Source organism: Streptomyces sp. NPDC029122 (assembly GCF_055569445.1).
Genome location: NZ_JBVHWK010000009.1, coordinates 45438 through 100568, shown reverse-complemented (window position 1 = coordinate 100568; position 55131 = coordinate 45438). Strand labels below are relative to the sequence as shown.

Here is a 55131-nt window from a genome sequence, read left to right as displayed (position 1 = left end):
GCCGGTCGCCGCCGTCGCGGAGAAGGCCGGCACGTTCATCAACTGGGAGGGCCGGGTCCGCCCGTTCGAGGCGGCCCTCAAGCCCGACCAGATGACCCGCCGCCTCGCCCCCGCCGACGCCCGCGTGCTGCACATGCTGGCCGACGCCGCCGACCGGCCCCTCGCGCTGCCCGACGTACACGCCGTACGGCGGGAGCTGGAGCGGCTCGGCCCCTGGGAGGGGGAGCCCGCGTCCGAGCGGTCCACCGACCCCGAGCCGCTGCCCCGCCCCGGCACGGGCGAGGCCGTCCTCGCCGGCCACCGGCTGCTGCTGGACCTCGGCCGGCTCCAGGAGGGCGACGAGGCCCTGGCCGGGACCCGGCACGAGGCCTGCGCCCGGCTCTCGGCCGACACCGCCGCCGAGACCGGCGTCAAGGACGGTGACGTCCTCGCCGTCACCGGCCCGGCGGGCGTGGTGGAACTCCCGCTGCGGATCACCGAGATGCCCTACCGGGTGGTGTGGCTCCCGCTGAACTCCACCGGCTCCGGTGTCCTCGCCGACACCGGCGCCCGCCCCGGAACCCTCGTACGGATCGGCCCGGCCGGGGCCGGACCTGCGGCCGACGCGGAGGTACGACCGTGACCCACCTCGCCCAGTTCGCGGCGCAGTCGCCGCACGTCCTGGCCGCCGAGGACCTGACCCTGTTCGGCAGGGACGTCTGGTGGCTGGTCCTCATCAAGGCGGTGTTCTGCTTCGCCTTCCTGATGGTGACGGTGCTCTTCTCCATCGTGTGGGAGCGCAAGGTCGTCGCCTGGATGCAGCTGCGCATCGGCCCCAACCGGCACGGCCCCTGGGGCATGCTCCAGTCGCTCGCCGACGGCGTGAAGCTGATGCTCAAGGAAGACGTCATCGTCAAGCGGGCCGACAAGGTCGTCTACGTCCTCGCGCCGATCATCGCGGCGATCCCGGCGTTCATGGCCATCGCGGTGATCCCCTTCGGCCCCTCGGGCAACGAGGTGTCCATCTTCGGCCAGCGCACCACGATGCAGCTGACCGACCTGCCGATCGCGATGCTCTACGTCCTCGCGGTCGCCTCGGTCGGCATCTACGGCATCGTCCTCGCCGGCTGGTCCTCCGGCTCCACCTACCCGCTGCTCGGCGGCCTGCGCTCCTGCGCGCAGATGATCTCGTACGAGATCGCGATGGGCGCCGCCTTCGCCTCGGTGTTCCTCTACTCCGGGTCGATGTCGACCTCGGCGATCGTGGAGGCGCAGGCGGACCGCTGGTACATCGTGCTGCTGCCGGTGTCCTTCATCATCTACGTCGTCACGATGGTCGGCGAGACGAACCGCGCCCCCTTCGACATGCCGGAGTCCGAGGGCGACCTGGTCGGCGGCTTCAACACCGAGTACTCCTCCATCAAGTTCGCGCTGTTCATGCTGGCCGAGTACGTCAACATGGTCACCGTCTCGGCGGTGTCGGTCACCCTCTTCCTGGGCGGCTGGCGGGCACCGGCGCCGATCTCCACGTACTGGGAGGGCGCGAACCACGGCTGGTGGCCGATGCTCTGGTTCGTCCTCAAGGTCCAGCTGCTGCTGTTCTTCTTCATCTGGCTGCGCGGCACGCTCCCGCGCGTGCGCTACGACCAGCTGATGAAGCTCGGCTGGAAGGTCCTGATCCCGGTCTCGGTGGCCTGGCTGATGCTGGTCGCCACCGTCCGGGCGCTGCGCAACGAGCGCTACGACTTCAGCGAGATCGTCCTGTACGTCGGGGGCGCGGTCCTCGCGGTCCTGCTCATCTCCTCCGTCGCGGACCACTTCCGGGACCGGCGCGAGAAGGCCGCCGCCGCCGAAGCCGGGAAGGCCGCCGCGGCCGAGCCCTTCGATCCGATGGCGGGCGGGTTCCCCGTACCGCCCAAGCCGGGCCAGCACCTGGCACCCGTACCGCGCCGACGTCCCCGCGGCGAGCGGGAGCTGATTGTCAGTGGCGGGGCGAATACTGACAGTGACCGAGAGGAGGGTGCTGACCATGTCTGACGCGGACCGGAGCGAGCAGTGGCAGAACCCGGTGGCCGGCTTCGGCGTGACCTTCAAGGCCATGTTCAAGAAGCGGCTCACCGAGCAGTACCCGGAGCAGCAGAAGACCACCGCCCCGCGCTTCCACGGACGGCACCAGCTCAACCGCCACCCCGACGGCCTGGAGAAGTGCATCGGGTGCGAGCTGTGCGCCTGGGCCTGCCCCGCCGACGCGATCTACGTCGAGGGTGCGGACAACACCGAGGAGGAGCGCTACTCCCCGGGGGAGCGGTACGGGCGGGTCTACCAGATCAACTACGCCCGCTGCATCCTGTGCGGGCTGTGCATCGAGGCGTGCCCGACGCGCGCGCTGACGATGACGAACGAGTTCGAACTGGCCGACTCCAGCCGCGAGTCGCTGATCTACACCAAGGAGCAGCTCCTCGCCGGGCTGACCGAGGGCATGGTCGAGGCCCCGCACTCGGTCTTCCCGGGCACCGACGAGCAGGACTACTACCGCGGACTGGTGACGGGCGCCGCCCCGGGCACCGTCCGGCAGGTGGCGGTGTCCAAGGGCGAGACGGCCGAAGCCGACGCCGGGGCCGGAGCCCAGGCCGGCAAGACCGAGGAGGTCGGGGCATGAGCGCCCTCGCCGCGGCCGCCGGCGCGGCCTCCACCGGGGAGGCCGTGCAGTTCTGGGTCCTCGGGACCGTCGCCGTCATCGGCGCGCTGTGCACGATCCTGATGAAGAAGGCCGTGCACAGCGCCCTGTGCCTGGCCGGGACGATGATCATCCTGGCGGTCTTCTACCTCGCCAACGGGGCGTACTTCCTGGGCGTGGTCCAGGTCGTCGTCTACACCGGCGCCATCATGATGCTCTTCCTCTTCGTGGTCATGCTCGTCGGCGTCACGGCGGCGGACTCGCTGAAGGAGACCCTCAAGGGGCAGCGCTGGATGGCCGCCCTGTGCGGGCTCGGCTTCGGCATCCTGCTGATCGCCGGCCTCGGCAACGCCGGTCTCACCCACTTCAACGGGCTCGGCCGGGTCAACTCCGCCGGGCACGTCGAGGGCCTCGCCGAACTGATCTTCACCCGCTACATCTTCGCCTTCGAGCTCACCGGCGCCCTGCTGATCACGGCGGCCGTCGGCGCGATGGTGCTCACCCACCGCGAGCGCACCGAGCGGGCCGCCACCCAGCGCGAGCTCGCCGAGAAGCGCGTACGCGAGGGCGTGCAGCTCCCGCCGCTGCCGGCGCCCGGCGTCTACGCCCGGCACAACGCGGTGGACATCCCCGGCTTGCTGCCGGACGGCACCCCCTCCGAGCTGACCGTCAACAAGACGCTCCGCGCCCGCGGCCAGATCCGCGACGTGTCCGGCCAGGCCCTGGACGACCTCAAGGCGCTGGAGCAGAGCTCCGCGGAGCGCCTCGGCCGAGAGGAGGCCTCGAAGTGAACCCGGTCAACTACCTGTACCTGGCCGCCCTGCTGTTCACCATCGGCGCGGCCGGCGTACTCATCCGGAAGAACGCCATCGTGCTGTTCATGTGCGTCGAGCTCATGCTCAACGCCTGCAACCTCGCCTTCGTGGCCTTCTCCCGGATGCACGGCAACCTCGACGGCCAGATCATCGCGTTCTTCACGATGGTCGTCGCCGCCGCGGAGGTCGTGGTGGGCCTCGCGATCATCGTGTCGCTGTTCCGTACCCGCCACTCGGCCTCGGTCGACGACGCCAGCCTGATGAAGCTGTAAGGGGCGTTCACAGTGGAGAATCTGATTGCGCTGCTGGTGGCGGCGCCCCTGCTCGGAGCGGTGGTGCTGCTGTGCGGCGGCCGGCGCCTCGACAAGGCCGGCCACTGGATCGGCACCCTGCTCGCGGCCGTCTCCTTCGGGATCGGCGCCGTCCTGTTCGCCGGCATGCTGGGGCGCGGCGCCGAGGACCGGGCCCTGCACCAGCGGCTGTTCAGCTGGGTGCCGGTGGAGGGCTTCCAGGCGGACATCGCCTTCCAGCTGGACCAGCTGTCGATGACCTTCGTCCTGCTGATCTCAGGGGTGGGCACGCTCATCCACGTGTACTCGATCGGGTACATGGAGCACGACGAGCGCCGCCGCCGCTTCTTCGGCTACCTCAACCTGTTCGTCGCGGCGATGCTGCTGCTCGTCCTCGCCGACAACTACCTGCTGCTGTACTTCGGCTGGGAGGGCGTCGGCCTCGCCTCGTACCTCCTGATCGGCTTCTGGCAGCACAAGCCCAGCGCGGCCACCGCCGCGAAGAAGGCCTTCCTGGTCAACCGCGTCGGCGACATCGGCCTGTCGATCGCCATCATGCTGATGTTCACCACCTTCGGGACCTTCGCCTTCGGGCCGGTGTTCGCCTCCGCCGGTGACGCCTCTGAGGGCATGCTGACGGCGATCGGCCTGATGCTGCTGCTCGCCGCCTGCGGCAAGTCGGCTCAGGTGCCGCTGCAGTCCTGGCTCGGCGACGCGATGGAGGGCCCGACCCCGGTCTCGGCCCTGATCCACGCCGCCACCATGGTCACCGCCGGCGTCTACCTGATCGTCCGCTCGGCCGCGGTCTTCAACGGGGCGCCGGACGCACAGCTCGCCGTCACCGTCGTCGGCGCGGTCACGCTCCTCTTCGGTGCGATCGTCGGTTGCGCGAAGGACGACATCAAGAAGGCCCTCGCCGGGTCGACGATGTCGCAGATCGGCTACATGATCCTCGCCGCCGGCCTCGGCCCGGTCGGCTACGTCTTCGCGATCATGCACCTGGTGACGCACGGCTTCTTCAAGGCCGGCCTCTTCCTCGGCGCGGGTTCCGTGATGCACGGGATGAACGACGAGGTCGACATGCGCAAGTACGGCGGCCTGCGGAAGTACATGCCGGTCACCTTCGCCACCTTCGGCCTCGGCTACCTCGCCATCATCGGCTTCCCGGGTCTGTCCGGCTTCTTCTCCAAGGACAGGATCATCGAGGCGGCCTTCGCGAAGGGCGGCACCGAGGGCTGGATCCTCGGCGGAGTGGCCCTGCTGGGCGCCGCCATCACCGCCTTCTACATGACCCGCGTCATGCTCCTCACCTTCTTCGGTGAGAAGCGCTGGCAGCCCGCCCCCGACGCCGACCAGGTGCCGAGCGCCGAGCCGGCCGCCGAGCACCACGCGGGACAGCTGCCCCACCCGCACGAGTCCCCGAAGTCCATGACCGTCCCCATGATCGTGCTGGCCTTCGGCTCGGTCTTCGCGGGCGGCTTCTTCGGGATCGGCGACCGCTTCCTGAACTGGCTGGAGCCGGTCACCGGGCACGAGCACGGGCACCCGCCCGTCAGCGCCCTGACGGTCACCCTCGCCACGATGGTGGTCCTCGCCGTCGGAGTCGCCACCGCCTGGGCCATGTACGGCCGCAGGCCCGTCCCCGTGGTCGCGCCCCGGGGCAGCTGGCTCACCCGGGCGGCCCGCCGCGACCTCCTCCAGGACGACTTCAACCACGTGGTCCTGGTCCGCGGCGGAGAGCACCTGACCCGCTCCCTCGTGTACCTCGACCACAGCGTGGTCGACGGAGTGGTCAACGGGACGGCCGCCTCGGTCGGCGGACTCTCGGGCCGGCTGCGCAAGCTCCAGAACGGCTACGCCCGCAGCTACGCGGTCTCGATGTTCGGGGGCACGGCGATCCTGATCGCCGCGACCCTGCTGATGAGGGCGGTGTGAAATGAATGTCCCGCTTCTGACGGTGACGGCCGCGGTCCCCGCGGCCGGCGCGATCCTGACGGCGGCCGTCCCGGCCGCCCGCAGGACCGTCGCCAAGTGGCTCGCGCTGCTCTTCTCGCTGGCCACGCTGGCCCTGGCCGTCATGGTCGCGGTCCGCTTCGAGCCCGGTGGCGACCGCTACCAGCTCACCGAGTCCCACGCCTGGGTCGCCGACTTCGGCGTCCGCTACGAACTGGGCGTCGACGGCATCGGCGTGGCGCTCATCGCGCTCACCGCCGTTCTGATGCCGTTCATCATTCTGGCCGGGTGGCACGACGCCGACCCGTTGGAGACCAAGAGTCAGCGCTGGCGGCCGACCCAGGGCTTCTTCGCGCTGATCCTGCTGGTCGAGGCGATGGTGATCATCTCCTTCGAGGCCACCGACGTCTTCCTCTTCTACATCTTCTTCGAAGCCATGCTCATCCCGATGTACTTCCTCATCGGCGGCTTCGGGGACCGGGCCACTTCCTCTCGATCAGCCGCCGCCGCGGCGGGCGGGTCCGAGGAGAACGCGGCCGCGCAGCGCTCGTACGCGGCGGTCAAGTTCCTCCTCTACAACCTGGCCGGCGGCCTGATCATGCTGGCCGCCGTCATCGGGCTGTACGTGGTCGCCGGCAGCTTCTCCCTCCCGGAGATCGCCGCCGCCCGCGCCGCGGGCACCCTCGAGATGGCGACCAACACCGAACGGCTGCTCTTCCTCGGCTTCTTCCTCGCCTTCGCCGTGAAGGCCCCGCTGTGGCCGCTGCACACCTGGCTGCCCAACGCGATGGGCGAGGCCACCGCCCCGGTCGCCGTCCTCATCACCGCGATCGTCGACAAGGTCGGCACCTTCGCGATGCTCCGCTTCTGCCTCGGGCTCTTCCCCGAGGCCAGCAAGTGGGCCACCCCGGTGATCCTCGTCCTGGCCCTCGTCAGCATCGTCTACGGGGCGCTGCTCGCGGTGGGCCAGCGGGACATCAAGCGGCTGATCGCCTACGCCTCGATCTCCCACTTCGGTTTCATCGTCCTGGGGATCTTCGCGATGACCTCCCAGGGCCAGTCGGGCGCCACGCTCTACATGGTCAACCACGGGATCTCCACGGCGGCGCTGATGCTGGTCGCCGGATTCCTGATCTCCCGGAGGGGCTCGCGGCTCATCGCCGACTACGGCGGAGTGCAGAAGGTGGCCCCGGTCCTCGCCGGAACCTTCCTGATCGGCGGCCTCGCCACCCTGTCCCTGCCGGGCCTCGCACCCTTCGTCAGCGAGTTCCTCGTCCTCGTCGGCACCTTCGCCCGGTACCCCGTCGTCGGCGTCATCGCCACCGCCGGGATCGTGCTGGCCGCGCTGTACACGCTGGTGCTCTACCAGCGCACCATGACCGGACCCGTCAAGGAGGAGGTCCGCACCATGCCGGACCTGCGCGCACGGGAACTGCTCGTCATCGCCCCGCTGATCGCGCTGCTGATCGGACTGGGCGTCTACCCGAAGGTGCTGACGGACATCGTCAACCCGGCGGTGGAGCACACCATGTCGGACGTGAAGCTGACGGACCCGAAGCCCGAGCTGTCCATCCAGAACGTGGAGGCGGCCAAGTGATCGCTGCCCAGAGCCTGCTGACGCTGGCGGCCGACGGACCGGCCGACCGGATCCCGGCCCCGCACATCGAGTACGCACAGCTCGCGCCCACGCTGATCGTGGTGGGCGCGGCCGTCCTCGGAGTCCTCGTCGAGGCCTTCGTCCCGCGCAAGTCCCGCTACTACGTCCAGGTGTTCCTCGCCGTCGCCGCTCTCGCCTCGGCCTTCGCGGCGGTCGTCGGCCTCGCGGCCGGCGGGTACGGCGGCACCAAGGCGCAGATCGCGGCCATGGGCGCCATCGCCGTCGACGGCCCGGCGCTCTTCCTCCAGGGCACCATCCTGCTGGCCTCGATCGTGGCCGTGTTCACCTTCGCCGAGCGCCGGCTCGACCCGAAGGCGCACGGCAAGCGGGTGGACTCCTTCGCCGCCCAGGGCGCGTCCGTCCCGGGCAGCGACAGCGAGAAGGCCGCCGTCAAGGCGGGCTTCACCACCACCGAGGTCTTCCCGCTGGCCCTGTTCGCGGTCTCCGGCATGCTGATCTTCCCCGCCGCGAACGACCTGCTGACGCTGTTCATCGCGCTGGAGGTCTTCTCCCTCCCGCTGTACCTGCTCTGCGCCCTCGCCCGCCGCCAGCGGCTGATGTCGCAGGAGGCGGCGGTCAAGTACTTCCTCCTCGGCGCCTTCTCCTCGGCCTTCCTCCTCTTCGGCATCGCGCTGCTCTACGGGTACGCGGGCTCGGTCTCCTACGCGGTGATCGCCGACGTGGTGGACGGCACCGTCGCCCGGATCGACCCGGCCCTGGCCTCCACCATGGGCAATGACGCGCTGCTGCTCATCGGCGGCGCGCTGATCCTGATGGGCCTGCTCTTCAAGGTCGGCGCGGTCCCCTTCCACATGTGGACCCCGGACGTCTACCAGGGCGCCCCGACCCCGGTCACCGGTTTCATGGCGGCGGCGACCAAGGTGGCCGCCTTCGGCGCGCTGCTGCGGCTGCTGTACGTGGTCCTGCCCGGCCTGCGGTGGGACTGGCGGCCGGTGATGTGGGGCGTGGCCATCGTCACGATGCTCGCGGGCGCGGTGATCGCCGTGACCCAGACCGATGTGAAGCGGCTGCTGGCGTACTCCTCGATCGCGCACGCCGGGTTCATCCTGGCCGGCGTGATCGCCACGTCGGAGGAGGGCGTCAAGTCCGTCCTGTTCTACCTGGCCGCCTACTCCTTCGTGACCATCGGCGCCTTCGCGGTGGTCACCCTGGTCCGCGACGCGGGCGGCGAGGCGACGCACCTGTCGAAGTGGGCGGGCCTGGGGCGGCGTTCGCCGCTGACGGCGGCCGTCTTCGCGGTGTTCCTGCTGGCCTTCGCCGGTATCCCGCTGACCTCAGGCTTCGCCGGGAAGTTCGCGGTGTTCAAGGCGGCGGCGGAGGGCGGCGCCGGGGCGCTGGTGGTCGTCGGAGTGGTCTCGTCGGCGATCGCCGCGTTCTTCTACATCCGGGTCATCGTGCTGATGTTCTTCAGCGAGCCGAAGGCCGACGGCCCGACGGTGGCCGTCCCCTCGCCGCTGACGATGACCACCATCGCGGTGGGCGTCGCGGTCACCCTGGTCCTGGGCCTGGCCCCGCAGTACTTCCTCGACCTCGCGGGACAGGCGAGCACCTTCGTACGCTGACCCGGTACCGCGGACAGCAGGGCCCGGCCCCTCGGGGGCCGGGCCCTTCGCCGTTCCGGTGCCGAGTGCCTAGTGCCCGTGCCCGTGACCGGGGGCCGGCGGGGTGGTTCCCGCGGCGGGCTTCTTCGGGGGGCAGCTGAGGCCGGGGTTCCAGTTGTGGAAGCGGCCGGCGGGGTTCTTCTCGTACGCCCACATGTGGAGGTCGTAGTGCTTGGGCATGCCCGGCCAGTGGCCGGGCATGGGGCCGTCGAAGGGCAGCCCGAACATGCGGGGCCGGTCGTCGGTGGTCTTGAGGTCCTGGTCCCGGTCGGTGGACATCCACTCCACCGTCTGGAGCTTGCGGCGTCCGTGCCGGTCCTTCTCGGTGCTGTAGAGGAGCGCGGTCGGCCTGGCGGGGTCCGTGGAGCCCCAGTTGGCCTGCTTGACGTAGTGGTAGCCCATGGTGCCGACGCCGAACGGGTTGGTCATGCATTCCTGGCCGTGCGGGACGTAGCCGTCCCTGAGGGCCGCCCGCTCGTCCACGTACTTCGCGGTCGCCGCGATCGCCGTGGCCATGTCGCGCATCGCCCGCTGGTCGCGGGGGTCGGGCGCGGGCCCTTCGACCGCCTGGGCCGGGGGGAGGGCGGCGAGGAACAGAGACGCCGCGGCGGCGGAGGCGGCGAACAGGGCCTTGGCGCTGCGCGGTACGGGCATGGGAGCTCCTGGTGGTCGGGGGTCCCGGAGGGCTTTCGTCCACCATCGCGGGGAGGCGGGGGTCCCGCACGCGGCGGGCCCCCGAACGGGGGGCGGCGCGGAGCTGGGGGGCGCCGGGCGGGCCGGGCCCGGCCCTGATCCGCCGGACACCCCCTAAGGGGTGACGGCGGGTACGGCGGGGCGCGGCCGGGTGGTGCCGGGCCGGCAGACGACCGACGGGTTGAAGGGCTCGAACCGCCCCGAGGGGTTCTTCTTCCACAGCCACAGGTGCAGCGAGTAGTGGACCTTCTGGCCCGCGTACCGGGCGGGCAGCGGGCCGCGGAAGGGCTGCCCGAACAGGGTGGGGCGGTCGTCGTCGGTGTCCATGCGGCCGTCGCGGTCCACGACCATCCATTCGAGGCCGGCGAGCCGCCAGTGCCCCGCGCCGTCGCCCTCGTAGAGCAGGGCCGTGGGCTTCCCGGGGTCGGTGGAGCCGTCGTAGGCGTGGTTGAAGTGCGGGTAGCCGAGGGCCCCGCCGCCCTCACCCGGGTTGACGACGCAGTACCGGTCGGGGACGTAGCCGGCGGCGACGGCCTGCCGGTGATCGTGGTACCTGGCGGTGGCCCGGTAGGTCGCGGCCAGTTGGGCGTTGGGCGTCGCCGTGGGGGCGGCGGGGGCGGCGCCGAGCGTGAGGGAGGCGGTGGCCGCGAGGGCCAGGGGGGCGAGCTTTGCGGTACGAGAGGCCATGCGAGCAGCGTCACCGCGGCTCCCGGCCCCCGCCACCCGGGCGGTGCGGCCGGAGTAGGCGCGGCCGGTGCGGTACGCCCGACCGGCGGTGGTGGCGGTGGTGGCGGTGGTGGCGGTGGGGCGGCGGGGGAGGCCCGCCGCCCCTCGTGCGTCCTACCGGGCGGCGGTGATGCGGCCGGTGACCTCGCCGAGGCCGACGCGGGTGCCGTCGGCGCCGGGGGCCCACGCCGTGAGGGTGACGGTGTCGCCGTCCTCCAGGAAGGTGCGCTTGCCTTCGGCGAGTTCGACGGCGTCGCGACCGTTCCAGGTGAGCTCCAGCAGGGAGCCCCGCTGGTCGGGCTCCGGGCCGCTGACCGTGCCGGAGCCGTACACGTCGCCGGTGCGCAGCGAGGCGCCGTTGACGGTCATGTGGGCCAGCTGCTGGGCGGCCGTCCAGTACATCGAGGCGAACGGCGGCCGGGCGACCTCCTGCCCGTTGATGGAGACGCTGATGCGCAGGTCGAAGCCGCCGGGACGGTCGACGGCGGCGTCGTCGAGGTAGGGCAGGAGCGGGAAGTCGCGGGCGGGCGGGGCGACCCGGGCCGCGTCCAGGGCCTCCAGGGGGGTCACCCAGGCGGAGACGGAGGTGGCGAACGACTTGCCGAGGAAGGGGCCGAGCGGCACGTACTCCCAGGCCTGGATGTCGCGCGCGGACCAGTCGTTGAGGAGGAACAGCCCGAAGACGTGCTCCTCGAAGTCGCCGAGCGCGACCGGACGGCCCATGTCCGAGGGCGTGCCGACGACGAAGCCGACCTCGGCCTCGATGTCGAGCTTCACGGACGGCCCGAAGACCGGAGCCGGGTCGGCGGGCGCCTTGCGCTGCCCCGACGGCCGCACCACATCGGTGCCGGAGACCACGATCGTGCCCGACCGGCCGTGGTAACCGATGGGCAGGTGCTTCCAGTTGGGGGTGAGCGCGTCCCCGTCCGGGCGGAAGATCCGCCCGACGTTGGTGGCGTGGTGCTCGCTCGCGTAGAAGTCGACGTAGTCCGCGACCTCGTACGGCAGGTGCAGGGTGACCGCGTCCAGCGGCAGCAGGTGCGGCTCGACCGTCTCGCGGTGCCCGGGGTCGGTGACCCACGCGGTCAGCGCGCGTCGCACGTCGCGCCAGGAGGTGCGGCCGGCGGCCAGCAGCGGGTTGAGCGAACCCTGGGCGAGCAGCCCGGCGTACGGGGACCCGAGGGCGACGGCCACCGCCCCCGCGTCGAGCACGTACCCGCCGAGGCGCACGCCGACGCGGCGGCGCTCCGGCTCCGCCGGGGTGGAGAACACGCCGTAGGGGAGGTTGTGCGGCCCGAACGGGTCGCCCTCGGGGACGTCGAGGGGGCTCTGCTGGGGCATGGGGTGCTGCCTCGCTTTCGAGGGGGGCCGGGGGTGTCCCGGTAGACACGGTGCGGGACACGCTACCCAGGATCCCGAGTGAAAGCTCGGGTGCTCGACCGGAGATGAAACACACGTGGGAAGACGAAAACGGGCAAACGTTGTTGCTTAAGGTCACATCGCGTCATTTCGCACGGGTTGGCGGCTGCGGGTCGTACGGAGTCGAACGGCTTCACATCCGGCACTGGGTGTGCGACTGCGGCGCCACTCACGACAGGGACGGCAACGCCGAGATCAACCTCCGCGCCGAAGGGCGCCAACTCCTCGCGGCCGGGCGGGCCGAGAGGTAAAACGCCTGTGGAATCCGTGTAAGACCCGGCAAGCCGGGCTATGGGTGATGAAGCAGGAACCACCCGAAGGCCGCCGCTCAATAAGGGGGGTCAGGCGGGAATCCTCCACCTTCAGGTGGCGAAGACGCCAATTGTAGGACTTGTCCATGGGGGTCCGTATCCTTGGCGGCGTGACTTCCGCCCTCCCCTATGCCTTGATCGCCACTGACCTGGACGGGACTCTGCTGCGCGCCGGTGACACCGTCTCCGCCCGCTCCTGCACGGCGCTCGCGACGGCGCGCGCGGCCGGTGCCCGGCACATCGTCGTCACCGGCCGCCCCGTCCCACAGATCCGGCACGTCCTGGACGACCTCGGCTATACGGGGCTCGCGGTGTGCGGGCAGGGTGCGCAGGTGTACGACGCGGCGCGCGGAATCCTGCTGCACTCCGTCGCGATGGACCGGGGTCTGGCCGAGGTGGCCCTCGGCAAGATCGAGGCGGAGATCGGCGAGGTGTACGTGGCCGTCAACCAGGAGGGGCTGGACGCGGAGATGCTGGTGGGGCCGGGCTACCGGATGCCGCACCCGCACCTCCCGATGGTGCGGGTCCGCGGGCGGGGCGAGCTGTGGTCGTCGCCGATCAACAAGGTGCTGCTCCAGCACCCCCGGCTGGACGACGACGAACTGACGCGGGTGGCGCGGTCGGTGGTCGGTGACCTGGTGAACGTCACGATGGCGGGGGAGCACACGGTGGAACTCCAGCCGCCGGGCGTCGACAAGGCCAGCGGGCTCGCGCGGGCGGCGTCGGTGCTGGAGGCCGCGGCGGAGTCGACGATCGCCTTCGGCGACATGCCGAACGACATCCCGATGTTCGCGTGGGCCGCGCACGGGGTGGCGATGGCGAACGCCCACCGGGAGCTGGTGGCCGTCGCCGACGAGGTGACCCTGTCGAACGAGGCGGACGGCATCGCGGTGGTGCTGGAGCGGCTGTTCCGCTCGTGACGCGGCCCTCCGCGCGCGCCCCCCCGGCCCCCCGCGCCGTTCAGCGCGCGCGTGCGCCTCGGGGCCGTCGCGGGGGGCAAGGGGCCCGCTCAGCCCGCCGCGCGCGGCAGGCGGCGCTCCCACGTGCGGTGGAAGACGACCTCCTCGCCCTCACGGCAGACGATCTCGTCCGACGTGATGAAGCCGCCCTCGTCGCACGAGATCTCCGACCGGGTCTCCACCCGCGCGTCCCACCCGTCCTCCGGGCGGTGCAACCGGATCCGCCAGTCCGAGCGGGTGCGGGCGGACAGCGCGTCGGCCTGCTGGATCTCGTACGCCTCCGTCGCGTCCTCCTCGTACTCCAGCCCGTCCGGGTACACCCGCGTCCCCCCGTGCCGGGGATCCACCTCCAGCCGCCACACCCCGCGCGCGACGTCGCGTACGACCACCCGCTCCGGGCGCGGCGCGTCCAGCGTCTCCGGGTGGACCACCCCCAGCGGCTCGGCCTGTTCCGGCGGCTCGAAGGCGATGCCCGCGTCCAGGGAGGAGGCGGCGCGGACCGGGAGTTCCAGCGTGCTGCCCGCGGGGTCCAGGGTCCAGCCCGCCTCCGAGCCGGCCCGCGGCCAGATCCACGGCCAGTACGCGGAGGACACCGCGAGCCGGATCCGGTGCCCGGGCGGGAAGGAGTGGCCGATGCCGTTGAGCTCGAAGGTGACGTCCTCGTACGCGCCCGCCCGCCACGGCGCCGCCCGGTCCGGCCCGTACCGCGCCGACAGGTTCAGCGCCCCCCGAGTGACGAGCGTCGACGCCCCGTCCGGGGCGACGTCGCACAGCCGCGCCACGACCTGCCCGTACGGGACGTCCATCCGCAGCCGCAGCGTCACCGACGGCCGCCCCAGGACCTCCACCGGCTCGCCCGCGTCCACGGGCACCGGGAACTCGAAGCAGGCCGACTTCGCGTCCTCCTCCCGCTGGTCCGGCGGCAGGTCGGCGTCGCCGCCGACGGGGCGGAAGCGTCCGGCGTCGAGCCCGGTGTGCTGCGGCGAGGCCACCGTCACCGGCGGGCCCTGGAGCCCGTACGAGACGGGCACGACCGAGGGCGACGGCCACGCCTTCTCGCCGGCCCAGCGGCCCGGCAGCCGGTCGTACACGGTGGCCGGCGGGTGCGAGCCGCTGATCCACGCGCGCAGCAGCGGCTCGTCCATCACCCCGTTGTCGGCGCCCTTGAGCCAGTGGTCCCACCAGCGCAGGGTCTCCTGGAGGAAGCCGATGGCCGGTCCCGGCGGCAGCTCCCGGTCCGGGTACTGGTGCGACCAGGGCCCGATCAGGCCCCGGACCCGGGAGGCGGGCAGGTGGGAGACCAGCCGCAGCACCGCGTCCCGGTGGGGGTCGTGCCAGCCGCCCACGGCGAGGACCGCCGCGCCGATCGCCGCGTAGTCCTCGCGGACGCCGCCGTGGCGCCAGTAGGCGTCGCGGGTCTGGTGCGAGAGCCAGGTGTGGACCGGCGGTTCCACACCCTCCAGCCGGTCCAGCCACTGCTCCCGCCAGCCCTCGCCGGCGTAGCGCGGGTCGGGCGGGCGGGCGGCGAGGGCCAGCGCCATGGCGGACCGGGCGTGCATGTCCACGGCCAGTACCGACCCGCCCGTGTAGTGGGCGTCGTTGTCGTAGGGGTCGTCCGTCGAGCAGACGGTGACGACGGCCTTCAGCGCCTCCGGCGCCAGGGCGGCGATCCGCAGGCCGTCGCGGCCGCCCCGGGAGATGCCGGACATCCCCACCGCTCCCGTGCACCACGGCTGCGCGGCCAGCCACTCCACCACCGCGACCCCGTCGGCGATGTCGAGCGCGTCGTGCGCGCCGCCGGGGCGGCCCCCGCTGCACCCGTGGCCGCGCACGTCCACCCGTACGGAGGCGTAGCCGTGCCCGGCGTACCAGGGGTGGCGCTGGCGGTCGCGCGGCGCGGTGCAGTCGGTCAGCCGGTCCGGGAGGTACTCCAGCAGGGCGGGCACGGGTTCGTCCGTCACGGGGCGCCAGACGCGGGCGTGGAGCTCGACCCCGTCCGGCATCGGGATCCGGACATCCTCGTGGGCGGTGGCGTACGGGAAGTCGGTACGGATGATCATGGGGTTTCCCTCACCGGCCCCTCGGCGGACGGGGTCGAACGGCCCGTCGTCAACCGGCCGATATGCGCCAGGGGGGTGGCGGGCGCGGCGGAAGCGCGGCACCCGCCGGCGACCCGCCGGGCGGCCGTGGCCGACGGGTCGGCGAAGGCGCCGGTGCTTCCGGCCCCGGGCCCGCCCCTATCGGTGACAGTTCTGGACAAAACGCGTTCTCCGGTCGTTTCGGCTCTCACCGAACATACCGGGATGGATCGGACCGCGCGTGTGCGGCAACCGGACAGGCCCTCTCGGTGATCGAAAACAGACCGGATACGCTGGCTTGAGTGATGGCAGCGACACATCGACAATCCAGGTGATCGTCAGCGTGATCGTCAGCAGACAGGAGTACCCCTCGTGACCGTCGTCGGGCCGTTCGGACTGAGCGTGCGGGACCAGGCTCTTGAGACCGATGTCCAGGCCGGACTGGCCGCCGTCGAGGCGGGTCTGCTGGAGGCCACCAAGAGCGAAGTCCCCTTCATCACCGAGGCCGCGCAGCATCTGGTGCGCGCCGGGGGCAAGCGGTTCAGGCCGCTGCTGGTGATGCTGGCCTCCCGCTTCGGCGACCCCTACGCGCCCGGCATCGTGCCGTCCGCCGTGGTCGTGGAGCTCACCCACCTGGCGACGCTCTACCACGACGACGTCATGGACGAGGCGGACGTACGCCGTGGGGTGGAGAGCGCCAACGCCCGCTGGGGCAACTCCGTCGCGGTCCTGACGGGTGACTTCCTCTTCGCCCGCGCCTCGCACATCCTCGCGGACCTCGGGCCGGAGGCCGTGCGCGTCCAGGCCGAGGCCTTCGAGCGGCTCGTCACGGGCCAGATCCTGGAGACGGCCGGTCCGCGCGACGGCCGCGACCCCGTCGCGCACTACCTGGACGTCATCGCCGGCAAGACCGGCTCGCTGATCGCCGTCTCCGGCCGCTTCGGCGCGCTCATGTCCGGCGCCGACGAGTCCGTCGTCGACATCCTGACCCAGTACGGCGAGCGTCTCGGCACCGCCTTCCAGCTCGCGGACGACGTCCTCGACATCGCCTCCGACTCGCACGAGTCCGGCAAGACCCCGGGCACCGACCTGCGCGAGGGCATCCCGACCCTGCCCGTGCTGCGGCTGCGCGAGACGGCCGCGCGGGACCGGCGCCCCGAGGACCTGGAGCTCGTGGCCCTGCTGGACGGGGACCTCACGGACGACGCCCGGCACGCCGAGGTCCTCTCCCGGCTGCGGGTGCACCCCGCGCTGGAGCAGGCCCGCCGCGACACCGTCCAGTACGCGGAGGACGCGCGCGCCACGCTCGCCCCGCTGCCGGAGTGCTTCGCGAAGTCGGCGCTGGAGGAGCTGTGCGACGCGGTGGTCCACCGCGCCGGCTGACCTCCGCCCCCTCCGCGGCGGAAGGGCCCCCGCGCCCCGCGACCCCTACGGGTCCGGGGAGCGGGGGCCCTTCCCGTGTCATCCCACGGTCGTACACGGAGTTGATTCCGGGGACTGACGCCCCGAGTCCGCCGATTTGGTCAGATGGAGACATCGAATCCCACCGGAACGGGTGAGTGCGGCGCCACGGGGGCCGCCGCCGTAGACACAGAGGGCAGGGCACTCAGATGGCAGCGAACACGAAGACCTCGCGCAAGGCCGCCCGGTACGCCGTACCGGTCGCCGTGGCGGGTGTCGCGGCGGCAACCGTCGCGATGGTCCCGGCCTTCGCCAACGCCGGGGGTCCCGACCTGCCCAAGGTGACGGCGCAGCAGCTGATCGAGAAGGTCGCGGCCTCCGACGCGCAGCAGCTCTCCGGCACCGCGAAGATCTCCACCGACCTCGGCCTTCCCCAGCTCGCCTCCGGCCTGCTGGGCGGCGGCGGGATCGCGGGCGGCTCGGCCGACCCCGAGGCCAAGATCGCGCAGCTGGCCAACGGCACGCACACCTTCCGCGTCGCGGCCGACGGCCCCGACCGCCAGAAGCTGACCTTCCTGGACGGCAAGGACGAGTACACCCTCGTCCACAACGGCAAGGACGTCTGGGGGTACGACTCCAAGTCCAACGAGGTCTTCCACGACACGGACGGCCAGGACGCCGGCCCGGGCCACGGCAAGACCGCCGACCGCCTCCCGGCCTCGCCGCAGGAGCTGGCCCAGGAGGTCCTCAAGGCCGCCGGCCCCACCACCGACATCGGCGTGGGCGAGACCGCGCAGGTCGCCGGGCGCGACGCCTACCAGCTGGTCCTCACGCCCAAGCAGAGCGGCTCCACCGTCGGTTCGGTACGGATCGCGGTCGACGCCCGCAACGGCGTGCCGCTGCGCATCCAGCTGCTGTCCAGCCAGGGCGGCAAGCCGATCGTGGACGCGGGCTTCACCCAGGTGGACTTCGCCAGGCCGGCCGCGGACGCCTTCGCCTTCACCCCGCCGAAGGGCGCCAAGGTGACGGAGGGCGGCGAGCACGGCAAGGGGCAGAAGGAGGACAAGCCGCTCAAGGCGCTGGAATCCTTCCCCGGCCTCGGTGACCTGGCCTCCGGGGCGGACGGCAAGGGCGAGGTGAAGGTCCTCGGCGAGGGCTGGTCCACGGTGGCGCGGATCGACACGGGCGCCGGCCGGTCCCTCAAGGACCTGGAGAACGACAAGAACGCGCCGAAGGAGGCCAAGCAGTTCCTGAACTCCCTCGGCGACAAGGTCTCCGGGAAGTTCGGCGAGGGCCGGGTCTTCTCCACCCGCCTGGTCAACGCGCTGATCACGGACGACGGCAAGGTCTACGTCGGCGCGGTCACCAAGGAGCAGCTCGTCAGGACGGCCGACTCCGCCAAGTAGCCGCAGCACCGCCGGGGTGGCCGGGGACCTGTGTCCCCGGCCACCCTTGTGCCGTTCCCCTCCTCCGTACAGCGCTGCCGCTGTACCGTGATGGACATGTCGAGACACGTCACCATCCGCCTGGACGAAGAGTTCCACGAACGCCTCAAGGCGCGCGCGGCGGCGCTGGGGACGACGGTCACCGCGCTCATCACCGAGGTCACGGAACGCGAACTCGACGAGGACCGCAAGACGTTCCTCTCCGGCATAGAGGAGTTCGCCGACCACTGGGGCTACTTCCAGGAGCGGTTCGGCAATTGAAGATCACCATGGAGTGGGCCTGGACCGCGCTGGCCCACCATCTGCCGTCGGACCCCGCCGTGTGGGACCCCTCCGGGGTGGCCGCCGCCGTCGCCCGGCACCAGAACGACCTGGTCATGGTCCCCGAGCAGCCCGCCCCCGACACCGCCTGGCGGGCCGCGGCCTTCCTGCACACGCTCGCCGTCTGCCCCGCGCTGGAATCCCCGATGAACGAGTTCTACGCGGCCGCCGCGACCCGCTCGTACCTGCGGGTGGCCGGTGCGAAGCAGCTGCCCACGCCCGAGGAGCTCGGCGACCTGGTGGAGGCCGCGAAGCTGGGCCGCGCGGACGTGACCGCGGTCGCCCAGGAGCTGCGCGCCCGCATCCAGGAGCCCCTGCCCGCCTCGCTGCGCCCGGCGTCGGAGGACGCGTAGCGCCGGCGGCGTCCCGTCGCGGCGACGGGCCCCGGCGCGATCGCGTCGGATCACGCCGGGGCCCGGAGGTCCGGTCCGGGAGCGGGTGCCGTCAGAAGGTGATCTTCCAGCTGTTGATGTAGCCCACGTCCTGCGCGGCCACGTCCTTGACCTGGAGCTTCCACACGCCGTTGGCGACCTCGGCGGAGGCGTTCACCGTGTAGCTGGCGACCAGGTTGTCGGCGGAGTCCGAGCTGGAGTTCTTCAGCCGGTACGCCGTGCCGTCCGGGGCGATCAGGTCGATCACCAGGTCACCGCGGTAGGTGTGGACGATGTTCACGTCGACCTTGGTGGTGGCCGGCGCGTTGCCCGCCACGCCCGAGACCGTGATCGGCGAGGTCACCGCGGCGGCGGGGGAGTCCGGGATGGTCACGTCGGCGGTGTTCTCGAAGGACGGGCCCGGCGGGACCGGGGTGGCCGCCCCGAGGTTCCAGATCGCGTAGGCGATGGCGTCGGAGTTGCGGTCCAGGGCGGTGTCGTTGATGTTCGCCGTGGTGTCGCAGGACGAGTGGTAGCAGCGGTCGAAGGCCTGGCCGGCGGTGCCGCCCCACTTCTGGGCCTGGGCCGAGGACTTGGTGTTGCTGGCGCCCGTGAACAGGCCGCCGACGGGTATCCCCACGTTCTTGAAGGACGCGTGGTCGGAGCGGCCGTCGCCCTCGGTCTCGATCTCGGTGGGGACGCCGAGGCCCGTGAAGTAGTTCTTGAAGGTCTGCTCGATCGTCGGGTCGTCGTCGTAGACGAAGTAGCCCGGGTTCGGCGAGCCGATCATGTCGAAGTTCAGGTAGCCGGAGAACTTCGCCCGCTCCGTGGCCGGCAGGCTGTTGACGTAGTACTTCGAGCCGACCAGGCCCAGTTCCTCCGCGCCCCACCAGCCGAAGCGCAGGTGCTTCGTCGGCTGGAGGTTCGCGCGGGACACCGCGAGCGCGGCCTCCAGGACGGCCGCCGAGCCGGAGCCGTTGTCGTTGATGCCTGCGCCCGAACTCACCGAGTCGAGGTGCGAGCCGGCCATGAGGACCGAGTTGGGGTCACCGCCCGGCCAGTCGGCGATCAGGTTGTAGCCGGTGGCGCCGCTGGAGGTGAAGGTCTGCAGGGTGGTGGTGAAGCCCGCCGCGTCCAGCTTGGCCTTCACGTAGTCGATCGAGGCCTTGTACCCGGCCCGGCCGTGGGCGCGGTTGCCGCCGTTGTTGGTGGCGATGGTCTGGAGCTGCGTCAGGTGCGCCTTGACGTTGGCCAGCGGGATGTCGGGCGGCGTCGGCGCCGCGGTGACGGCCGTGGGCGCGGCGAGCGCGGCGGGAGAGGTGGCGGCCAGCAGCCCCGCGACCGCGAGGGCGGTCGCGGCGGCAAGACGCCGGGAGACGGACAGGCTCATGTGGGGGCTCCGGGATTCCGTTGGGATGATCCGTTGGGGATGAGACGGAACGTGCGGGAATCGTGCAGGTGAGCATTGGTGCGTCAGTGCGAGCCTGATGTTCAGTGAGAGCGTGACTATCCGTCAAGACCACAATCCGGTCAGGGTAGTTCGGAAAACGGACGATCCCCGGTACGGATGTTCCGTACCGGGGATCGTGTGGTGTATCGGGGTGCGTGCATCGGGTGCGCGCACCCGTGCGCGGTTACGCGGGATCGCGGCTCGGAGCCGGTTCCGTTCCGGGCGCGACCGGAACCGGTCCGGCACCCCCTTCGGCCACGGCCGCGGCGACGGCTCCGGCCGCCGCCGCGACGGAGACTTCGGCGAGCAGGGCCCGCGAGCGCCGGGCGGTCCGCAGTGCGTCCCAGGTCAGCAGCACCAGCGCGCCCCAGACCAGGGAGAAGCCGGCCCACCGCTCCGGCGGCATCGCCTCGTGGAAGTAGAGGACGCCGAGCCCGAACTGGAACACCGGCGCCAGGTACTGGAGCAGCCCCAGCGTGGAGAGCGGCACCCGGATCGCGGCCGCCCCGAAGCAGACCAGCGGGATCGCCGTGACCAGCCCCGTCGCGGCGAGCAGCGCCGAATGTCCGAGCCCGTGTGAGGTGAAGGTGGACTGCCCCTGGACGCCCAGCCACAGCAGGTAGCCCAGGGCCGGCAGGAACTGCAGGGCCGTCTCGGCGGCCAGCGACTCCAGTCCGCCCATGTCGAGCTTCTTCTTGATCAGCCCGTAGGCGGCGAAGGAGAAGGCCAGCGTGAGCGAGATCCACGGCAGCCGGCCGTAGCCGACGGACAGCACCAGCACGGCGGCGAAGCCGATCCCCACGGCCGCCCACTGGGCCCGGCGCAGCCGCTCGCCCAGCACCAGGACGCCGATGGCGATGGTGACCAGCGGGTTGATGAAGTAGCCGAGGCTGGCCTCGACGACCTGGCCGTTGTTGACCGCCCAGATGTACAGGCCCCAGTTGACGCTGATCACGGCCGCCGCGAGGGCCGTCAGCCCGAGCTTGCGCGGTTGGCGGACGATCTCGGCGATCCACCCCCAGCGGCGCAGGACGAGGAGCGCGATGCCGACCGCGGCCAGCGACCAGACCATGCGGTGGGCGAGGATCTCGATCGCCCCGGAAGGCTTGAGGAGGGGCCAGAAGAGGGGGACGAGCCCCCACATTCCGTATGCGCCGAATCCGTAGAGCAAACCCGTGCGCTGCTCGTTCTCCGCCTTCACGGGGCCTCCAGTGCAACTTCCAGCCAATCTCACAACCCCACGACGGTAGCGCCGTAGGGCGCTGCTGTCATGCCCGTTCCCGCGAGATACTCATGACATCCCTCATGGCGCCCCCGGGCCGGACGGCCGGTGATCGGGCCGGGCGCGGGGCCGGGCGGCCGGTGATCAGGCCAGGGCGGTGGCGATCGCGGCGGCCACCGGCGTCGTCGGCCGCCCGATCAGGCGCGACAGATCGCCGCTCGTCCCGGCCAGCCGGCCGCGCGAGATCGCCGCGTCCACGTCCACGAGGATCGCCGCGAAGGGCTCGGGCACCCCGGCGCCGGTCAGCACGGTCAGGTGCGCGTCGGCGGGCACGGCGGTGTACGAGACCTCGCGGCCGGACTGCCGCGCCACCTCGCCGGCGTACTCGGCCAGGCTCCAGGCGGTGTCGCCCGACAGCTCGTAGACCTGGTTCAGGTGGCCCTCGCCGGTCAGCACCGCCGCCGCGGCGGCCGCGTAGTCCGCCCGCGCCGCGGAGGCGATCCGGCCCTCGCCCGCGCTGGCGACGACCGCGCCGTGCTCCAGGACGGCGGGGAGCTGGGCGGTGTAGTTCTCGTGGTACCAGCCGTTGCGCAGGAAGGTGTACGGCAGCCCGGAGTCGAGGATCGCCTGCTCCGTGGCCTGGTGCTCGGCCGCCAGGTCGAAGTCGGCCTCGGGGCCGCCGAGGATGCCGGTGTAGGCCAGCTGGGCCACCCCGGCCGCCTTCGCGGCCGCGATCACGGCTTGGTGCTGCGGGATCCGCCGCCCGACCTCGCTGCCCGAGATCAGCAGGACCCGGTCGCCGGCCCGGAAGGCGCCGGCCAGCGCGGCCGGGTCGTCGTAGTCGGCGATCCGTACGTCGATGCCGCGCGCGGCCAGGTCGGCGGCCTTCTCCGCGCTGCGCACGACCACGGCCAGCTCGCCGGCGGGCACCCGCTCCAGCAGTTCTCCGACGACGAGGCGGCCGAGGGCTCCGGTGGCTCCGGTGACGACGATGCTCATGATGCGCTCCTGGTGCGGTGGGTTCCCCGCGTTCGTTCGCGAGGACAGAACCAGCGTATGGAAAGCGCTAACTATTAGTAAGTACCCACTTCAAAGTAAGGTACTGGCATGGACGTAAGTGTGCAGCCCGTGACCGTGAAGGCCCCGATGTGCCCGTCGCGGGGGATCCTGGAGCATGTGACCAGCCGCTGGGGCGTACTGGTCCTGGCCGCCCTGGTGGAGCGCTCCTACCGGTTCAGCGAGCTCCGCCGTGAGGTGGGAGGGGTCAGCGAGAAGATGCTCGCCCAGACCCTCCAGACGCTGGAGCGGGACGGTTTCGTACTGCGCCACGCGCACCCCGTGATCCCGCCGCACGTGGACTACTCCCTGACCGACCTCGGCCGGGAGGCCGCCGAGCAGGTGTGGGCCCTGGCCCGCTGGACGGAACGCCGTACCGGCGAGGTGCAGGCGGCCCGGGCCGCGTACGACGAAGCCCGGACCCCGTAGCGGGATCCGGGCTGCCGGAGCGCCGCCCGTGCGCCGTGCGCCGGGCCCGTGTGCCCTAGCCGACCACGGTCCAGGTGTCGGAGCCGGCGAGCAGGGCCGCCAGGTCACCCTTGCCGCGCTGGTCGACGGCGGTGTCGAGCTGCTCGGCCATGAGGGTGTCGTAGACGGGGCGCTCGATGCTGCGGAAGACGCCGACGGGGGTGTGGTGGAGGGTGTCGGGGTCGGCGAGGCGGGAGAGGGCGAAGGCGGTGGTGGGAGAGGTGGCGTGGGCGTCGTGGATCAGGACCCGCGACTCGTTCTCCGAGGTGACGGTGACGACCTGGAGGTCACCGGTGGCCGGATCGCGGACCACGCCCTTGGTGTCGTCGGTGCCGAAGCGGATGGGCCGGCCGTGTTCGAGGCGGATGACGGCCTCGCGGGCGTGTTCTTGGTCTTTGAGGGTGTCGAAGGCGCCGTCGTTGAAGATGTTGCAGTTCTGGTAGATCTCGACGAGGGCGGTGCCCGGGTGGTCGGCGGCCTGGCGCAGGACCTCGGTGAGGTGTTTGCGGTCGGAGTCGATGGTGCGGGCGACGAAGGAGGCTTCGGCTCCGAGGGCGAGGGAGACGGGGTTGAAGGGGGCGTCGAGTGAGCCCATGGGGGTGGATTTGGTGATTTTGCCGAGTTCTGAGGTGGGGGAGTACTGGCCTTTGGTGAGTCCGTAGATCCGGTTGTTGAAGAGGAGGATCTTGAGGTTCACGTTGCGGCGCAGGGCGTGGATGAGGTGGTTGCCGCCGATGGAGAGGGCGTCGCCGTCGCCGGTGACGACCCAGACGGAGAGGTCGCGGCGGGAGGTGGCCAGGCCGGTGGCGATGGCGGGGGCGCGGCCGTGGATGGAGTGCATCCCGTAGGTGTTCATGTAGTACGGGAAGCGGGAGGAGCAGCCGATGCCGGAGACGAAGACGATGTTCTCCCTGGCGAGGCCGAGCTCGGGCATGAAGCCCTGCACGGCGGCCAGGACCGCGTAGTCACCGCAGCCCGGACACCAGCGGACCTCCTGATCCGACTTGAAGTCCTTCATCGACTGCTTGCCCTCGGCCTTGGGAACCAGGGACAGCAGGGTGGGGGCGTCGGTCACCTCAGTCATTGATGGCCTCCTCGAGAACCTTCGCGAGCTGCTCCGCCTTGAAGGGCATTCCGTTGACCTGGTTGTACGACTGGGCGTCGACCAAGTACCTCGCCCGGATCAGGGTGGCCAGCTGCCCGAGGTTCATCTCCGGCACCACTACCTTGTCGTAACGCTTCAGGACCCCTCCGAGATTTCCCGGGAAGGGGTTGAGGTGGCGCAGGTGGGCCTGCGCGATGGGGACTCCCTGGGCGCGCAGGCGGCGGACGGCGGCGGTGATGGGGCCGTAGGTGGAGCCCCAGCCCAGGACGAGGGTGCGGGCGCCGTCCGGGTCGTCGACCTCCAGGTCGGGGACCTCGATGCCGTCGATCTTGGCCTGGCGGGTGCGGACCATGAAGTCGTGGTTGGCCGGGTCGTAGCTGATGTTGCCGGTGCCGTCCTGCTTCTCGATCCCGCCGATCCGGTGCTCCAGGCCGGGCGTGCCCGGAACCGCCCAGGGGCGGGCCAGGGTCCGCGGGTCCCGCTTGTAGGGCCAGAACACCTCGGTGCCGTCCGCGAGGGTGTGGTTGGGGCCGGTCGCGAAGCGGGTGCGCAGGTCGGGGAGGTCGGCCGGGTCGGGGATCCGCCAGGGCTCGGAGCCGTTGGCGAGGTAGCCGTCGGAGAGCAGGAAGACCGGGGTGCGGTAGGTGAGGGCGATCCGGGCGGCGTCCAGCGCGGCGTCGAAGCAGTCCGCCGGGGTGCGCGGGGCGACGACGGGGACGGGGGCCTCGCCGTTGCGGCCGTACATGGCCTGGAGGAGGTCCGCCTGCTCGGTCTTGGTGGGCAGTCCGGTCGACGGGCCGCCGCGCTGGATGTCCACGATCAGCAGCGGCAGCTCCAGCGAGACGGCGAGGCCGATGGTCTCCGACTTCAGGGCGACGCCCGGGCCGGAGGTGGTGGTGACGGCCAGCGAGCCGCCGAAGGCCGCGCCGAGAGCCGCCCCGATACCGGCGATCTCGTCCTCGGCCTGGAAGGTCCGCACGCCGAAGTTCTTGTGCTTCGACAGCTCGTGCAGGATGTCCGAGGCCGGGGTGATCGGGTAGGAACCCAGGTAGAGCGGCAGGTCGGCCTGCTGGGCGGCGGCGATCAGCCCGTAGGAGAGGGCCAGGTTCCCCGAGATGTTGCGGTAGGTGCCGGCCGGGAAGGCGCTGGTCGCGGGGGCGACCTCGTAGGAGACGGCGAAGTCCTCGGTCGTCTCGCCGAAGTTCCAGCCCGCCCGGAAGGCGACGATGTTCGCCTCGGCGATGTCGGGCTTCCTCGCGAACTTCTGCCGCAGGAAGCTCTCCGTGCCCTCGGTCGGCCGGTGGTACATCCACGACAGCAGCCCCAGCGCGAACATGTTCTTGCTGCGCTCGGCCTCCTTGCGGGAGAGCCCGAAGTCCTTCAGCGCCTCCACCGTCAGGGTGGTCAGCGGCACCGGGTGGATGTTGTACGCGGAGAGGGAGCCGTCCTCCAGCGGGGACGTCTCGTAGCCGACCTTGGCCATGGGCCGCTTGGTGAACTCGTCCGTATTGATGATGATCTCCGCGCCGCGCGGCACGTCGCCGATGTTGGCCTTCAGCGCCGCCGGGTTCATCGCGACCAGCACGTTCGGCGCGTCACCCGGCGTGAGGATGTCGTGGTCCGCGAAATGCAGCTGGAACGAGGACACCCCCGGCAGGGTCCCGGCAGGTGCCCGGATCTCGGCCGGGAAGTTCGGCAGCGTCGAGAGGTCGTTGCCGAAGGACGCCGTCTCCGAGGTGAAACGGTCACCCGTCAGCTGCATACCGTCACCCGAGTCACCCGCGAAACGGATGATCACCCGGTCGACACGGCGGATTTCCTTGCCGGCTCCATGGGGCACAGCCGTGGTGCGCTGCTCTCCAATGGACCCGCCGGCCCCGTCGGCCTGATCGGCCGGGCTACTGACCTGGCTGGTCACTGAACTGGACCTCCTTCGAGGCGTGGGCGCTCGTCCCCAAAACCAACCCTACGTCCGTGAGGTCGTCCGGCCCTGGGTCGCCCGCATTCTGGACCGCCCCTCGCGGGGCAGTCTGTCCGACAGACGTCGTGCACAACTCGAAATATTCCAAATCAACCGGCGGTCGCCGTGACGCTCCGGAACGAGCGGCGCGCCTTACCTGACAGATTGTCAGTTAATCAAGACCTCAGGTAGGTGAGGACCGCCAGTACACGCCGGTGATCCCCGTCACTCGGGGACAGCCCCAGCTTCAGGAAGATATTGCTGACGTGCTTCTCCACGGCCCCGTCGCTCACCACGAGCTGCTTGGCCACAGCGGAATTCGTGCGTCCTTCAGCCATCAGGCCCAGTACCTCGCGTTCGCGCGGGGTCAGACCGGCGAGCACGTCCTGCTTCCGGCTGCGGCCGAGCAGCTGGGCCACCACTTCGGGGTCCAGGGCCGTTCCGCCCCGGGCGACGCGCACCACGGCGTCGAGGAATTCGCGCACCTCGGCGACGCGGTCCTTGAGCAGGTAGCCGACCCCCGTGCTGGAACCGGCCAGCAGTTCGGTGGCGTACTGCTCCTCCACGTACTGCGAGAGGACGAGCACCCCGATGCCGGGGTAGTCGCGGCGCAGCCGTACGGCGGCCCGTACGCCCTCGTCAGTGTGCGTCGGCGGCATCCGCACGTCCGCCACCACCACGTCCGGCAGCGCGCCCTCGGCGGCCAGGTCCGCCACCGTCTTGATCAGGGCTTCCGCGTCCCCGACGCCGGCCACGACGTCATGCCCCCGGTCGGTCAGCAGCCGGGTCAGGCCCTCACGGAGCAGCACTGAGTCCTCGGCGATGACCACTCGCACCCTGTCTTCCACGTTCTCGCAGCTCCCGCGTCCACTCGTCGACCCACTTGGCAGAGCCAAGCATCCCAGCCGGACCCCGGGCCGGGGGCGGATCCCGGCCAATGGGGGAAGACATGGCCGAAAGCGCCACCTGGCGGGGGCGTACGGGGGCGTACGGGGGGCCGCGCGGGTCGAGCCGAGGGGCGCGGGCGGGTGGGGCGCGGGGGCCGAGCCGAGGGGCGCGGGCGGGTGGGGCGCGGGGGCCGAGCCGAGGGGCGCGGGCGGGCGGGGCGCGGGGGCCGAGCCGAGGGCGCGGGCGGGTGGGGCGTGCGGGGCCTCAGTTTCCCGTGGAACGCCACGGCAGCTCCGCCGTGACCACCGTCCCCTCCCCGACGGGCGAATCCACCACGAAGACCCCGTCCACCGCGTCCAGCCGCTCGGCGAGCCCCGCCAGCCCGCTCCCGCCGGAGGCCTCCGCCCCGCCACGCCCGTCATCGGCGACCCGGATCAGCAGCCGCGTCCCCGACTTCCACACCTCGACGCTCGCGCCGCGCGCCCCCGCGTGCTTGCTGACGTTCTGCAGCAGCTCGGACACCGTGAAGTACGCGATCCCCTCGATCGCCGCCGCCGGCCGGGCCGGCAGGTCCACCTCCACCCGCACCGGCACCGCGCACCGCGAGGCCACCGACGACAGCGCCGCGTCGAGCCCCCGGTCCGTCAGTACCGCCGGGTGGATGCCCCGGGCCAGGTCCCGGAGCTCCTGGAGGGCGATCTTCACCTCGCCGTGGGCCTCGTCCACCATCCGGGCGGCGGCCTGCGGATCCTCGGTCAGCTTCTCCTTGGCCAGGCCCAGGTCCATGGCCAGGGCCACCAGCCGGGCCTGCGCCCCGTCGTGCAGGTCGCGTTCGATGCGCCGCAGGTCGGCGGCGGCGGTGTCCACGACCGCCCCGCGGTCCGACTCCAGCTCGCTGAGCCGGTCGTCGAGACGGGACCGGCCGAGCAGCCCGCTGACCAGTACCCGGTCGGCGGTGGTCAGGGCCCGCACCACCCACGGGGTGGCCAGAGTGAGGACCAGCCCGACGGCGGCGGTCGCGGCGATCGCCACGGGGGAGTCGAGGTAGAAGACGTACGTCTCGTTCTGGAACACCGACAACCCCGGCTGGTCGGTGAAGGCGGGGAAGACCCAGAACCACAGCGGGTACAGCAGCATGCTCCAGCCGGTGCTCCACAGCACGAGCGCCGTCGTGAAGGCGAACACCGCCCACGGCAGGTGGATCACCGAGTACAGCACGTGCCGCCAGGCGCTGCCGCTCTTGAGCAGCGCCCCCATCCCGGCCAGCGGGCCGCTCCCGCCCGCCAGGACCGGCGCCGGATCGGCGAGCGGCACGCGCAGCATCCCGCGCACCCGGGCCCGCTCGACCTGCCCGAAGCCCCGGCACATGGCCAGCACCCCGGCCAGCACCGGGATCCCGACGAACGTCACGAGCAGCCCGGCCCCGAGGGCCACTCCGGTGACGGCGAGCGTGAAGTACACGGTGCTGAGCGGCAGGCCGACGACCAGGTACGCGAGCTCGCGCCAGGTCTGCGCCGCCACCGGAGCCCGCAGTACCGCCCGGCCGCTGTCCTTGCCGTTGCCCATGATCCCGACCCGCCCTTCGACTCGTCCCTTGACCTCCCCCACCCTGCCGCCCGCCCCTCTGCCCGAACCATGCGGCGGGTCGGCGTCTCCCGAGGGGGGTTAACCCCACCCCCACGGCCCGGTCCCACGGCCCGGTCCCACGGCCCGGCTCCACGGCCCCCGGTGCGGCGCCCGGGACGGAGGAAGGCCGGGCGGGGGACACCCGGCCCGGCCCGTCGCGGCGGCCCCGCCCCGGGAGGAACTACCCGCGGTCCCGCCACGGCAGCTCCGCCGTGACCACCGTCCCCTCCCCTTCGGGCGAGTCCACCGTGAACACCCCGTCCACCGCCCGCAGCCGCTCGGCGAGCCCCGCCAGCCCGCTCCCGCCGGAGGCCCGGGCTCCGCCGCGCCCGTCGTCCGAGACCCGGATCAGCAGCCGTGCCCCCGCCCGCCACACCTCGACGCTCGCGCCGCGCGCCCCCGCGTGCTTGCTGACGTTCTGCAGCAGCTCGGACACGGTGAAGTAGGCGATGCCCTCGATGGCCTCCGCCGGGCGCGTCGGCAGGTCCACGATCACCTTCACCGGCACCAGGCACCGAGAGGCCACCGAAGACAGCGCCGCGTCCAGCCCCCGGTCCGTCAGCACCGCCGGGTGGATGCCCCGCGCGAGGTCCCGCAGCTCCTGGAGCGCCAGCTTCACCTCGCCGTGCGCCTCGTCGACCATCGCCGCCGCGCCCTCCGGGTCCTCCAGCAGCTTCTCCTTGGCCAGGCCCAGACCCATCGCGAGGGCCACCAGCCGCGCTTGCGCCCCGTCGTGCAGGTCGCGTTCGATGCGCCGCAGGTCGGCGGCGGCGGTGTCCACGACCACCCCGCGCCCCGATTCCAGCTCGGCGATGCGCCGCTCCAGCTCGTCGGAGGGCGACAGCAGGCCCCGTACCATCGCGCGGTCCACATTGGCCAGGCCGCGCACCAGGTACGGCAGTACCGGCCACAGCACGAACAGCCCCGTCAGCGCGATACTGAAGGTCAGTACTCCCCACGGCAGCCGGACCAGTTCGTACAGCACGGTCCGCCAGCCCACCGGGTCCTTGATCCCGGCCCACAGCCAGGCGAAGAACCCGCCGGCCCGCGCCGGCCCCGGCAGCGGTGTCGGCTCGTCCACCCGTACGCCCAGCAGGGCCCGCGCCCTGACGCGTTCGAGCTTTCCGAACTGCCGCGACCCGAGGAGACCGCATGCGAGCAACGGCAGCCCGATCGCGGTCACGGTCAGCCCGCCCGCCGTCGTCATCATGAAAACCGTGTAAACAAAACCGATCAACGCCACCGGCAGGTTGCTCAGCAGGTAGGCGATCTCCTTCCACGTGGCCGCGTCGAAGGCGGGGCGTACGGGAGGGGGAGCGGAAGCTTGATCGTTCGCGGTCATGCGGCTCAGCCTGCCAACTGGGCCCCGCCCGCGCCATGGGGCAGCCATGCGCCAGTGAACGGGGGGTAACCCCACCCCGTGCGGCCCAGGCCCTAGACTCCCTGCCGTACCAGATCAACCTGATCGTCGACAGTGGCCGAGGAGCGAGGAACGGACGTGCCCGACCCAACGGTATCGACAGCAGCCGTGATCGCAGCGGACTACTTCCGGAGTTATTCGGTCGTCGGCCTGCTCGCGGTCCTCGGCGTGCTCTTCGTCGCCGTGGCCTTCGGCGCCGGCCGCCTGCTGCGGCCCGTGGTCCCGACCCCCGAGAAGCTGCTGACGTACGAATGCGGAGTGGACCCCGTGGGGGAGGGCTGGGCGCACACCCAGGTCCGCTACTACGTCTACGCCTTCCTCTACGTCGTCTTCGCCGTCGACTCGATCTTCCTCTTCCCGTGGGCGACGGTGTTCGCCGCCGCCGGTTACGGCGCCACGACCCTGGTCGAGATGTTCATCTTCCTGGGCTTCCTGGCCGTCGGCCTGCTCTACGCGTACAAGAAGGGCGTCCTCGAATGGACGTGACACCGGCCGTCACCCCGGAGCCCCAGCCGCTTCCGGAACCGAAGAGGCTGGGAGTGCTCTCCCGCCTCGCCCCGGAGCCCATGAAGGTGGTCCTGAACTGGGGCCGCCGCTACAGCCTGTGGGTCTTCAACTTCGGCCTCGCCTGCTGCGCCATCGAGTTCATCGCCGCGTCGATGGCCCGGCACGACTTCATCCGCCTGGGTGTCATCCCGTTCGCGCCCGGCCCGCGCCAGGCCGACCTGATGATCGTGTCGGGCACGGTGACGGACAAGATGGCCCCGGCCGTCAGGCGCCTGTACGAGCAGATGCCCGAGCCGAAGTACGTCATCTCCTTCGGCGCCTGCTCCAACTGCGGAGGCCCCTACTGGGACTCGTACTCCGTCACCAAGGGCGTGGACCAGATCATTCCGGTCGACGTGTACGTGCCGGGCTGCCCTCCGCGCCCCGAGGCCCTCCTCCAGGGCATCCTCAAGCTCCAGGAGAAGATCGCCCGGGAGTCCCTCGCGGACCGTTACGCGGCAGCGCCCTCCGTCGCCCAGCTCACCAGCGGCCTCGTCACGGCGCCGCCCGCACCGGGAGCCGGCGCGTGAACCTCTACGACTCCCTCCCCGAAGCGGCCGGTACGGTCTTCGGTGCCGAGGCCGTCGCCTCGTCCGCGTACGAGCTCCTCACCGTCGACGTCCCCGTCGGCTCCTGGATCTCCTCGCTGGAGATCGCCCGCGACAAGCTCGGCTGCACCTACTTCGACTGGCTGAGCGCGGTCGACGAGCCCGGTACGGGCTTCCGCGTCTGCGCGCACGTCGTCTCCCTGGAGAACCACCGGGTACGCCGCCTGCTGCTGCGGACGACCGTTCCGCACGCGGCGCCCTCCCTGCCCTCGGCGGTCGCGGTGTACGCGGGCGCGGCCTGGCACGAGCGGGAGACCTTCGAGATGTTCGGGGTCACCTTCACGGACCACCCCAACCTCGTCCACCTCCTGCTCCCCGAGAACTTCGAGGGGCACCCGCTGCGCAAGGACTTCGTCCTGGCGGCGCGCGTCGCCAAGGCGTGGCCCGGGGCCAAGGAGCCGGGCGAGGCCCACGACCCGGACGCGCCCAAGCGCCGCCAGATGCTGCCGCCCGGCGTGCCGGACCCCAACGACTGGGGCCCCCTCAAGGGCCAGCTGCCGCCGGCCCCCGCCCGGCCCGCCCGCACCCCCCGCGCCGCCGGAGCCGGCCCCGCGCGCACCCCGCGCGAGGGCGCCCCGGTGCGCCGCACCCGCTCGGTGGCGGAGGGCTCGGCCACCCAGGCCGAGGCGCCCGACACCCCGGAGACCCCGCGCCCGGTGCGGCGTACCCGCTCGGTGGCGGACGGCTCCGCCAGCCAGGCCACCCCGCCGCCGGGGCCCGAGGGACCCGACACCCCGGAGACCCCGCGCCCGGCCACCCCGCCGGCGGCGAAACCCGGCTCGGACGCGCCCTGGCACAACCCGAAGCCCGCCTTCGAGGAGCTCCCGGCCGCCACCCCGCCGCGGCCGGACCCCGAACCCGGGCCCGAGACCAAGAACGAACCCGACACCAACGGAGGCGACGCGTGAACGACGTCCTCGACGTCGCCCTGCGACTGATCGTCGTCTTCGCCGTCTTCCTCGTGCTCCCGCTCGTCATCGGGCAGACCGAGCACAAGGTCATGGCGCACATGCAGGGCCGCCTCGGCCCCATGTACGCCGGCGGCTTCCACGGCTGGGCCCAGCTCGTCGCCGACGGCGTGAAATTCGCGCAGAAGGAGGACATCGTCCCGGCCAACGCCGACCGGCGGATCTTCCAGCTCGCCCCCGCCGTCGCGCTGCTGCCGTACCTCCTCGTCCTGATCGCCATCCCCATCGGCCCGTGCAGCGGCGGGATCGGCCAGGTCATCGACGCCGGCCTCTTCTACGTGCTCGCCGTCATGGGCGTCGGCGTACTCGGCAGCCTCATGGGCGGCTGGGCCTCCGCCAACAAGTTCTCCCTGCTCGGAGGCCTGCGCACCGCGGCCCAGCTGCTCGCGTACGAACTGCCGATGCTGCTCGCCGCCGCCTCGGTCGCCATGGCCGCCGGGACCGTGTCCCTGCCCGGCATCGTCGGCGCCTTCGAGTGGTGGTGGCTGCCCTGGCAGATCGTCGGCGCGGTCGTCTTCTTCACCGCCGGCCTCGCCGAGCTCCAGCGGCCCCCGTTCGACATGCCCGTCGCCGACTCCGAGATCATCTTCGGCGCGTACACGGAGTACACCGGCCTGCGCTTCGCGCTGTTCCTGCTCGCCGAGTACGCCGGCATCGTCGTCCTGTGCGCCCTCACCACCGTCCTCTTCCTCGGTGGCTGGCACGGCCCCTTCGGCGGTGACGGCCTCGGCTGGTTCTGGACCCTGCTCAAGACCGCCGTCCTCGCCTTCGTCGTCATCTGGCTCCGGGTGAGCTACCCCCGCCTGCGCGAGGACCAGCTCCAGAAGCTCGCCTGGACCGTACTCATCCCCCTCGCGCTCGCCCAGATCGCGCTCACCGGCATCGTGAAGGTGGCGATCCAGTAATGCCCCCGATTCCCGGATCCGGCCTCGCCAAGGGCCTGGCCGTCACCCTGCGCACGATGACCAAGCGCGCGCACACCGCCCAGTACCCCGACGTGCAGCCCGAGCTCCCGCCCCGCAGCCGCGGGGTCATCGGCCTGTTCGAGGAGAACTGCACGGTCTGCATGCTGTGCGCCCGGGAGTGCCCCGACTGGTGCATCTACATCGACTCCCACAAGGAGACGGTGCCGGCCGCCGCCCCCGGCGGCCGCGAGCGCAGCCGCAACGTCCTCGACCGCTTCGCCATCGACTTCTCCCTCTGCATGTACTGCGGCATCTGCATCGAGGTGTGCCCCTTCGACGCCCTCTTCTGGTCGCCGGAGTTCGAGTACGCGGAGACCGACATCCACGAGCTCACCCACGAGCGCGACAAGCTGCGCGAGTGGATGTGGACCGTGCCGGCCCCGCCCGCCCTGGACCCGGCGGCGGAGGAGCCCAAGGAGATCGCCGCCGCCCGCAAGGCCGTCGAGAAGGCCGAAGCCACCGCGGCGGCGGCCGCCGCCGCTGCCCGGGCCGCAGCGGCCCCGCCGGCCGACGGCACCCCCGACACCCCTGCGGGAGGCACCGCCTGATGTACCCCGCCCACCTCGCCGCGGCCGCGGCCGCCGCCCCCGTGCCCGGCCCCGGCTTCCTCTCGCCGACCGGCGTCGAGATCGCCTTCCTCCTCGTCGGCCTCGCCACCCTCGGCGCGGCCGTCATCACGGTCACCACCAAGCAGCTCGTGCACGCCGCCCTCTGGCTGGTCGTCGCGCTCGGCGGGATCGCCGTCGAGTACCTGCTGCTGACCGCCGAGTTCATCGCCTGGGTCCAGGTCCTGATCTACCTCGGCTCCGTGGTCGTCCTCCTCCTCTTCGGGCTGATGCTCACCAAGGCCCCCATCGGCCGCTCCCCGGACGCCGACTCCGGCAACCGCTGGGTCGCGCTCGGCGTCGCCGGCACCGCCGGGGCCGCGCTCGTCTGGGTGGTCGTCGACGCCTTCCGCACCACCTGGATCAACCTCGACGGACCCGCCCAGGGCTCCACCAAGGTCTCCGGAGAGATCCTCTTCCAGCACTGGGTGCTGCCCTTCGAGGCGCTCTCCGTCCTCCTCCTCGCCGCCCTGATCGGTGCCATCGTGCTCTCCCGGCGCACCACGCCCGCCGAGGACGCCGCCGATGCCGCCGACGCCGCCGCCCGCGCGGGCGGACAGGAGGAACAGCGCTGATGCACCTCGCCTACCCCGCGGTCCTCGCCACCCTGCTCTTCGCCACCGGCCTCTACGGAGTCCTCGCCCGCCGCAACGCCATCCTCGTCCTGATGTCCGTCGAGCTGATGCTCAACGCCGTCAACCTCAACCTGGTGGCCTTCGACGTGTGGCTGCGCGACACCCTCCACGCCGGCCAGGCCCTCACCCTCTTCACGATCGCCATCGCCGCCGCCGAGATCGGCATCGGACTCGCCATCGTGCTGATGGTGTACCGCAACCGGGGCACCTCGGACGTCGACAGACTGCGCGACACCGCCGAGGGCCACGAGCCCGGCCGACCCGATGACACCGCTGCCATCACTGCCCGGCCGGAGGTCGCCGCGTGAGCACCACGACCCTCGCGGTCCTCGTCCCCCTGCTCCCCTTCCTCGGCGCGGTCGCCGGCCTGCTACTGGGCCGCACCGCACCCGGCTTCGTCAAGCCGCTCGCCGTCCTGCCGGCACTGGCCGCCGCCGTCCTCGCCGTCCTCGTCGCAGTCCGCCACGGAGGCGGCCCGGCCATCGACGCCGCGACCGAGCTCACCCCGACCGGCTCCGTGCCGATCGAGCTGTCGCTCCACCTGGACGGCTTCGCCGTACTGGTCGCCGCCCTCGTCGGCGTCGTCGCCACCTGCGTACAGCTCTACTCGACGGCGTACCTCCGCGAGGACCCGCGCTATCCCTCCTACGCCGCTCTGGTCTCCCTGTTCACCTCCGCCATGCTGCTCGTCGTCTACTCCGGCGACCTGATGGTGCTGCTGGTCGGCTGGGAGATCATGGGCATCTGCTCGTACTTCCTCGTCGGCCACTACTGGGAGACCGAGGCGGCCCGCTCCGCCTCCCTCAAGGCCTTCCTCGTCACCAAGCTCGGCGACGTCCCCTTCCTCATCGGCCTGTTCGCGCTCGCCGCCGACGCCGGCTCCTTCCGGATCACCAAGATCCTCGGCACCGTCGCCGCGGGCGGGCTCGACCACCCGACGCTCATCGCGCTGCTCCTGCTCGCGGGCGTGGCCGGCAAGTCCGCGCAGTTCCCGCTGCACACCTGGCTCCCCGACGCCATGGCCGGCCCCACCCCGGTCTCCGCGCTGATCCACGCCGCGACGATGGTCGCCGCCGGTGTCTACTTCATCGCCCGCCTCCTGCCGGTCTTCGCGGCCTCCCGGGCCGCACTGGTGGTCATGGCCGTCATGGCCGCCGTCACGATGGTCGGCTCCGCCCTCGCCGCCCTCGCCCAGGACGACATCAAGCGCGTACTCGCCTACTCCACGGTCGGCCAGCTCGGCTACATGACCGGCGCCCTGGCCGTGGGCGACCGCGGCGCCGCCGTCTTCCACCTCCTGTCCCACGGCGCCTTCAAGGCGCTCCTCTTCCTCGGCGCGGGCGTCATCATCCACGCCGCCGGGACGAACTCCCTGGCCGCCATGTCCCGTACGGACGGCCTGGCCAAGCGCATCCCCGACGCCTTCTGGACGATGACGATCGCGCTGCTCGCGCTCGCCGCCATCCCGCCCTTCGCCGGCTTCTTCTCCAAGGAAGCCGTCCTCGTCGCCGCCGAGCACACCGCCGGCGGACACTCCGACCTCGCTCCCGGCGCGGCCGGCTGGATCGTCCTCGTCGCGGGCGTACTGACCGCCCTGCTCACCGCCGCCTACGCCACCCGGCTGTGGCTGATGGCCTTCCGCGGCCGTGGCACGGCCGTCCCCGACCACGGCAGGGAACCCGTCGCCATGACCGGCGTGCTGTGGCTGCTGGCCGTCCCCTCGGTCGCCTTCGGCCTCGCCGCCGGCCCCCTCGCGGACTGGTTCGACGGCGTGGAACTCACCCCGTCCGTCACCACCTCGGTCCTCGGTACGGGCGCCGCCCTCATCGGCGTGGTGCTCACCTACGGCCTCTGGCAGCGCGCCGTCGCCCGCGCCGCCGCCGGGATCCGCAACGGAGCCGCCGTTCCCGCGTCCGTCGCCGCCGCCGAATCCGCCGCCGAGACCCCCGAGGTGGCCGAGGTGGCCCACGACCACCCCACCGTGCCGGCCGCCCCCGCCGCCGACCCCGGACGGGCCCTACTCGGCCCGCTGCACCGCCACGCCGCCGACGGCTTCCACCTCGACGCCGTCTACGACCGGCTCTTCGTCCGCCCCACCCGGGCGGCCGCGGGCCTGGTCCGCTTCCTGGACCGCGAGGTCGTCGACACGTACGTCCGCGGCGCGGGCACCGGCCCCCGGCTGCTCGGCAGCCTCGTACGCCGGGCCCAGACCGGCAACGTACAGAGCTACCTGAGCGCCCTGCTCGCCGGCGCCGTGGTCCTGGCCATCGCCACCGCCGTCCTCGCCAACGTCAACGCCGGATCGTGAGCCGAGAGTCAGCCGTGATCGATATCAGCCCGTCCGTGATGCAGTTCCTTCTGGCGTTCATCGTGGCCGCACCGCTCCTCGGCGCGGTCGCGGCCCTCCTGCCGGCCCCGCCCGGACTCAAGGGCAGGAGCCCCGGACAAGCCGTGCTCCGCCACGGCGTCACCGTCACCGGAGTCATCCTCGCCGCGGCCGTCGCCCTCACCCTGGGCTTCGACCACGACGACCCGTCCCGCTTCCAGGCGACGACGGACATCAGCTGGATCCAGGCGCTGAACATCCGGATCCACCTCGGCATCGACGGCATCTCGCTCCCCCTCCTCCTGATGACCGCGCTGCTGTTCTTCCTCTGCGCGGTGTACAGCTACTTCAAGCTCCCCGAAGGCCCCTCCCCGAAGGCCTTCGTCGCACTGCTCCTCGTACTCGAGTCCGGCACCCTCGCGACCTTCGCCGTACTCGACCTGATGCTCTTCTTCCTCGCCTTCGAGATGGTCCTCATCCCGATGTACTTCCTCATCGCCCGCTGGGGCGGTGCTCAGCGGCAGGCCGCCGCCTGGAAGTTCATCCTCTACACCCTCCTCGGCTCCGTGGTCATGCTGCTCGGGCTGCTGCTGATCGGCCTGAACAGCGGCACTTTCGACATGGTGGCACTCGCCTCTGACAACGGGCGCGGACTGAGCCGCACCACCCAGCTCCTGGCCGTACTCGCCATCGGCACCGGCCTCGCGGTGAAGACCCCGATGTGGCCGCTGCACTCCTGGCTGCCCGACGCCCACACCGCCGCCCCCACCGTCGGCTCCGTGCTGCTCGCCGGCGTCATGCTGAAGATGGGCACCTACGGGTTCGTCCGCATCCTGCTGCCCGTCACCCCCGACGGAATGCACACCTTCGCGCCCTACCTCGGCGCCTTCGCCGCCGTCGGCATCGTCTACGGATCCCTCGCCTGCCTCGCGCTGACCCGCAAGAACGGCAAGGGCGACCTCAAGCGCCTCATCGCGTACTCCTCCGTCGGACACATGGGCTTCGTCCTCCTCGGCATCGCGACCATGACCCCCACCGGAGTCAACGGCGCGCTCTTCGCCAACATCGCCCACGGCCTGATCACCGGCCTCCTCTTCTTCCTCGTCGGCGCCCTCAAGGACCGCTACGGCAGCAGCGACCTCGACACCCTCGCCGGAGCCACCGGCGCCGCCCTCTACGGCCGCGCCCCCCGCCTCGGCGCGCTCCTCGCCTTCGCCGCCGTCGCCTCCCTCGGCCTGCCCGGCCTGGCCGGCTTCTGGGGCGAGATGCTGGCCCTCTTCGGCGCCTTCGACCCGGCCGAAGGCCTCTCCCGCCCGGCCTTCCTCACCTACACGGCCGTCGGCGCGTTCGGCACCCTGCTCACCGCCGCCTACCTGCTGATCGTCGTACGACGCGTCTGCATGGGCGACCCGAAGACCGCCCCCGGAACCACCCTCGCCGACGTACAGCGCTACGAGTTCGCGGCCTGGACCCCGCTCGTCGCCCTCACCGTCCTCGCCGGCCTGTGGCCGGCCCTCCTCCTCGGCCTCACCGACCCGGCCGTACAGAAGCTCCTCGCAGGAGGCAACGCATGACGGCCACGACGGTCCTCGCCGCCGACACCCCCAGCCTCGTCCAGTCCGTCGACTGGCTCGCGATCTCGCCCGTGGTCATCGCCGCCACGGTCGCCGTGCTCGTCCTGGTCGCCGACCTCTTCGTGCCGGAGGCCCGCAAGCCGGTCCTCGGCTGGATCTCCGTGGCCGGCCTGGCCGCCGCGACCGCCGTCCTGCTCCCGCTGCGCGCCGGTGACCGCAGCACCTTCTGCCTCACCACCGACCCGGCCGCGTGCAGCTACACCGCCGACCACTTCACGCTCGTCGTGCAGTTCCTGGTGCTGGCCGGGGCCCTGGTCACCGCGCTGATGTCGGTCACCGCCGTCCGCGAGGCACGCACCCCGGCCGGCGAGTACTGGTTCCTGCTGCTGTCGTCCGCCGCCGGCGCCGCCCTGCTGCCCGCCTCCCGCGACCTCGCCACCCTGATCGTCGCCCTCGAAGTGGCCTCCCTGCCCGCGTTCGCCCTCGTCGGCATGCGCCGCGGCGACCGGCTCTCCTCCGAGGCCGCCCTCAAGTTCTTCCTGTCCTCGGTCACCGCCACCGCCGTCTCCCTGATGGGCGTCAGCTTCGTCTACGCCGCCACCGGCTCCCTGCACCTCTCGCAGGTCGCGGGCCGGCTCGAAGAGGTGCCCGGGCAGCTCGACACCCTCGCCATGGCGGGCGTCGCGCTCACCCTCGTCGGCTTCGCCTTCAAGACCGCCGCCGTCCCCTTCCACTTCTGGGTCCCCGACACCTACGTCGGCGCCCCGCTGCCCGTCGCCGCGTACCTCTCGGTGATCGGCAAGGCCGTCGGCTTCACCGGCCTCATCCTCGTCACGGTGATCGCCTTCCCCGCGTACTCCGACATCTGGGGTCCGGCGCTGGCCGTCCTCGCCGCGCTCACCATGACCCTCGGCAACGCCGCGGCCCTGCGCCAGTCCGCCGACCGCGCCCACAGCGCCGTACGCCTCCTCGCCTGGTCCTCCGTCGGCCAGGCCGGCTACCTGCTGGTCCCGATCGCCGCGGCCGCGTACACCGACCGCGACCAGATCGGCTCCACCGTCGCCTACGCGCTGATGTACGCGGCCGTGAACCTCGGCGCCTTCGCCGTGGCCGCCCTGGTGGCCCGGACGAAGCCGCTGCACCGGATCAGCGACTACCGCGGCCTGTACGCGGAGCGGCCCGCCGCCGCCCTCTCGATGGCCTTCTTCCTGCTCTGCCTGGCCGGCCTGCCGCCGGGCATCATCGGCCTCTTCGCCAAGGTCGCCGTCTTCCGGTCGGCCGTGGACGCCGGCCTGGGCTGGCTGGCCGTGGTCATGGCGGTCAACGTCGTCGTCGCCCTGTACTACTACCTGCGCTGGACCGCGCTCCTGTTCCGCACCGCCGAGCCCGCCGAGGGCGCACCCCCCGCCCGTACGAAGGCCCCCTGGCCCGTCGCGGCCGCGATCGCCCTCACCGCCGCCACCGCCCTGGTCCTCTCGGGCGCCCCGCAGCTCGTCCTGCGCTTCGCCTCCGGCACCCTCTTCCCGCTGTAGCCCGCCCGGACGCGCCCTGACGTACGCGCTCACCCGTACGGAGCAACGCCCGCCGCCGCCCCCCGGCCCGTGCCGCCGGGGCGGCGGCCCCGTCGCGCCCTGGGAACCACACGCCGCCACCTCGCGTTGACCAGGAAGGGAGGGTCCACTGGACCGAAGTCCCGCAGATCCACGACGGGCTCCCCTGCCGCACCACTTGGAGGGCGTACCGTGCACCGCCGACACAACGGGCTGAAGACCGCCGTACTCCTCGGTGGGCTGTCCGCGCTCATCATCCTCATCGGAAGCCTCTTCGGGCGGGGCGGCCTGATCATCGCCGTCCTCGTCGCCCTGGGGACGAACGCCTACGCGTACTGGAACAGCGACAAGCTGGCTCTACGCGCGATGCGCGCCCGCCCCGTCAGCGAGTTCGAGGCCCCCGCGCTGTACCGCATGGTGCGCGAGCTCTCCACGTCCGCGCGCCAGCCCATGCCCCGCCTCTACATCTCCCCGACCGAGGCCCCCAACGCCTTCGCGACGGGCCGCAACCCGCGCAACGCCGCGGTCTGCTGCACCGAGGGCATCCTGCGCATACTCGACGAGCGCGAGCTGCGCGGGGTGATCGGGCACGAGCTGAGCCACGTCTACAACCGCGACATCCTGATCTCCTCGGTCGCCGGAGCCCTCGCCTCCGTGATCATGTTCCTGGTGAACTTCGCCTGGCTGATCCCGATCGGCCGTTCCAACGACGACGAGGGCCCGGGCCTCCTCGGCATGCTGCTCATCATGATCCTCGGCCCACTGGCCGCCTCCGTGATCCAGCTGGCCATCAGCCGCTCGCGCGAGTACGAGGCCGACGCCTCGGGAGCCCAGCTCACCGGAGACCCGCTCGCCCTGGCCGGCGCCCTGCGCAAGCTCGACGCCGGCACCAAGCGGCTCCCCCTGCCCCCCGAGCCCCGCCTGGAGACGGCGAGCCACATGATGATCGCCAACCCCTTCCGCCCAGGCCAGGGGCTCTCCAGGATGTTCTCGACACACCCTCCGATGGCCGAGCGCATCGCCCGGCTCGAACAGATGGCAGGCCACAGCCGATGAAAACCGTCCTGGACGTCATCTGGCTCATACTCAGCGGGATCTGGCTCTTCGTCGGATACTGCGTGGCGGGCCTGATCCTCTGTGTCACGGTCATCGGCATCCCCTTCGGGATCGCCGCCTTCCGCATCGCCGTCTACGCCCTCTGGCCCTTCGGCTACACCACGGTCGAACGCCGCGACGCGGGCGCACCGTCCTGCGTCGGCAACGTCCTGTGGCTGGTCCTGGCCGGCTGGTGGCTGGCCATCGGCCACGTCGTCACCGGCATCGCGCTCTGCGTCACGATCATCGGCATCCCGTTCGGCATCGCCAACTTCAAGATGGTCCCGCTCTCCCTGCTCCCCCTGGGCCGTGAAATCGTCCCCACGGACGCCCCGTTCGCTTCCCGGTGACGGCGGGCACGCGCTTCGCCCTGTGGGGCGAGGACGAGGACCACGAGGACGAGCAGCTGTGGGCGCTGTGCGAGGAGGCGGAGAACCTCTTCGCCGACCCGCCGGAGCCGGTGCGCAGGAGGTACGAGCTGCTCGGCTGCGCCTTCGAGGGAGCTGTGCCGTCCGCCCTGGGCTTCCTGATCCTGGAGCCGCTGGACAGGAACGGCGAGGCCCTGTGGGAGTGGTACCTGGAGGGCGCCCGCGTCCTCGCCGCCCGCCCCTGCGCCCGCGACCTGTCACGACGGGACGTGACCATCGAGGCCGTACGCTCCGACGGCCAGCCCGATTACCCGCAGCGGGTCGCCCTCTCGGTGGGCTTCCGCCTCTCGGACGCCCAGGACCGGCTCCTGGGGCACTTCCGGGACCTCGCCGAGATCCTGCCCGTCGAGGAGCCGTCGCCGCACTCCGTCCGCCTCCTCGGGTGCTCCGTGCGCGGGCCGCTGCTGGAGGTGCTGGAGGGACGGGAGGAGCGGCCGCTCGGCTACCGTCACCTCGACGCGCTGGATGGCGCGGGGGAGGTCCTCGCCACGGCCGGATACCCGCACGTCGTCGACTGGCAGCCCTCTCCGCGCGGGCCGGGGCTGTACGACCTGACGGTGCACATGGACCCGCAGCCAACCGTCGTCGCCGAGATCTGGCAGCTGTGGCGCGAGGGCCGTCCGGCCGTCCCCAACCTGTGGGCGCGGTTCGACGGCGCGGGCCGGGCCCGCTGGCTGGACCCGGCACTGGGCCACCGGACGGGTCCGGACCGGCCGGCCGGGCGGACCTACCACCTTGACGGGCGCCACGTCACCGACGCGGAAGGCTTCTTCTGCGCCCTCGGCGAGGCGGTCAACGGGCCGGGCGGCTACTTCGGGCGCTGCCTGAACGGCGTCTCGGACGCCCTGTGCGGCGGGTTCGGAGCCAGGGGCCCGTTCACCCTCGTCTGGCACGACCACGGGGTCGCGCGTCGCTGCCTGGGCCCGCAACCCCTGACCGGGTACCCCGCCACCTTCCAGGAACTCCTGGGCTTCTTCCGTGACAAGGGCATCGAAGTCGTCCTCGCCTGAGTTTTCCACAGGCCCGGGCGGCTGTCAGTGGAGTGCGGCACCCTGAACGCATGAACGAGACCGAGCAGTTGCTGAAGCAAGCCGCCGGCCGCGCAGGCACCGCCGCGCGCGAGGACGAGACCACCCGGACGGCGCCCCCGTCCCCGGCGGGGACCGTCCGGGCCGGGCCCATGAGGGGAGCCGGCCCGCCGCCCCCGCTCATACCCCGGACCTGAACCGGCCGCGTACTCCATAGACCAGCACGCCCAGCGCCAGCACCGCCGCGCCCGAAACCGCAGACGCCAGCGGCAGCGTGCAGGCCAGCACCACACAGCCGGACAGCCCGACCGCCGCCACGGCCCGGTCCTTGACACCTGAACCGAGAGTCCACGCAGAGGCGTTCGCGATCGCGTAGTAGACCAGCACCCCGAAGGAGGAGAAACCGATCGCGCCCCGCAGATCGGCGGTGGCCGCGAGCACCGCCACGACCGCACCCACCGCCAGCTCCGCGCGGTGCGGCACCTGATGCCGGGGATGTACGGCCGCCAGCGCGCGCGGCAGATGACCGTCCCGGGCCATCGCCAGGGCCGTGCGCGACACCCCGAGTACGAGGGCCAGCAGAGCGCCCAGCGCGGCCAGCGCCGCGCCCGCCCGGACGACGGGGGACAGTCCGGGCCGGCCGGCCGCGCCCACCGCATCGGCCAGCGGAGCCGCCGACGCCGCCAGACCGCCGCTGCCGAGCACCGACAGGGCCGCCATCGCCACGGCGGCGTACACGAGCAGGGCGATCCCCAGCGCGAGCGGCACCGCGCGCGGGATCGTGCGCCGCGGATCACGCACCTCCTCGCCCAGGGTGGTGATCCGGGCGTAGCCCGCGAAGGCGAAGAACAGCAGACCCGCGCCCTGCAACAGCCCGGCGGCACCCCAGTCCCCGCCGGCCAGAGCACCGGAATCGGCCGCGTCGGAGGTCAGGCACACCACGACGACCCCGGCCAGCACCGCCAGCACCGCCGCCACGATCAGCCGCGCGATCCGGGCGGACCTCTGCACCCCGCCGTAGCTCGCCGCGGTCAGCGCCACCACCGCCGCGACGGCCACGGCGTGCTGCCGCCCGGGCCACACGTACGCCCCGACGGTCAGTGCCATCGCCGCGCAGGAGGCCGTCTTGCCGACGACGAAGGCCCAGCCGGCCAGGTACCCCCAGAAGGCGCCGAGCCGCTCACGGCCGTAGACGTACGTCCCGCCGGAGGCCGGATACCGGGCGGCCAGCAACGCCGAGGAGCGGGCGTTGCAGTACGCCACCAGCGCCGCCACCGCGAGGGCGGCGAGGAGACCCCCGCCCGCCGCGCGTGCCGCCGGCCCGAGGGCGGCGAAGATCCCGGCGCCGACCATGGCGCCCAGTCCGACGACGACGGCGTCGGGCACCCCCAGGCTGCGCTTCAGCTCGTTGTCCACGGGCGGAGGTTAGCGGGGCAGGGCAACGGGACCGGGTCCAGGGGCCCCGCCGAGGGACCCACCTCGCGCGCTCCCGGCCGGGCGCCCCTGACGAAGGGCACAACGCGGGCGGCCGCCGGCCTGCCCGGCGATCCGCCCCCGTTGTGCCCCACGGGTCCGCCTCAGAGGCGCGCCCGCGCCTCAGCGGTGGTTCAGCGGTAGTTCACGAACTGGATCGCGAAGTCCAGGTCCTTGCCCTTGAGGAGGGCCTGGACGGCCTGGAGGTCGTCACGGCTCTTGGAGCTGACGCGCAGCTCGTCGCCCTGGACCTGGGCCTTGACGCCCTTGGGGCCCTCGTCACGGATGATCTTCGCGACCTTCTTGGCGTTCTCCTGGGAGATGCCCTCCTCGATCGTCGCGAAGATCTTGTACTCCTTGCCGGACAGCTGCGGCTCGCCGGCGTCCAGCGCCTTCAGCGAGATACCGCGCTTGACCAGCTTGGTCTCGAACACGTCGAGGACCGCCTTGACGCGCTCCTCGGAGTTCGCCTCCATGAGGATCTTCTCGCCGGACCAGGCGATGGTGGCGCCGGTGCCCTTGAAGTCGTAGCGCTGCGAGAGTTCCTTGGCGGCCTGGTTGAGGGCGTTGTCGACCTCCTGCCGCTCGACCTTCGAGACGATGTCGAAACTGGAGTCGGCCATGTGCTGTGGCTCCTTGAAGTCGGCTGCGATGTGCCCCGGAGGGCCGCGGCCGGACATCCCCGGACCGCTCCGCAAAGCCTAGCCACCACGCCCACGTGGGGCGCTGATCAATCCGGTGGCGAACCACCCCCGAGCATCGGGTATCGTTTACGTCGTTGCCAGGGAACAACGCCGCAAGGCGGGGGATCCGAGGCGACATCCCATGGCGGTGTGCCCGAGTGGCCAATGGGAGCGGACTGTAAATCCGTCGGCTTAGCCTACCCAGGTTCGAATCCTGGCGCCGCCACGCGAGTGGAACCCCCGTTCATCTGCGGAAACGCAGTGGCGGGGGTTTCTTCGCATACCCCCGCGCGCACCCGCGCCGACGACCCACACCGGCCCCATACCGCCCGCGCCGAGCCGTGCCGAGCCGTGCCGAACCGTGCCGAACCGTGCCGAACCGTGCCGTGCCGCGCCTCGGACGCTAGGGCGCGGTGACCGTCAGGTGGTAGGTCGTGTCGATCCAGAAGCCGTTCGTCGCCGCCGCCTCGATCTCCAGGACGAACTGGCCCGGCGGCAGGGGTTCAAGGGCGCACCACAGCCCCCAGGCGACCTGCGGTACGCCCCTCACGGGAAAGGGCTTCGAGGAGAACTCGCGCAGCCTCAGGGGAGAGCTGTTCAGGGCCGCCGAGGCCCGGGTCGCCTCCAGGCGGCACGGCTTCGTCAGGAACGGCACCGCCGCCCGCCTGGTGCTCAGCACCGGGAAGAACAGCGGCCGGGCCGACGGGACGCTGCACCGGCGCACCACCCGGCCCCCGTAGGTCCCCGCGAGGAACCACAGGTCCCGGGGCTGACGCCACCCGGCGTACGCGCCCGTCGTGTCCCCCACCGGGCTCTCCTCGTCCGGCGCGGACAGGGCCCACCGCCACCACCGGGCCGAGAGCCGGCCGCCCTGCGCCGTACCGACGCGCCACTCGCCATCGCCCATGCCCCACCCCGGAACCCGTACGGCCGCCCCCTGCGGCCGATTCCGGGGTGACCCTATCGGCCCCCCGTCACGCACCGAAGCGGGCGGCCGGTCGTTCCCCGGGGCATGACATGGACTTCGGACGGACGCGGCAAGGCCCGGGGCGGCGTCCTGCTCGCCCTGCTCGGCGCCGGCATCCCGGCCCTCGTGGGGGCAGCGCTGCACAGCCACACGGGGGAGCCCTACCGGGAGACCCGGCTGTACTTCGGCACCCAGCGCCCCGACGGCGGGGAGCCCGTCGGCAAGGCGGAGTTCACCCGGTTCCTGGACCGCGAGGTAACCCCCGCCTTCCCCGAAGGGCTGACCCTGCGGGACGGGTACGGCCAGTGGCGCGGCGACGACGGCGCCATCGTCCGAGGGACCTCCTACGAGGTCGTGCTGCTCTACCCCCGGAAGGAGGCGGACGAGCGGGGCGCCCGCGTCGAACGGATCCGGCAGCAGTACGAGACGCGGTTCCGGCAGCACTCCGTCGGGCGCTCCGACACCGAGGTCCAGTCCGGCTTCTGACGGCCGGTCGCAGGCTCTGGCCGCCCGCACACCGCCTCAGTTGCCCGCCACGTCCTTCACCGCCACCGAGACCGGCGCCGAGCCGGAGACGAGCTCCAGCGTCAGCCCCGCCGTCGCCGGAGTCTCGACCAGCTCCGCGAGCACCGCCGCCACGTCGTCGCGGGGGACGGGGCCCCGGCCGGTGTGGGCCTCCAGCCGGACCAACCCCGTACCGGGGTCGTCCGTCAGCTGCCCCGGGCGCAGCACCGTCCACTCCAGCCCCAGCCGGGTCTGGAGGTGGGCATCGGCATCGCCCTTCGCGCGCAGGTACACGTCGAAGACCTCGTCGCCCTCGTGGCGCGGGTCGGCGCCCATCGTGGAGACCATCAGGAAGCGGCGTACCCGGGCCCGTTCGGCGGCGTCGGCGAACAGCACCGCCGCGCCGCGGTCCACGGTGTCCTTGCGCGCCGCACCACTGCCGGGACCCGCCCCGGCGGCGAACACCGCCACGTCCGCGCCCTGCAGGATCCCCGCCACGTGCTCGACCGACGCCGACTCCAGGTCGCACAGCACCGGTTCGGCACCGGCCTCCCGCAGGTCGTCGCCCTGCTCCGGATCACGGATGATGCCCGCGACCTCGTACCCGCGCGCGGCGAGCAGGCGCTCCAGCCGCAGCGCGATCCGACCGTGTCCACCCGCGATGACGATGCGCATGTCCCGACCGTACGACGAGCCGGGCGCGCCCGCCCGCGAACACCCGGCAAACGGTCAGGGCCCCGGCTCCGTACGGCCCTGCCGGGGCAGATCCAGGGCCACCGCGACCGCCGAGTCGCAGTACTCCCGCACCGCACTCGTACGGGCTACCACCCGCCCCCGGTGGATCACGATGCGGCTGTACGCCAGCGACAGCACCCCGGCGATCCGGTCCCCGCGCACGGCGAGCAGCTCCGCCGGGAAGCCCGCCTCCACCCGTACCTCCGGCAGCCCCATGGCCTCCCGGGCGGCGGTGCTGACCGCCTCGTAGGCCTCGCCCGCGCGGAGTCCGCCCTGGGAGGCCAGCAGGTACGCGGCTTCGAGCGGGTCGCCCCGGCCGACCGGGTTCCCGGCGTCCCGCAGGGCTCCGCTGCCGGCCGCGACGCGGACCCCGGCCGAGCGCAGGAGGCGGACGGGAGCGGTGCGCAGCCCGCGGCGTTCCAGGGCCGCGCAGTCGCCCTGGGGCAGGCAGGTCACGCGTACGCCGGCCGCGGCGAGCCCGTCGGCGGCGCGGGTGGCCGAGTCCAGCGGCAGCCGGGACAGCCCGCCGCAGGGGCCGACGGTCACTCCGGGCCGCAGCCCCCCGGCCATGGCCGCGAGCCGGGCCAGCCGGCCCGGGTCGTCACCGTCGGTGTGCAGGTCCACGGGGCAGCCGTGTTCCGCGGCCAGCTCCAGGACCGCCTCCAGGAAGCCCGTCGGGTCGGGGTCGAGGTCGGGGCAGCCGCCGATCACCGAGGCCCCCATCTTGACGGCGTCGCGCAGCATGGCGAGCCCGTCCGCACCGGCCACCCCCGTCAGGAGCCGGGGAACGGCGACGGTGGTCAGGTCGGCGAGCCCGCGCAGCGAGCGGCGGGCCTGGAGCACCGCCTCCATGGGGCCCAGTCCGTGCACGTCGCCGATCCGGACGTGGGAGCGCACGGCGGTCGCCCCGTGGCCGAGCTGGAGCAGCGCCGCCTCGGTGGCGCGGCGCTGCACCTCGTCCGGGGTGTACGACACCGGACCCTCGCCGTCGGCGGTCAGCGCGGTGTCCCCGTGCGCGTGCGGTTCGGCGGGGGCGGGCAGGAGCAGGTACCCGCGGAGGTCGACCCGGGACAGGGCGGGGGCGGGCAGGCTGCCGGCGGTGCCGACGGCCTGGATGCGGCCGCCGCTGAGCCGGACGTCGACGGTACGGCCGTCGGTCAGCCGGGCCCCGGTGAGCAGCAGCCCCGTGGCCTCGGGGACGGGGCCGCCGACGGGATTGCGCGGGGAGGGCTGCTGCGGCTGGCTGTCGGACATCGCGCTCCTGCGGTGGCTCGGGCGGTTCCTGTGCCGTGGCCGCAGCCGGCGGCCCAAGATCACGCAGCGTGCTCAGAGCCTAGGGCGCGGGGGTCCCGGGTTCGCGGAGGAGCGCAATAGTCGTACCGGTGTGGTGCCCGCCAGCCCTGGTGGCGGCGGTCCGGACCCCGGCAGGCGCGGGAGGGCGGGGGAGAGTGCGGGACGAGGGTTCCGGAATGTGACTCCGGGCACATTCGGGCCGGAAAGTGGGCCGGGAGAGGCCCGGGAGCCGCGTGGAATGGCGGGGGCGGAGGCTTCCGAGCCCAGTCCCCCCAAAGGATTTGGGCGAACGGCTGGCAACCGTGTAATGTCTTCATCGCTCGCCCCAATAGCTCAGTCGGTAGAGCGTCTCCATGGTAAGGAGAAGGTCTGCGGTTCGATTCCGCATTGGGGCTCTGGTGAGAGAGGTTCCCCACCCTCGGGTGGGGAACGGATCTCATCAAAGCGGCGTAGCTCAGTCGGTAGAGCAAGCGGCTCATAATCGCTGTGTCACCGGTTCAAGTCCGGTCGCCGCTACACCCAGTAGCCGATTGCGGGGTCGGTCTCCCGATCGGCTACTCTTTTATGCGTTCATCCGTCCCATAGTCCGTCAAGGAGCACTCACGTGGCTGCCACCGACGTCCGCCCGAAGATCACGCTGGCCTGCGTGGAGTGCAAGGAGCGGAACTACATCACCAAGAAGAACCGGCGTAACAACCCGGACCGCATGGAGATGAAGAAGCACTGCCCGCGCTGCAACTCGCACACCGCGCACCGCGAGACCCGCTAGTCACTGGCGAAGTCTCAATATAGGCACCGTCATGAGGTCGTCCCCTTCAATGGGGGGCGGCCTTGTGTCGTTTCCGCACCAGGTCTTGATCAGGTGCGCGGTACGCCGGACCGGGGGCGGTCGGCGTGCTCGATACGTGTCGCCTTCACACGTGCCCTTCAAACGCCCCGTCAACGTGTCCCTGCAACAGGAGGCAGTGAGCCATGGCCCTCGATCAGACCTTCGTGGGGCGGACCTACCCGCCCACCGATCCGTACGAGGTCGGCCGGGAGAAGATCCGCGAATTCGCGGTCGCGGTGGGTGACGAGAATCCCGTCTACACCGACCCCGAAGCCGCCAAGGCGTTCGGTCACCAGGATGTGATCGCCCCGCCGACCTTCGTGTTCGCCATCACCTTCGCGGCGGCGGGCAAGGTCATCGAGGACCCCCAGCTGGGGCTGGACTACAGCCGCGTCGTGCACGGCGACCAGAAGTTCGCGTACGTCCGCCCCGTGCGGGCGGGTGACCGGCTCACCGTGACCTCCACCATCGAGGCCGTGAAGTCTCTCGCCGGCAACGACATCATCGACATCCGCGGCGAAGTCCACGACGAGTCCGGCGAGCACGTCGTGACCGCGTGGACCAAGCTCGTGTCCCGCGCCCCCGAGGAGGCCTGAGATGGCCGCGCAGATCCACTACGCCGACGTCGAGGTCGGCACCGAACTCCCGGCGGCGTCCTTCCCCGTGACGCGCGCCACCCTGGTCCGCTACGCCGGCGCCTCGGGTGACTTCAACCCGATCCACTGGAACGAGAAGTTCGCCAAGGAGGTCGGCCTGCCGGACGTGATCGCGCACGGCATGTTCACCATGGCCGAGGCGATCCGCGTCGTCACCGACTGGGTGGGCGACCCGGGCGCGGTCGTCGAGTACGGCGTCCGCTTCACCAGGCCGGTCGTGGTCCCGAACGACGACCAGGGCGCGCTGATCGAGGTCACCGCGAAGGTCGCCGCCAAGCTGGAGGACAACCGCGTCCGGGTCGACCTGACCGCGATGAGCGCGGGCCAGAAGGTCCTGGGCATGTCCCGCGCGGTGGTCAAGCTCGCCTGAGGCCGGAGCGGGCGGGGGGCCGGGGCGCGTCGGCGCCTGCCGATCGGCCCCCGCCCCCCACCCGAGCCCCGTCCCGCCGAAGCCGCACCACCGCTTGACCTAGTTAGTGATTGAGTACTAACTTATAAGCATGGTCAGGATGAGTGCGGACGAGAGGCGTGAGAGCGTCATTCGCGCGGCGATCCACGAGTTCGCGCGCGGTGGTTACTACGGGACCTCCACCGAGGCGATCGCCAAGCGGGTCGGGGTGTCGCAGCCGTACCTCTTCCGGCTGTTCCCCGGCAAGCAGGCCATCTTCCTCGCGGCGGCCGCCCGCTGCATGGAGCGGACCCGGGAGGTCTTCGCCCAGGCGGCCGAGGGGCTCGGGGGCGCGGAGGCCCTGCGGGCCATGGCCGACGCCTATCAGCGGCACATCACCGAAGACCCGCAGGTCGTCCAGATGCAGCTCCAGACGTACGTCACCGTCGCCGCCGCCGAGGCGGCGGGCGACCGGGAGTTCGGGGAGCTGGTACGGGCCGGCTGGCTGGAGCTGTGGGACACCGTGCAGGTGCCGCTCGGCGGGGACGTCAAGGAGACGACCGGCTTCATGGCCTACGGAATGCTCATCAACACCCTCACCGCGATGGGTTTCCCGCCCGGTCACCGCATCTGGGAGGGGTTCCACTCCTGCGAGCGGGACGAGGAGCGGCCCGGGGTGCTCCCCGAGGCGTAGTGCCGCCCGGCGCGGCTGCGCCGTCTCTTTCTGCCCATGAAAGTTAGTCAGCAATAACTAACAACAATCCTCAGGGGGAACCGTGACCCAGCAAGCCGCCGAGACGAAGCTACGCGGCCCCGCCGTCTGGGCCCTCGTGCTCACCGGGGCCGCCAGCTTCATGGCCGCCCTCGACAACCTCGTCGTCACCACCGCCCTCCCCGCGATCCGCGCCGACCTCGGCGGCGGGCTGGAGGACCTCGAGTGGACGGTGAACGCCTACACGCTCACCTTCGCCGTCCTGCTGATGTTCGGCTCCGCGCTCGGCGACCGCTTCGGCCGGCGGCGGCTGTTCATCGCCGGTCTCGTGGTCTTCACCGGCGCCTCCGCCGCAGCCGCCCTCTCGCCCGGGATCGACCAGCTCATCGCCGCCCGCGCCGTCCAGGGCGTGGGAGCGGCGGTGATGATGCCGCTCAGCCTCACCCTGCTCACGGCCGCCGTCCCGGCCGCGCGGCGGGGCATGGCCCTGGGGATCTACGGAGCCGTGAGCGGGCTGGCCGTCGCCGGCGGCCCCCTCGTCGGAGGCAGCCTCACCGAGCACATCTCCTGGCAGTGGATCTTCTGGCTCAACGTCCCCATCGGCCTCGCCCTGATCCCGCTCGCCCGGCTGCGCCTCGCCGAGTCCTCCGTCGCGCACGCCCGCCTCGACTTCCCGGGCACCCTCCTGATCAGCGGCGGCCTCTTCGGCATCGTCTACGGCCTGGTCAACGCCAACGCCCACGGCTGGACCAGCGCCCCCGTCCTGACCGCCCTGATCGGGGGCGGCGCCCTCGTCGCGGGCTTCGTCGGGCACGGCTTCCGGAGCGCGGACCCCGTGCTCCCCATGCGGCTCTTCCGCGACCGCGGCTTCTTCGGGATCAACTTCGCCGGCCTGCTGATGTACCTGGGCATGTTCGGGTCGATCTTCCTGCTCAGCCAGTTCCTCCAGGGCGTCGCCGGCTACTCGCCCACCCAGGCCGGCCTGCGCATGCTCCCCTGGACCGGGATGGCGGTCCTCGTCGCGCCGGTCGCGGGGATGCTGTCCGACCGGATCGGCGGCCGGCCCGTCGTCGTGGCCGGGCTGGCCCTGCAGGCGCTCGGGCTCGGCTGGTTCGCGGTGATCCTGAGCACGGACGTCTCGTACGCCGCCCAGCTCCCGGCACTGGTCCTCAGCGGCATCGGCATGGCGCTGTACTTCGCGCCCGCCGGCCACGTGCTCATGTCCACCGTCGCCCCCGCCGACCAGGGCAGGGCCTCCGGCGCCAACAGCGCCCTGCGCGAGGTCGGCGGCGCCCTCGGGGTGGCGGTCCTGGCCTCCGTCTTCGCCGCCCGGGGCGGTTACGAGACCCCGCGGGCCTTCACCGACGGCACCGTCCCCGCCCTGTGGATCGGCGCCACCGCGGTGGCCCTGGCCGCCGTGCTCGCCCTGCTGCTGCCGCGCCGTGCGAAGGCCGCCCCCGCCGCCGCCCCGGCATCCGTCACCGTCCCCGCCCCGGCCCCCGTACGGGCCGGCTGATCCGCGCGAAGGAGACCCCGTCATGCCCGACATCCCCTGGTTCACGCCCACCCAGGCGGCCCCCGACGCCGAGGTCTACGTCATGGCCTCCCGGTTCGAGACCGCCACCCTCTCCGGCGCCCTCAGGTTCTTCCTCAAGTCGCCCGGCATCGTCCGCCAGATCCGCAAGGCCCCCGGCGCCCACGGCGTGGCCCTCCGCGCCCGCCTCCTCGGCCGCACCTTCCTCACCCTCTCCGCCTGGGAGGACCGGGACGCGCTGTACCGCTTCACCGGCAGCGAGCCGCACCGCTCCAGTTCCCGCGCGGCCAGCGCGTACATGAAGGAATCCGCCTTCACCTTCTGGACCGTCCCCGCCTCGGAGCTGCCCGTCACCTGGGCCGAGGCCGAGCGCCGTCTGGCGGAGGGGGAGCAGGGCCACTGAGTGCCCCGCCGGAACGCGAGGGGGACGGACCGTACTCTTGTCCACGTGCAGGAACTCCACGACGCCCCCCTCGCCCCGCTGACCACCTTCCGCCTCGGCGGCCCCGCGGCCCGGCTGGTCACCGCGACCACCGACGCCGAGGTGATCGAAACCGTCCGTGCCGCGGACGAGAGCGGCACCCCGCTCCTGGTCATCGGCGGCGGCAGCAACCTGGTCATCGGTGACCGGGGCTTCGCCGGCACTGCCCTGCGCATCGCCACCACCGGCTTCACCCTCGAAGGCAGCACGCTGGAACTGGCGGCCGGCGAGAACTGGAGCGACGCCGTCGCCCGCACCGTCGAGGCCGGACTCGCCGGCATCGAGTGCCTGGCCGGAATCCCAGGCTCGGCCGGCGCCACCCCGATCCAGAACGTCGGGGCGTACGGCCAGGAGGTCTGCGACACCATCACCGAGGTCGTCGCCTATGACCGCACCACCGGTGAGACCGTCACCCTGAGCGCCGCCGAATGCGCCTTCCGGTACCGCAACAGCACCTTCAAGGACCAGCCCGACCGCTACGTCGTGCTGCGCGTGCGGTTCGCCCTGGAGGACGCCGGCGGCCTCTCCGCGCCGATCAAGTACCCCGAGACGGCCCGCGCCCTCGGCGTCGAGGCCGGCGACCGCGTCCCGGCCGCCCGAGCCCGCGAGACCGTCCTGCGCCTGCGCGCGGGCAAGGGCATGGTCCTGGACCCCGCCGACCACGACACCTGGTCCGCCGGCTCCTTCTTCCACAACCCGATCCTGACCGACGAGGCCTACGCCGCCTTCCTGGCCCGCGTCCAGGACCGCCTCGGCGCCGACACCGCCCCGCCCGCCTACCCGGCCGGCGAGGGCCGTACGAAGACCAGCGCGGCCTGGCTGATCGACAAGGCCGGCTTCACCAAGGGCTACGGCAGCGGCCCCGCCCGCATCTCCACCAAGCACACCCTCGCCCTCACCAACCGGGGCGGGGCCACCACCGAGGACCTGCTGACCCTCGCCCGGGAGGTCGTCGCGGGCGTCCACGCGGCCTTCGGCGTCACCCTCGTCAACGAGCCGGTGACGGTCGGCGTCAGCATCTGACATGCACTGCCCCCAGCACGGGGCCGGTACGGACCCCACACGACTGGTGGGGCGCGAGATCCGCCGGGTCGTCGCGTCCTGGCACATCTGCGAGGGCGAGCGCTCCGAGGCTCCGCTCGACGTCTGGCTGATCGACAGCGCCGACGAATGCACCCGCATCACCACCGGGTCGGACCAGTGCCTCATCGTCGAGTGCGCGGAGCCCCACGAGCCGTACGACCTGGGCGAATGGGGCCGCGTCGAGGTCGGCGAGGACCTCGGCGAGCACCCCTTCCTGCGCCACCTCGGCCAGACCGTCGAATCGGTCGCCGAGTTCGCGCTGCCCGAGCAGGGGCGCACCCACCTGGAGATCGGCTTCCCCGACGGCCACCGGGTACGGGCCGACTGCCACGAAGGGGACCTGCGGCTCACCCGTTGAGCCAGTGCCCGATCCCGTCCAGCAGCTTGTTCTTGACCTCCTCAGGCGCGGCCGACCCGCGCACCGACTGGCGGGCCAGCTCGGCGAGCTCCGCGTCCGTGAAGGCGTGGTGGCGGCGGGCGATCTCGTACTGGGCCGCGAGCCGGGACCCGAAGAGCAGCGGGTCGTCCGCGCCCAGCGCCATCGGCACCCCGGCCTCGAAGAGGGTGCGCAGCGGCACGTCCTCGGGCCGTTCGTAGACCCCGAGCGCCACGTTGGAGGCGGGGCAGACCTCGCAGGTGACCTGCCGGTCGGCGAGCCGCTTCAGCAGCCGGGGATCCTCGGCGGCGCGTACGCCGTGCCCGATGCGGGCGGCGTGCAGGTCGTCGAGGCAGTCGCGGACGGAGGCCGGGCCGGTCAGCTCGCCGCCGTGCGGGGCCGCGAGCAGGCCGCCGTCGCGGGCGATGGCGAAGGCCCGGTCGAAGTCGCGGGCCATGCCGCGGCGCTCGTCGTTGGAGAGCCCGAAGCCGACGATGCCGCGGTCGGCGTAGCGGACGGCGAGGCGGGCGAGGGTGCGGGCGTCGAGGGGGTGCTTCATGCGGTTGGCGGCGATGAGGACCCGCATGCCGAGACCGGTCTCGCGGGAGGCGCGGTCGACGGCGTCGAGGATGACCTCGACGGCCGGGATCATCCCGCCGAGGAGGGGCGCGTAGGAGGTGGGGTCGACCTGGATCTCCAGCCAGCCGCTGCCGTCCCGTACGTCCTCCTCGGCCGCTTCGCGGACCAGCCGCTGGATGTCCTCGGGCTCGCGCAGGCAGCTGCGGGCGGCGTCGTAGAGCCGCTGGAAACGGAACCAGCCGCGTTCGTCGGTGGCCCGCAGCTTGGGCGGCTCCCCGGCGGTCAGGGCGTCGGGAAGGCGTACGCCGTACTTGTCGGCGAGCTCCAGCAGGGTCGACGGGCGCATCGAGCCCGTGAAGTGCAGGTGGAGGTGGGCCTTCGGCAGAAGCGTGAGATCGCGTACGTGCTCCATCCGGTGATCCTGCCGTACCGCGGCGCCCGGCGGGAGGGGGTTTTGCCTTTCGGGGGCTTGCCCGAACGCGCGAACGGGGCTCCGGTGCCGCGGAAACGCCTGGGCGGGGGGGGGGGGGGGGGGGGGGGGGGGGGAGCGGGGGGGGGGGGGGGGGGGGGGGGGGGGGGGGGGGGGGGGGGGGGGGGG

General features: G+C 72.2%; 55 protein-coding genes and 3 tRNA genes (1 of these 58 cut by a window edge). 40 read left to right on the top strand and 18 right to left on the bottom strand.

From position 1 onward, the window contains the following. The 8 genes in view from ACZ4WZ_RS13670 to nuoN are tightly spaced (at most 12 nt apart) and all read left to right on the top strand, a layout consistent with a single transcriptional unit that may run on beyond the window. On the top strand, nt 1-622 hold the 3' portion of the coding sequence (locus tag ACZ4WZ_RS13670) for an NADH-quinone oxidoreductase subunit G (protein ID WP_467889292.1). 1889 nt of this gene lie to the left of the window's left edge; 622 of the gene's 2511 nt are visible here — the last part of the coding sequence; its start codon lies off the left edge, out of view; its stop codon occupies nt 620-622. Beyond that, nucleotides 619-2016 carry an NADH-quinone oxidoreductase subunit NuoH gene (gene nuoH, locus ACZ4WZ_RS13665; RefSeq protein ID WP_467889290.1) on the top strand — a complete coding sequence of 466 codons (1398 nt, stop codon included), beginning with the start codon at nt 619-621 and terminating at the stop codon, nt 2014-2016. The genes ACZ4WZ_RS13670 and nuoH overlap by 4 nt, the downstream gene beginning before the upstream one ends. Next, entirely contained in the window at nt 2009-2638 is a 630-nt protein-coding gene (nuoI, locus tag ACZ4WZ_RS13660; RefSeq protein WP_467889287.1) for an NADH-quinone oxidoreductase subunit NuoI, read from the top strand. Before nuoH ends, nuoI begins: the two co-directional genes overlap by 8 nt. Then, nucleotides 2635-3447: an NADH-quinone oxidoreductase subunit J gene (locus ACZ4WZ_RS13655; protein ID WP_467889285.1), complete on the top strand. Its 813-nt coding sequence runs from the start codon at nt 2635-2637 to the stop codon at nt 3445-3447. The genes nuoI and ACZ4WZ_RS13655 overlap by 4 nt, the downstream gene beginning before the upstream one ends. Beyond that, nucleotides 3444-3743 (top strand): NADH-quinone oxidoreductase subunit NuoK, encoded by a 300-nt coding sequence (gene nuoK, locus ACZ4WZ_RS13650; protein ID WP_030864698.1) that lies wholly within the window; start codon nt 3444-3446, stop codon nt 3741-3743. Before ACZ4WZ_RS13655 ends, nuoK (ACZ4WZ_RS13650) begins: the two co-directional genes overlap by 4 nt. Nucleotides 3744-3755: 12 nt before the next feature. Further along, nucleotides 3756-5696, top strand: coding sequence for an NADH-quinone oxidoreductase subunit L (nuoL, locus tag ACZ4WZ_RS13645; protein ID WP_467889282.1), 1941 nt, complete (start codon nt 3756-3758; stop codon nt 5694-5696). Between the two features lies 1 nt (nt 5697). Further along, complete coding sequence (locus ACZ4WZ_RS13640; protein ID WP_467889279.1) at nt 5698-7311, top strand: NADH-quinone oxidoreductase subunit M; 1614 nt, start codon at nt 5698-5700, stop codon at nt 7309-7311. Then, nucleotides 7308-8954 carry an NADH-quinone oxidoreductase subunit NuoN gene (gene nuoN / locus ACZ4WZ_RS13635; protein ID WP_467889277.1) on the top strand — a complete coding sequence of 549 codons (1647 nt, stop codon included), beginning with the start codon at nt 7308-7310 and terminating at the stop codon, nt 8952-8954. Before ACZ4WZ_RS13640 ends, nuoN begins: the two co-directional genes overlap by 4 nt. Before the next feature lie 69 nt (nt 8955-9023). On the opposite strand, the gene ACZ4WZ_RS13630 is transcribed toward nuoN, so the two are convergent. The 3 genes from ACZ4WZ_RS13630 to fahA all read right to left on the bottom strand — a co-directional run bounded on the left by ACZ4WZ_RS13630 (nt 9024) and on the right by fahA (nt 11753). Then, nucleotides 9024-9647, bottom strand: a complete 624-nt coding sequence (locus tag ACZ4WZ_RS13630) for a hypothetical protein (RefSeq protein ID WP_467889276.1) — start codon at nt 9645-9647, stop codon at nt 9024-9026. A gap of 153 nt (nt 9648-9800) precedes the next feature. Then, nucleotides 9801-10373: a hypothetical protein gene (locus ACZ4WZ_RS13625; RefSeq protein WP_467889274.1), complete on the bottom strand. Its 573-nt coding sequence runs from the start codon at nt 10371-10373 to the stop codon at nt 9801-9803. 153 nt (nt 10374-10526) lie between these two features. Next, nucleotides 10527-11753, bottom strand: coding sequence for a fumarylacetoacetase (fahA, locus tag ACZ4WZ_RS13620; RefSeq protein WP_467889272.1), 1227 nt, complete (start codon nt 11751-11753; stop codon nt 10527-10529). A gap of 475 nt (nt 11754-12228) precedes the next feature. On the opposite strand from fahA, the gene ACZ4WZ_RS13615 reads away from it, so the two are divergent. Next, nucleotides 12229-13062, top strand: a complete 834-nt coding sequence (locus ACZ4WZ_RS13615) for a Cof-type HAD-IIB family hydrolase (RefSeq protein WP_467889269.1) — start codon at nt 12229-12231, stop codon at nt 13060-13062. An 89-nt stretch (nt 13063-13151) separates the two neighbouring features. Here the strand turns inward: ACZ4WZ_RS13615 and ACZ4WZ_RS13610 are convergent, their stop codons facing one another. Next, nucleotides 13152-15161, bottom strand: a complete 2010-nt coding sequence (locus ACZ4WZ_RS13610) for a CocE/NonD family hydrolase (RefSeq protein ID WP_467889267.1) — start codon at nt 15159-15161, stop codon at nt 13152-13154. Between the two features lie 390 nt (nt 15162-15551). Here ACZ4WZ_RS13610 and ACZ4WZ_RS13605 point away from each other — a divergent pair, with 390 nt between their 5' ends. From ACZ4WZ_RS13605 to ACZ4WZ_RS13590, 4 genes are all read left to right on the top strand, one after another. Beyond that, nucleotides 15552-16562, top strand: a complete 1011-nt coding sequence (locus ACZ4WZ_RS13605) for a polyprenyl synthetase family protein (RefSeq protein ID WP_467889264.1) — start codon at nt 15552-15554, stop codon at nt 16560-16562. A gap of 227 nt (nt 16563-16789) precedes the next feature. Then, entirely contained in the window at nt 16790-17986 is a 1197-nt protein-coding gene (locus tag ACZ4WZ_RS13600) for a LolA family protein (RefSeq protein WP_467889262.1), read from the top strand. A 96-nt stretch (nt 17987-18082) separates the two neighbouring features. Then, nucleotides 18083-18286 carry a hypothetical protein gene (locus tag ACZ4WZ_RS13595; RefSeq protein WP_234333790.1) on the top strand — a complete coding sequence of 68 codons (204 nt, stop codon included), beginning with the start codon at nt 18083-18085 and terminating at the stop codon, nt 18284-18286. Then, a complete protein-coding gene (locus ACZ4WZ_RS13590; RefSeq protein ID WP_467889260.1) occupies nt 18283-18699 on the top strand; it encodes a hypothetical protein in 417 nt (138 codons plus the stop codon). Before ACZ4WZ_RS13595 ends, ACZ4WZ_RS13590 begins: the two co-directional genes overlap by 4 nt. 91 nt (nt 18700-18790) lie before the next feature. Here ACZ4WZ_RS13590 and ACZ4WZ_RS13585 read toward each other — a convergent pair whose 3' ends face one another. The 3 genes from ACZ4WZ_RS13585 to ACZ4WZ_RS13575 all read right to left on the bottom strand — a co-directional run bounded on the left by ACZ4WZ_RS13585 (nt 18791) and on the right by ACZ4WZ_RS13575 (nt 22388). After that, on the bottom strand, nt 18791-20107 hold the full coding sequence (locus ACZ4WZ_RS13585) for a M28 family metallopeptidase (RefSeq protein ID WP_467889258.1): 1317 nt from the start codon (nt 20105-20107) through the stop codon (nt 18791-18793). Between the two features lie 244 nt (nt 20108-20351). Beyond that, the gene (gene rarD, locus ACZ4WZ_RS13580; protein WP_467889256.1) at nt 20352-21368 is read right to left on the bottom strand and encodes an EamA family transporter RarD; all 1017 of its coding nucleotides are present in this window, start codon (nt 21366-21368) and stop codon (nt 20352-20354) included. A 165-nt stretch (nt 21369-21533) separates the two neighbouring features. After that, a complete protein-coding gene (locus ACZ4WZ_RS13575) occupies nt 21534-22388 on the bottom strand; it encodes an NAD(P)H-binding protein (RefSeq protein WP_467889253.1) in 855 nt (284 codons plus the stop codon). A 108-nt stretch (nt 22389-22496) separates the two neighbouring features. Here ACZ4WZ_RS13575 and ACZ4WZ_RS13570 point away from each other — a divergent pair, with 108 nt between their 5' ends. Beyond that, entirely contained in the window at nt 22497-22874 is a 378-nt protein-coding gene (locus tag ACZ4WZ_RS13570; RefSeq protein WP_388943295.1) for a winged helix-turn-helix transcriptional regulator, read from the top strand. A 55-nt stretch (nt 22875-22929) separates the two neighbouring features. On the opposite strand, the gene ACZ4WZ_RS13565 is transcribed toward ACZ4WZ_RS13570, so the two are convergent. The 5 genes from ACZ4WZ_RS13565 to ACZ4WZ_RS13545 form a co-directional block, all read right to left on the bottom strand. Then, nucleotides 22930-23988: a 2-oxoacid:ferredoxin oxidoreductase subunit beta gene (locus ACZ4WZ_RS13565; protein WP_467889587.1), complete on the bottom strand. Its 1059-nt coding sequence runs from the start codon at nt 23986-23988 to the stop codon at nt 22930-22932. Nucleotide 23989: 1 nt separating this feature from the next. Then, complete coding sequence (locus ACZ4WZ_RS13560) at nt 23990-25936, bottom strand: 2-oxoacid:acceptor oxidoreductase subunit alpha (protein WP_467889251.1); 1947 nt, start codon at nt 25934-25936, stop codon at nt 23990-23992. Between the two features lie 218 nt (nt 25937-26154). Beyond that, a complete protein-coding gene (locus tag ACZ4WZ_RS13555) occupies nt 26155-26814 on the bottom strand; it encodes a LuxR C-terminal-related transcriptional regulator (RefSeq protein ID WP_467889584.1) in 660 nt (219 codons plus the stop codon). Nucleotides 26815-27130: 316 nt separating this feature from the next. After that, complete coding sequence (locus ACZ4WZ_RS13550; protein WP_467889248.1) at nt 27131-28432, bottom strand: sensor histidine kinase; 1302 nt, start codon at nt 28430-28432, stop codon at nt 27131-27133. Nucleotides 28433-28673: 241 nt separating this feature from the next. Then, nucleotides 28674-29834 carry a sensor histidine kinase gene (locus ACZ4WZ_RS13545; RefSeq protein ID WP_467889245.1) on the bottom strand — a complete coding sequence of 387 codons (1161 nt, stop codon included), beginning with the start codon at nt 29832-29834 and terminating at the stop codon, nt 28674-28676. A 156-nt stretch (nt 29835-29990) separates the two neighbouring features. Between ACZ4WZ_RS13545 and ACZ4WZ_RS13540 the strand changes: the two genes are divergently transcribed. From ACZ4WZ_RS13540 to ACZ4WZ_RS13475, 14 genes are all read left to right on the top strand, one after another. Next, nucleotides 29991-30398 (top strand): NADH-quinone oxidoreductase subunit A, encoded by a 408-nt coding sequence (locus tag ACZ4WZ_RS13540; RefSeq protein ID WP_467889242.1) that lies wholly within the window; start codon nt 29991-29993, stop codon nt 30396-30398. Continuing rightward, on the top strand, nt 30389-30988 hold the full coding sequence (locus tag ACZ4WZ_RS13535; RefSeq protein WP_388934953.1) for an NADH-quinone oxidoreductase subunit B: 600 nt from the start codon (nt 30389-30391) through the stop codon (nt 30986-30988). Before ACZ4WZ_RS13540 ends, ACZ4WZ_RS13535 begins: the two co-directional genes overlap by 10 nt. Next, a complete protein-coding gene (locus ACZ4WZ_RS13530; protein ID WP_467889240.1) occupies nt 30985-31974 on the top strand; it encodes an NADH-quinone oxidoreductase subunit C in 990 nt (329 codons plus the stop codon). The genes ACZ4WZ_RS13535 and ACZ4WZ_RS13530 overlap by 4 nt, the downstream gene beginning before the upstream one ends. Then, nucleotides 31971-32939: a complex I subunit 1/NuoH family protein gene (locus ACZ4WZ_RS13525; RefSeq protein ID WP_467889237.1), complete on the top strand. Its 969-nt coding sequence runs from the start codon at nt 31971-31973 to the stop codon at nt 32937-32939. Before ACZ4WZ_RS13530 ends, ACZ4WZ_RS13525 begins: the two co-directional genes overlap by 4 nt. Beyond that, a complete protein-coding gene (locus tag ACZ4WZ_RS13520; protein WP_467889235.1) occupies nt 32939-33547 on the top strand; it encodes a NuoI/complex I 23 kDa subunit family protein in 609 nt (202 codons plus the stop codon). The genes ACZ4WZ_RS13525 and ACZ4WZ_RS13520 overlap by 1 nt, the downstream gene beginning before the upstream one ends. Then, complete coding sequence (locus tag ACZ4WZ_RS13515) at nt 33547-34179, top strand: NADH-quinone oxidoreductase subunit J family protein (protein WP_467889232.1); 633 nt, start codon at nt 33547-33549, stop codon at nt 34177-34179. Before ACZ4WZ_RS13520 ends, ACZ4WZ_RS13515 begins: the two co-directional genes overlap by 1 nt. Next, nucleotides 34179-34547: an NADH-quinone oxidoreductase subunit NuoK gene (nuoK, locus tag ACZ4WZ_RS13510; RefSeq protein WP_467889230.1), complete on the top strand. Its 369-nt coding sequence runs from the start codon at nt 34179-34181 to the stop codon at nt 34545-34547. Before ACZ4WZ_RS13515 ends, nuoK (ACZ4WZ_RS13510) begins: the two co-directional genes overlap by 1 nt. Continuing rightward, nucleotides 34544-36547: an NADH-quinone oxidoreductase subunit 5 family protein gene (locus ACZ4WZ_RS13505; RefSeq protein WP_467889228.1), complete on the top strand. Its 2004-nt coding sequence runs from the start codon at nt 34544-34546 to the stop codon at nt 36545-36547. The genes nuoK (ACZ4WZ_RS13510) and ACZ4WZ_RS13505 overlap by 4 nt, the downstream gene beginning before the upstream one ends. A gap of 38 nt (nt 36548-36585) precedes the next feature. After that, the gene (locus ACZ4WZ_RS13500) at nt 36586-38139 is read left to right on the top strand and encodes a complex I subunit 4 family protein (RefSeq protein WP_467889581.1); all 1554 of its coding nucleotides are present in this window, start codon (nt 36586-36588) and stop codon (nt 38137-38139) included. Next, the gene (locus ACZ4WZ_RS13495) at nt 38136-39671 is read left to right on the top strand and encodes an NADH-quinone oxidoreductase subunit N (protein ID WP_467889225.1); all 1536 of its coding nucleotides are present in this window, start codon (nt 38136-38138) and stop codon (nt 39669-39671) included. The genes ACZ4WZ_RS13500 and ACZ4WZ_RS13495 overlap by 4 nt, the downstream gene beginning before the upstream one ends. 210 nt (nt 39672-39881) lie before the next feature. Further along, on the top strand, nt 39882-40745 hold the full coding sequence (gene htpX, locus ACZ4WZ_RS13490; RefSeq protein ID WP_467889223.1) for a zinc metalloprotease HtpX: 864 nt from the start codon (nt 39882-39884) through the stop codon (nt 40743-40745). Then, nucleotides 40742-41134 carry a YccF domain-containing protein gene (locus ACZ4WZ_RS13485; RefSeq protein ID WP_467889221.1) on the top strand — a complete coding sequence of 131 codons (393 nt, stop codon included), beginning with the start codon at nt 40742-40744 and terminating at the stop codon, nt 41132-41134. Before htpX ends, ACZ4WZ_RS13485 begins: the two co-directional genes overlap by 4 nt. Then, nucleotides 41131-42222 (top strand): barstar family protein, encoded by a 1092-nt coding sequence (locus ACZ4WZ_RS13480; protein ID WP_467889218.1) that lies wholly within the window; start codon nt 41131-41133, stop codon nt 42220-42222. The genes ACZ4WZ_RS13485 and ACZ4WZ_RS13480 overlap by 4 nt, the downstream gene beginning before the upstream one ends. Before the next feature lie 50 nt (nt 42223-42272). Then, entirely contained in the window at nt 42273-42437 is a 165-nt protein-coding gene (locus ACZ4WZ_RS13475; protein ID WP_467889215.1) for a hypothetical protein, read from the top strand. Here the strand turns inward: ACZ4WZ_RS13475 and ACZ4WZ_RS13470 are convergent. After that, nucleotides 42421-43656 (bottom strand): APC family permease, encoded by a 1236-nt coding sequence (locus ACZ4WZ_RS13470; protein ID WP_467889213.1) that lies wholly within the window; start codon nt 43654-43656, stop codon nt 42421-42423. The genes ACZ4WZ_RS13475 and ACZ4WZ_RS13470 overlap by 17 nt on opposite strands. Before the next feature lie 191 nt (nt 43657-43847). Then, nucleotides 43848-44336, bottom strand: coding sequence for a YajQ family cyclic di-GMP-binding protein (locus tag ACZ4WZ_RS13465; RefSeq protein WP_030030284.1), 489 nt, complete (start codon nt 44334-44336; stop codon nt 43848-43850). Nucleotides 44337-44540: 204 nt separating this feature from the next. On the opposite strand from ACZ4WZ_RS13465, the gene ACZ4WZ_RS13460 reads away from it, so the two are divergent. Next, a tRNA-Tyr gene (locus ACZ4WZ_RS13460) sits at nt 44541-44622 on the top strand. Nucleotides 44623-44799: 177 nt separating this feature from the next. Here ACZ4WZ_RS13460 and ACZ4WZ_RS13455 read toward each other — a convergent pair. Further along, nucleotides 44800-45303 (bottom strand): hypothetical protein, encoded by a 504-nt coding sequence (locus tag ACZ4WZ_RS13455; protein WP_467889210.1) that lies wholly within the window; start codon nt 45301-45303, stop codon nt 44800-44802. 105 nt (nt 45304-45408) lie between these two features. Between ACZ4WZ_RS13455 and ACZ4WZ_RS13450 the strand changes: the two genes are divergently transcribed. Further along, a complete protein-coding gene (locus ACZ4WZ_RS13450) occupies nt 45409-45849 on the top strand; it encodes a DUF3574 domain-containing protein (RefSeq protein ID WP_467889207.1) in 441 nt (146 codons plus the stop codon). Nucleotides 45850-45885: 36 nt separating this feature from the next. Here ACZ4WZ_RS13450 and ACZ4WZ_RS13445 read toward each other — a convergent pair whose 3' ends face one another. Beyond that, complete coding sequence (locus ACZ4WZ_RS13445) at nt 45886-46542, bottom strand: SDR family oxidoreductase (RefSeq protein ID WP_467889204.1); 657 nt, start codon at nt 46540-46542, stop codon at nt 45886-45888. A gap of 54 nt (nt 46543-46596) precedes the next feature. Next, nucleotides 46597-47856: an amidohydrolase family protein gene (locus tag ACZ4WZ_RS13440; protein ID WP_467889201.1), complete on the bottom strand. Its 1260-nt coding sequence runs from the start codon at nt 47854-47856 to the stop codon at nt 46597-46599. 361 nt (nt 47857-48217) lie between these two features. Here ACZ4WZ_RS13440 and ACZ4WZ_RS13435 point away from each other — a divergent pair. The 10 genes from ACZ4WZ_RS13435 to ACZ4WZ_RS13390 all read left to right on the top strand — a co-directional run bounded on the left by ACZ4WZ_RS13435 (nt 48218) and on the right by ACZ4WZ_RS13390 (nt 53936). After that, a tRNA-Thr gene (locus ACZ4WZ_RS13435) sits at nt 48218-48290 on the top strand. Between the two features lie 48 nt (nt 48291-48338). Next, a tRNA-Met gene (locus ACZ4WZ_RS13430) sits at nt 48339-48411 on the top strand. Between the two features lie 88 nt (nt 48412-48499). Further along, nucleotides 48500-48664 (top strand): 50S ribosomal protein L33, encoded by a 165-nt coding sequence (gene rpmG / locus ACZ4WZ_RS13425; RefSeq protein ID WP_007265873.1) that lies wholly within the window; start codon nt 48500-48502, stop codon nt 48662-48664. A gap of 203 nt (nt 48665-48867) precedes the next feature. Next, nucleotides 48868-49320, top strand: a complete 453-nt coding sequence (locus ACZ4WZ_RS13420) for an FAS1-like dehydratase domain-containing protein (protein WP_467889199.1) — start codon at nt 48868-48870, stop codon at nt 49318-49320. Between the two features lies 1 nt (nt 49321). Beyond that, entirely contained in the window at nt 49322-49750 is a 429-nt protein-coding gene (locus ACZ4WZ_RS13415; RefSeq protein ID WP_467889197.1) for a MaoC family dehydratase, read from the top strand. Nucleotides 49751-49880: 130 nt separating this feature from the next. After that, entirely contained in the window at nt 49881-50462 is a 582-nt protein-coding gene (locus ACZ4WZ_RS13410) for a TetR/AcrR family transcriptional regulator (RefSeq protein WP_467889194.1), read from the top strand. Between the two features lie 82 nt (nt 50463-50544). Next, on the top strand, nt 50545-51996 hold the full coding sequence (locus ACZ4WZ_RS13405) for a DHA2 family efflux MFS transporter permease subunit (protein WP_467889192.1): 1452 nt from the start codon (nt 50545-50547) through the stop codon (nt 51994-51996). A 22-nt stretch (nt 51997-52018) separates the two neighbouring features. Further along, nucleotides 52019-52417, top strand: a complete 399-nt coding sequence (locus tag ACZ4WZ_RS13400; RefSeq protein ID WP_467889190.1) for a DUF3291 domain-containing protein — start codon at nt 52019-52021, stop codon at nt 52415-52417. Then, complete coding sequence (locus tag ACZ4WZ_RS13395) at nt 52418-53518, top strand: UDP-N-acetylmuramate dehydrogenase (RefSeq protein ID WP_467889188.1); 1101 nt, start codon at nt 52418-52420, stop codon at nt 53516-53518. A 1-nt stretch (nt 53519) separates the two neighbouring features. Continuing rightward, the gene (locus ACZ4WZ_RS13390) at nt 53520-53936 is read left to right on the top strand and encodes a hypothetical protein (RefSeq protein ID WP_467889186.1); all 417 of its coding nucleotides are present in this window, start codon (nt 53520-53522) and stop codon (nt 53934-53936) included. On the opposite strand, the gene ACZ4WZ_RS13385 is transcribed toward ACZ4WZ_RS13390, so the two are convergent. After that, nucleotides 53926-54945, bottom strand: a complete 1020-nt coding sequence (locus ACZ4WZ_RS13385) for an adenosine deaminase (RefSeq protein WP_467889185.1) — start codon at nt 54943-54945, stop codon at nt 53926-53928. The two genes, ACZ4WZ_RS13390 and ACZ4WZ_RS13385, sit on opposite strands and share 11 nt — an antisense overlap. Between the last annotated feature and the right edge of the window lie 186 nt (nt 54946-55131).

Bases quoted from the DNA above. Each gene is read 5' to 3' on its own strand.
- nuoI (WP_467889287.1), top strand. From the start codon at position 2,009: ATGTCTGACGCGGACCGGAGCGAGCAGTGGCAGAACCCGGTGGCCGGC.
- ACZ4WZ_RS13655 (WP_467889285.1), top strand. From the start codon at position 2,635: ATGAGCGCCCTCGCCGCGGCCGCCGGCGCGGCCTCCACCGGGGAGGCC.
- ACZ4WZ_RS13640 (WP_467889279.1), top strand. From the start codon at position 5,698: ATGAATGTCCCGCTTCTGACGGTGACGGCCGCGGTCCCCGCGGCCGGC.
- ACZ4WZ_RS13630 (WP_467889276.1), bottom strand. From the start codon at position 9,647: ATGCCCGTACCGCGCAGCGCCAAGGCCCTGTTCGCCGCCTCCGCCGCC.
- ACZ4WZ_RS13625 (WP_467889274.1), bottom strand. From the start codon at position 10,373: ATGGCCTCTCGTACCGCAAAGCTCGCCCCCCTGGCCCTCGCGGCCACC.
- fahA (WP_467889272.1), bottom strand. From the start codon at position 11,753: ATGCCCCAGCAGAGCCCCCTCGACGTCCCCGAGGGCGACCCGTTCGGG.
- ACZ4WZ_RS13615 (WP_467889269.1), top strand. From the start codon at position 12,229: ATGGGGGTCCGTATCCTTGGCGGCGTGACTTCCGCCCTCCCCTATGCC.
- ACZ4WZ_RS13610 (WP_467889267.1), bottom strand. From the start codon at position 15,161: ATGATCATCCGTACCGACTTCCCGTACGCCACCGCCCACGAGGATGTC.
- ACZ4WZ_RS13600 (WP_467889262.1), top strand. From the start codon at position 16,790: ATGGCAGCGAACACGAAGACCTCGCGCAAGGCCGCCCGGTACGCCGTA.
- ACZ4WZ_RS13595 (WP_234333790.1), top strand. From the start codon at position 18,083: ATGTCGAGACACGTCACCATCCGCCTGGACGAAGAGTTCCACGAACGC.
- ACZ4WZ_RS13585 (WP_467889258.1), bottom strand. From the start codon at position 20,107: ATGAGCCTGTCCGTCTCCCGGCGTCTTGCCGCCGCGACCGCCCTCGCG.
- ACZ4WZ_RS13575 (WP_467889253.1), bottom strand. From the start codon at position 22,388: ATGAGCATCGTCGTCACCGGAGCCACCGGAGCCCTCGGCCGCCTCGTC.
- ACZ4WZ_RS13570 (WP_388943295.1), top strand. From the start codon at position 22,497: ATGGACGTAAGTGTGCAGCCCGTGACCGTGAAGGCCCCGATGTGCCCG.
- ACZ4WZ_RS13550 (WP_467889248.1), bottom strand. From the start codon at position 28,432: ATGGGCAACGGCAAGGACAGCGGCCGGGCGGTACTGCGGGCTCCGGTG.
- ACZ4WZ_RS13545 (WP_467889245.1), bottom strand. From the start codon at position 29,834: ATGACCGCGAACGATCAAGCTTCCGCTCCCCCTCCCGTACGCCCCGCC.
- ACZ4WZ_RS13535 (WP_388934953.1), top strand. From the start codon at position 30,389: ATGGACGTGACACCGGCCGTCACCCCGGAGCCCCAGCCGCTTCCGGAA.
- ACZ4WZ_RS13520 (WP_467889235.1), top strand. From the start codon at position 32,939: ATGCCCCCGATTCCCGGATCCGGCCTCGCCAAGGGCCTGGCCGTCACC.
- ACZ4WZ_RS13515 (WP_467889232.1), top strand. From the start codon at position 33,547: ATGTACCCCGCCCACCTCGCCGCGGCCGCGGCCGCCGCCCCCGTGCCC.
- nuoK (WP_467889230.1), top strand. From the start codon at position 34,179: ATGCACCTCGCCTACCCCGCGGTCCTCGCCACCCTGCTCTTCGCCACC.
- ACZ4WZ_RS13500 (WP_467889581.1), top strand. From the start codon at position 36,586: ATGCAGTTCCTTCTGGCGTTCATCGTGGCCGCACCGCTCCTCGGCGCG.
- ACZ4WZ_RS13495 (WP_467889225.1), top strand. From the start codon at position 38,136: ATGACGGCCACGACGGTCCTCGCCGCCGACACCCCCAGCCTCGTCCAG.
- ACZ4WZ_RS13485 (WP_467889221.1), top strand. From the start codon at position 40,742: ATGAAAACCGTCCTGGACGTCATCTGGCTCATACTCAGCGGGATCTGG.
- ACZ4WZ_RS13475 (WP_467889215.1), top strand. From the start codon at position 42,273: ATGAACGAGACCGAGCAGTTGCTGAAGCAAGCCGCCGGCCGCGCAGGC.
- ACZ4WZ_RS13465 (WP_030030284.1), bottom strand. From the start codon at position 44,336: ATGGCCGACTCCAGTTTCGACATCGTCTCGAAGGTCGAGCGGCAGGAG.
- ACZ4WZ_RS13455 (WP_467889210.1), bottom strand. From the start codon at position 45,303: ATGGGCGATGGCGAGTGGCGCGTCGGTACGGCGCAGGGCGGCCGGCTC.
- ACZ4WZ_RS13450 (WP_467889207.1), top strand. From the start codon at position 45,409: ATGACATGGACTTCGGACGGACGCGGCAAGGCCCGGGGCGGCGTCCTG.
- ACZ4WZ_RS13445 (WP_467889204.1), bottom strand. From the start codon at position 46,542: ATGCGCATCGTCATCGCGGGTGGACACGGTCGGATCGCGCTGCGGCTG.
- ACZ4WZ_RS13440 (WP_467889201.1), bottom strand. From the start codon at position 47,856: ATGTCCGACAGCCAGCCGCAGCAGCCCTCCCCGCGCAATCCCGTCGGC.
- ACZ4WZ_RS13420 (WP_467889199.1), top strand. From the start codon at position 48,868: ATGGCCCTCGATCAGACCTTCGTGGGGCGGACCTACCCGCCCACCGAT.
- ACZ4WZ_RS13415 (WP_467889197.1), top strand. From the start codon at position 49,322: ATGGCCGCGCAGATCCACTACGCCGACGTCGAGGTCGGCACCGAACTC.
- ACZ4WZ_RS13410 (WP_467889194.1), top strand. From the start codon at position 49,881: ATGGTCAGGATGAGTGCGGACGAGAGGCGTGAGAGCGTCATTCGCGCG.
- ACZ4WZ_RS13400 (WP_467889190.1), top strand. From the start codon at position 52,019: ATGCCCGACATCCCCTGGTTCACGCCCACCCAGGCGGCCCCCGACGCC.
- ACZ4WZ_RS13390 (WP_467889186.1), top strand. From the start codon at position 53,520: ATGCACTGCCCCCAGCACGGGGCCGGTACGGACCCCACACGACTGGTG.
- ACZ4WZ_RS13385 (WP_467889185.1), bottom strand. From the start codon at position 54,945: ATGGAGCACGTACGCGATCTCACGCTTCTGCCGAAGGCCCACCTCCAC.